This window comes from Nonomuraea insulae (genome assembly GCF_042656245.1).
In genome coordinates this window covers 55,421-112,603 of the sequence record NZ_JBHSPA010000057.1, presented here as the reverse complement: position 1 = coordinate 112,603, position 57,183 = coordinate 55,421, and the positions used below count along the sequence as shown (strand labels likewise).

General features: G+C 71.3%; 52 protein-coding genes, 1 pseudogene and 1 riboswitch (1 of these 54 running past the window's edge). Of the genes and pseudogenes, 7 read left to right on the top strand and 46 right to left on the bottom strand.

The window, feature by feature from the left end:
• The 13 genes and pseudogenes from ftsZ to mraZ form a co-directional block, all read right to left on the bottom strand.
• Positions 1-1,134: the 5' portion of a cell division protein FtsZ gene (gene ftsZ / locus ACFPZ3_RS43770; RefSeq protein ID WP_379520295.1), read on the bottom strand. It extends 273 nt beyond the left edge of the window; 1,134 of the gene's 1,407 nt are visible here — the first part of the coding sequence; the start codon lies at positions 1,132-1,134; its stop codon lies beyond the left edge, outside the window.
• A gap of 335 nt (positions 1,135-1,469) precedes the next feature.
• Positions 1,470-2,138 carry a cell division protein FtsQ/DivIB gene (locus ACFPZ3_RS43765; protein WP_379520294.1) on the bottom strand — a complete coding sequence of 223 codons (669 nt, stop codon included), beginning with the start codon at positions 2,136-2,138 and terminating at the stop codon, positions 1,470-1,472.
• 179 nt (positions 2,139-2,317) lie between these two features.
• Positions 2,318-3,715, bottom strand: coding sequence for a UDP-N-acetylmuramate--L-alanine ligase (murC, locus tag ACFPZ3_RS43760; protein ID WP_379520293.1), 1,398 nt, complete (start codon positions 3,713-3,715; stop codon positions 2,318-2,320).
• Positions 3,712-4,788: an undecaprenyldiphospho-muramoylpentapeptide beta-N-acetylglucosaminyltransferase gene (gene murG / locus ACFPZ3_RS43755; protein WP_379520292.1), complete on the bottom strand. Its 1,077-nt coding sequence runs from the start codon at positions 4,786-4,788 to the stop codon at positions 3,712-3,714. The genes murC and murG overlap by 4 nt, the downstream gene beginning before the upstream one ends.
• A gap of 12 nt (positions 4,789-4,800) precedes the next feature.
• A complete protein-coding gene (ftsW, locus tag ACFPZ3_RS43750; RefSeq protein ID WP_379520291.1) occupies positions 4,801-6,087 on the bottom strand; it encodes a putative lipid II flippase FtsW in 1,287 nt (428 codons plus the stop codon).
• Positions 6,071-7,462: a UDP-N-acetylmuramoyl-L-alanine--D-glutamate ligase gene (gene murD / locus ACFPZ3_RS43745; RefSeq protein WP_379520290.1), complete on the bottom strand. Its 1,392-nt coding sequence runs from the start codon at positions 7,460-7,462 to the stop codon at positions 6,071-6,073. Before murD ends, ftsW begins: the two co-directional genes overlap by 17 nt.
• The gene (gene mraY, locus ACFPZ3_RS43740; protein WP_379520289.1) at positions 7,447-8,499 is read right to left on the bottom strand and encodes a phospho-N-acetylmuramoyl-pentapeptide-transferase; all 1,053 of its coding nucleotides are present in this window, start codon (positions 8,497-8,499) and stop codon (positions 7,447-7,449) included. Before mraY ends, murD begins: the two co-directional genes overlap by 16 nt.
• A gap of 512 nt (positions 8,500-9,011) precedes the next feature.
• A pseudogene (locus ACFPZ3_RS43735) lies at positions 9,012-10,229 on the bottom strand (UDP-N-acetylmuramoyl-tripeptide--D-alanyl-D-alanine ligase); the annotation flags it as partial.
• Positions 10,229-11,758 carry a UDP-N-acetylmuramoyl-L-alanyl-D-glutamate--2,6-diaminopimelate ligase gene (locus tag ACFPZ3_RS43730; RefSeq protein WP_379520287.1) on the bottom strand — a complete coding sequence of 510 codons (1,530 nt, stop codon included), beginning with the start codon at positions 11,756-11,758 and terminating at the stop codon, positions 10,229-10,231. The gene ACFPZ3_RS43730 and the pseudogene ACFPZ3_RS43735, both read right to left, overlap by 1 nt.
• Before the next feature lie 40 nt (positions 11,759-11,798).
• On the bottom strand, positions 11,799-13,529 hold the full coding sequence (locus ACFPZ3_RS43725) for a peptidoglycan D,D-transpeptidase FtsI family protein (RefSeq protein WP_465263586.1): 1,731 nt from the start codon (positions 13,527-13,529) through the stop codon (positions 11,799-11,801).
• 845 nt (positions 13,530-14,374) lie between these two features.
• A complete protein-coding gene (locus ACFPZ3_RS43720) occupies positions 14,375-15,232 on the bottom strand; it encodes a hypothetical protein (protein WP_379520285.1) in 858 nt (285 codons plus the stop codon).
• Positions 15,222-16,211: a 16S rRNA (cytosine(1402)-N(4))-methyltransferase RsmH gene (gene rsmH, locus ACFPZ3_RS43715; RefSeq protein ID WP_379520284.1), complete on the bottom strand. Its 990-nt coding sequence runs from the start codon at positions 16,209-16,211 to the stop codon at positions 15,222-15,224. The genes ACFPZ3_RS43720 and rsmH overlap by 11 nt, the downstream gene beginning before the upstream one ends.
• Positions 16,212-16,406: 195 nt before the next feature.
• Positions 16,407-16,838, bottom strand: coding sequence for a division/cell wall cluster transcriptional repressor MraZ (mraZ, locus tag ACFPZ3_RS43710; RefSeq protein WP_379520283.1), 432 nt, complete (start codon positions 16,836-16,838; stop codon positions 16,407-16,409).
• 409 nt (positions 16,839-17,247) lie between these two features.
• On the opposite strand from mraZ, the gene ACFPZ3_RS43705 reads away from it, so the two are divergent.
• Genes ACFPZ3_RS43705 through ACFPZ3_RS43695 form a run of 3 tightly spaced genes read left to right on the top strand, consistent with a single transcriptional unit; the run spans position 17,248 to position 22,023 of the window.
• Positions 17,248-18,279 carry an AAA family ATPase gene (locus ACFPZ3_RS43705; RefSeq protein WP_379520282.1) on the top strand — a complete coding sequence of 344 codons (1,032 nt, stop codon included), beginning with the start codon at positions 17,248-17,250 and terminating at the stop codon, positions 18,277-18,279.
• 58 nt (positions 18,280-18,337) lie between these two features.
• Positions 18,338-19,600 carry a DUF58 domain-containing protein gene (locus ACFPZ3_RS43700; protein ID WP_379520281.1) on the top strand — a complete coding sequence of 421 codons (1,263 nt, stop codon included), beginning with the start codon at positions 18,338-18,340 and terminating at the stop codon, positions 19,598-19,600.
• Entirely contained in the window at positions 19,597-22,023 is a 2,427-nt protein-coding gene (locus ACFPZ3_RS43695) for a transglutaminase TgpA family protein (RefSeq protein ID WP_379520280.1), read from the top strand. The genes ACFPZ3_RS43700 and ACFPZ3_RS43695 overlap by 4 nt, the downstream gene beginning before the upstream one ends.
• A gap of 62 nt (positions 22,024-22,085) precedes the next feature.
• On the opposite strand, the gene ACFPZ3_RS43690 is transcribed toward ACFPZ3_RS43695, so the two are convergent.
• The 8 genes from ACFPZ3_RS43690 to ACFPZ3_RS43655 all read right to left on the bottom strand — a co-directional run bounded on the left by ACFPZ3_RS43690 (position 22,086) and on the right by ACFPZ3_RS43655 (position 29,120).
• Entirely contained in the window at positions 22,086-22,484 is a 399-nt protein-coding gene (locus ACFPZ3_RS43690; protein ID WP_379520279.1) for a DUF3040 domain-containing protein, read from the bottom strand.
• 230 nt (positions 22,485-22,714) lie between these two features.
• On the bottom strand, positions 22,715-23,956 hold the full coding sequence (dinB, locus tag ACFPZ3_RS43685) for a DNA polymerase IV (RefSeq protein WP_379520278.1): 1,242 nt from the start codon (positions 23,954-23,956) through the stop codon (positions 22,715-22,717).
• 53 nt (positions 23,957-24,009) lie between these two features.
• The gene (locus tag ACFPZ3_RS43680) at positions 24,010-24,693 is read right to left on the bottom strand and encodes a methyltransferase domain-containing protein (RefSeq protein WP_379520393.1); all 684 of its coding nucleotides are present in this window, start codon (positions 24,691-24,693) and stop codon (positions 24,010-24,012) included.
• 202 nt (positions 24,694-24,895) lie between these two features.
• Positions 24,896-25,234, bottom strand: a complete 339-nt coding sequence (locus ACFPZ3_RS43675) for an MmcQ/YjbR family DNA-binding protein (protein ID WP_379520277.1) — start codon at positions 25,232-25,234, stop codon at positions 24,896-24,898.
• A 146-nt stretch (positions 25,235-25,380) separates the two neighbouring features.
• On the bottom strand, positions 25,381-25,791 hold the full coding sequence (gene nusB / locus ACFPZ3_RS43670; protein WP_379520276.1) for a transcription antitermination factor NusB: 411 nt from the start codon (positions 25,789-25,791) through the stop codon (positions 25,381-25,383).
• Between the two features lies 1 nt (position 25,792).
• Positions 25,793-26,353 carry an elongation factor P gene (efp, locus tag ACFPZ3_RS43665; RefSeq protein WP_379520275.1) on the bottom strand — a complete coding sequence of 187 codons (561 nt, stop codon included), beginning with the start codon at positions 26,351-26,353 and terminating at the stop codon, positions 25,793-25,795.
• 26 nt (positions 26,354-26,379) lie between these two features.
• Positions 26,380-27,417 carry a M24 family metallopeptidase gene (locus tag ACFPZ3_RS43660; protein ID WP_379520274.1) on the bottom strand — a complete coding sequence of 346 codons (1,038 nt, stop codon included), beginning with the start codon at positions 27,415-27,417 and terminating at the stop codon, positions 26,380-26,382.
• A gap of 53 nt (positions 27,418-27,470) precedes the next feature.
• Positions 27,471-29,120 (bottom strand): serine/threonine-protein kinase, encoded by a 1,650-nt coding sequence (locus tag ACFPZ3_RS43655; RefSeq protein WP_379520273.1) that lies wholly within the window; start codon positions 29,118-29,120, stop codon positions 27,471-27,473.
• Positions 29,121-29,256: 136 nt separating this feature from the next.
• On the opposite strand from ACFPZ3_RS43655, the gene ACFPZ3_RS43650 reads away from it, so the two are divergent.
• Positions 29,257-29,559 (top strand): hypothetical protein, encoded by a 303-nt coding sequence (locus tag ACFPZ3_RS43650; protein ID WP_379520272.1) that lies wholly within the window; start codon positions 29,257-29,259, stop codon positions 29,557-29,559.
• Complete coding sequence (locus ACFPZ3_RS43645; protein WP_379520271.1) at positions 29,559-29,768, top strand: helix-turn-helix domain-containing protein; 210 nt, start codon at positions 29,559-29,561, stop codon at positions 29,766-29,768. The genes ACFPZ3_RS43650 and ACFPZ3_RS43645 overlap by 1 nt, the downstream gene beginning before the upstream one ends.
• A gap of 29 nt (positions 29,769-29,797) precedes the next feature.
• Here the strand turns inward: ACFPZ3_RS43645 and ACFPZ3_RS43640 are convergent, their stop codons facing one another.
• Complete coding sequence (locus ACFPZ3_RS43640) at positions 29,798-31,078, bottom strand: dicarboxylate/amino acid:cation symporter (protein ID WP_379520270.1); 1,281 nt, start codon at positions 31,076-31,078, stop codon at positions 29,798-29,800.
• Positions 31,079-31,293: 215 nt separating this feature from the next.
• The gene (locus tag ACFPZ3_RS43635) at positions 31,294-32,334 is read right to left on the bottom strand and encodes an LLM class F420-dependent oxidoreductase (protein ID WP_379520269.1); all 1,041 of its coding nucleotides are present in this window, start codon (positions 32,332-32,334) and stop codon (positions 31,294-31,296) included.
• A gap of 91 nt (positions 32,335-32,425) precedes the next feature.
• Here ACFPZ3_RS43635 and ACFPZ3_RS43630 point away from each other — a divergent pair, with 91 nt between their 5' ends.
• Positions 32,426-33,313 carry an endonuclease/exonuclease/phosphatase family protein gene (locus ACFPZ3_RS43630; protein ID WP_379520268.1) on the top strand — a complete coding sequence of 296 codons (888 nt, stop codon included), beginning with the start codon at positions 32,426-32,428 and terminating at the stop codon, positions 33,311-33,313.
• Here the strand turns inward: ACFPZ3_RS43630 and ACFPZ3_RS43625 are convergent.
• From ACFPZ3_RS43625 to ACFPZ3_RS43610, 4 genes are read right to left on the bottom strand one after another with little or no spacing between them, the layout of a single operon-like run.
• Entirely contained in the window at positions 33,299-33,880 is a 582-nt protein-coding gene (locus ACFPZ3_RS43625; protein WP_379520267.1) for a nucleotidyltransferase family protein, read from the bottom strand. The two genes, ACFPZ3_RS43630 and ACFPZ3_RS43625, sit on opposite strands and share 15 nt — an antisense overlap.
• Positions 33,877-34,968 carry an XdhC family protein gene (locus ACFPZ3_RS43620; protein WP_379520266.1) on the bottom strand — a complete coding sequence of 364 codons (1,092 nt, stop codon included), beginning with the start codon at positions 34,966-34,968 and terminating at the stop codon, positions 33,877-33,879. Before ACFPZ3_RS43620 ends, ACFPZ3_RS43625 begins: the two co-directional genes overlap by 4 nt.
• Positions 34,961-36,034, bottom strand: coding sequence for a vWA domain-containing protein (locus tag ACFPZ3_RS43615; protein ID WP_379520265.1), 1,074 nt, complete (start codon positions 36,032-36,034; stop codon positions 34,961-34,963). Before ACFPZ3_RS43615 ends, ACFPZ3_RS43620 begins: the two co-directional genes overlap by 8 nt.
• Entirely contained in the window at positions 36,027-36,893 is an 867-nt protein-coding gene (locus ACFPZ3_RS43610) for an AAA family ATPase (RefSeq protein ID WP_379520264.1), read from the bottom strand. The genes ACFPZ3_RS43615 and ACFPZ3_RS43610 overlap by 8 nt, the downstream gene beginning before the upstream one ends.
• 150 nt (positions 36,894-37,043) lie before the next feature.
• On the opposite strand from ACFPZ3_RS43610, the gene ACFPZ3_RS43605 reads away from it, so the two are divergent.
• On the top strand, positions 37,044-37,343 hold the full coding sequence (locus ACFPZ3_RS43605) for a hypothetical protein (protein ID WP_379520263.1): 300 nt from the start codon (positions 37,044-37,046) through the stop codon (positions 37,341-37,343).
• On the opposite strand, the gene ACFPZ3_RS43600 is transcribed toward ACFPZ3_RS43605, so the two are convergent.
• The 19 genes from ACFPZ3_RS43600 to rpoZ all read right to left on the bottom strand — a co-directional run bounded on the left by ACFPZ3_RS43600 (position 37,340) and on the right by rpoZ (position 57,181).
• Positions 37,340-37,792 (bottom strand): PH domain-containing protein, encoded by a 453-nt coding sequence (locus ACFPZ3_RS43600; protein WP_379520262.1) that lies wholly within the window; start codon positions 37,790-37,792, stop codon positions 37,340-37,342. The two genes, ACFPZ3_RS43605 and ACFPZ3_RS43600, sit on opposite strands and share 4 nt — an antisense overlap.
• 19 nt (positions 37,793-37,811) lie before the next feature.
• On the bottom strand, positions 37,812-38,279 hold the full coding sequence (gene ribH / locus ACFPZ3_RS43595; RefSeq protein WP_379520261.1) for a 6,7-dimethyl-8-ribityllumazine synthase: 468 nt from the start codon (positions 38,277-38,279) through the stop codon (positions 37,812-37,814).
• Positions 38,280-38,313: 34 nt separating this feature from the next.
• Entirely contained in the window at positions 38,314-39,531 is a 1,218-nt protein-coding gene (locus tag ACFPZ3_RS43590; protein ID WP_379520260.1) for a bifunctional 3,4-dihydroxy-2-butanone-4-phosphate synthase/GTP cyclohydrolase II, read from the bottom strand.
• Positions 39,528-40,187, bottom strand: coding sequence for a nicotinamide mononucleotide transporter family protein (locus ACFPZ3_RS43585; RefSeq protein ID WP_379520259.1), 660 nt, complete (start codon positions 40,185-40,187; stop codon positions 39,528-39,530). Before ACFPZ3_RS43585 ends, ACFPZ3_RS43590 begins: the two co-directional genes overlap by 4 nt.
• Positions 40,184-40,774: a riboflavin synthase gene (locus ACFPZ3_RS43580; RefSeq protein WP_379520258.1), complete on the bottom strand. Its 591-nt coding sequence runs from the start codon at positions 40,772-40,774 to the stop codon at positions 40,184-40,186. The genes ACFPZ3_RS43585 and ACFPZ3_RS43580 overlap by 4 nt, the downstream gene beginning before the upstream one ends.
• Complete coding sequence (ribD, locus tag ACFPZ3_RS43575) at positions 40,774-41,904, bottom strand: bifunctional diaminohydroxyphosphoribosylaminopyrimidine deaminase/5-amino-6-(5-phosphoribosylamino)uracil reductase RibD (protein WP_379520257.1); 1,131 nt, start codon at positions 41,902-41,904, stop codon at positions 40,774-40,776. Before ribD ends, ACFPZ3_RS43580 begins: the two co-directional genes overlap by 1 nt.
• Positions 41,905-42,013: 109 nt before the next feature.
• A riboswitch (FMN riboswitch) is annotated at positions 42,014-42,144 on the bottom strand.
• Positions 42,145-42,328: 184 nt separating this feature from the next.
• Positions 42,329-43,138, bottom strand: a complete 810-nt coding sequence (locus tag ACFPZ3_RS43570) for an oxygenase MpaB family protein (RefSeq protein ID WP_379520256.1) — start codon at positions 43,136-43,138, stop codon at positions 42,329-42,331.
• 35 nt (positions 43,139-43,173) lie between these two features.
• Entirely contained in the window at positions 43,174-43,836 is a 663-nt protein-coding gene (gene rpe / locus ACFPZ3_RS43565) for a ribulose-phosphate 3-epimerase (protein WP_379520255.1), read from the bottom strand.
• Positions 43,837-44,011: 175 nt separating this feature from the next.
• Complete coding sequence (locus ACFPZ3_RS43560; protein ID WP_379520254.1) at positions 44,012-44,992, bottom strand: phosphatase PAP2 family protein; 981 nt, start codon at positions 44,990-44,992, stop codon at positions 44,012-44,014.
• A 93-nt stretch (positions 44,993-45,085) separates the two neighbouring features.
• Positions 45,086-46,567: an RsmB/NOP family class I SAM-dependent RNA methyltransferase gene (locus ACFPZ3_RS43555; RefSeq protein WP_379520253.1), complete on the bottom strand. Its 1,482-nt coding sequence runs from the start codon at positions 46,565-46,567 to the stop codon at positions 45,086-45,088.
• 30 nt (positions 46,568-46,597) lie between these two features.
• Positions 46,598-47,524: a methionyl-tRNA formyltransferase gene (gene fmt, locus ACFPZ3_RS43550; RefSeq protein WP_379520252.1), complete on the bottom strand. Its 927-nt coding sequence runs from the start codon at positions 47,522-47,524 to the stop codon at positions 46,598-46,600.
• A 4-nt stretch (positions 47,525-47,528) separates the two neighbouring features.
• The gene (gene def / locus ACFPZ3_RS43545) at positions 47,529-48,077 is read right to left on the bottom strand and encodes a peptide deformylase (protein ID WP_379520251.1); all 549 of its coding nucleotides are present in this window, start codon (positions 48,075-48,077) and stop codon (positions 47,529-47,531) included.
• 74 nt (positions 48,078-48,151) lie between these two features.
• Positions 48,152-49,492, bottom strand: coding sequence for a hypothetical protein (locus ACFPZ3_RS43540; protein WP_379520250.1), 1,341 nt, complete (start codon positions 49,490-49,492; stop codon positions 48,152-48,154).
• Positions 49,493-49,529: 37 nt separating this feature from the next.
• Complete coding sequence (locus ACFPZ3_RS43535) at positions 49,530-50,999, bottom strand: hypothetical protein (RefSeq protein ID WP_379520249.1); 1,470 nt, start codon at positions 50,997-50,999, stop codon at positions 49,530-49,532.
• Between the two features lie 49 nt (positions 51,000-51,048).
• Positions 51,049-53,163 (bottom strand): primosomal protein N', encoded by a 2,115-nt coding sequence (locus ACFPZ3_RS43530; protein ID WP_379520248.1) that lies wholly within the window; start codon positions 53,161-53,163, stop codon positions 51,049-51,051.
• 341 nt (positions 53,164-53,504) lie between these two features.
• Positions 53,505-54,692: a methionine adenosyltransferase gene (gene metK / locus ACFPZ3_RS43525; RefSeq protein ID WP_379520247.1), complete on the bottom strand. Its 1,188-nt coding sequence runs from the start codon at positions 54,690-54,692 to the stop codon at positions 53,505-53,507.
• Positions 54,693-54,820: 128 nt separating this feature from the next.
• Complete coding sequence (locus tag ACFPZ3_RS43520) at positions 54,821-55,144, bottom strand: hypothetical protein (RefSeq protein ID WP_379520246.1); 324 nt, start codon at positions 55,142-55,144, stop codon at positions 54,821-54,823.
• A 280-nt stretch (positions 55,145-55,424) separates the two neighbouring features.
• Positions 55,425-56,903, bottom strand: coding sequence for a bifunctional phosphopantothenoylcysteine decarboxylase/phosphopantothenate--cysteine ligase CoaBC (coaBC, locus tag ACFPZ3_RS43515; protein WP_379520245.1), 1,479 nt, complete (start codon positions 56,901-56,903; stop codon positions 55,425-55,427).
• A gap of 8 nt (positions 56,904-56,911) precedes the next feature.
• Positions 56,912-57,181: a DNA-directed RNA polymerase subunit omega gene (rpoZ, locus tag ACFPZ3_RS43510; protein WP_345563770.1), complete on the bottom strand. Its 270-nt coding sequence runs from the start codon at positions 57,179-57,181 to the stop codon at positions 56,912-56,914.
• Positions 57,182-57,183 lie beyond the last annotated feature (2 nt).

Below are 57,183 nucleotides of genomic sequence, written 5' to 3'. Positions count from 1 at the left end.
CGGCCTGAACTCCGTACGGGGCTCAGGACGCACCTCAGCGCGCGGCTCAGGGCGCAGCGGGGCCGGGTCGGACTTCACACTCGCCGACGGCACGCTCGGCCGCGGAGGCGCCGCCGGAGGCGGGCTCGCGGGCTGTGCGGCGGCGGGACGGCCCGCCGGGCGCGGCGCCTCCTTCTCCGTCGGACCGGGCACGTCGTCGAAGCCCGCGGCGATCACCGTCACGCGCACCTCGTCGCCGAGCGCGTCGTCGATGACCGTGCCGAAGATGATGTTGGCGTCGGGCGCGGCGGCCATGGACACGAGCTGGGCCGCCTCGTTGATCTCGAACAGGCCCAGGTCCGAGCCGCCCGCGATCGACAGCAGCACGCCGTGGGCGCCGTCGATGCTGGCCTCCAGCAGCGGGCTGGAGACCGCCATCTCCGCCGCCGCCACCGAGCGGTCGTCGCCGCGCGCGTGGCCGATGCCCATGAGGGCGGAGCCGGCGCCCGACATGACCGACTTGACGTCGGCGAAGTCGAGGTTGATCAGACCGGGGGTGGTGATCAGGTCGGTGATGCCCTGGACACCGGACAGCAGCACCTGGTCGGCCGCCTTGAACGCGTCGAGCACGCTCACCTGCCGGTCGGAGATCGACAGCAGCCGGTCGTTGGGGATCACGATCAGCGTGTCGACCTCGTCGCGCAGCGTCTCGATGCCCGCTTCGGCCTGCGAGGCCCTGCGCCGTCCCTCAAAGCTGAACGGCCTGGTCACGACACCGATGGTGAGGGCGCCGAGCGATCTGGCGATGCTGGCCACGACTGGCGCGCCACCGGTGCCCGTGCCGCCACCCTCACCCGCCGTGACGAAGACCATGTCGGCCCCCTTGAGGACCTCCTCGATCTCCTCACGGTGGTCCTCTGCCGCCTTCCGGCCGACATCGGGGTTGGCGCCAGCGCCCAGTCCGCGCGTGAGCTCGCGGCCCACGTCGAGTTTCACATCGGCGTCACTCATCAGCAGCGCCTGGGCGTCGGTGTTTATCGCGATGAACTCGACGCCCTTGAGTCCCTCCTCGATCATCCGGTTGACGGCGTTGACTCCGCCGCCGCCGATGCCGACGACCTTGATGACCGCGAGGTAGTTCTGCGGTGCTGCCACGACGAGGGGCCTTTCCGCTCGTTGACTTGCCATTTCGGTGCGGAATGTCTCCGCTTTTGTTAGTTCGGGTAACTCTCAACCTCAGGTTGAGATTTAGATTTATGTCAACCTGAGGATTGATACGGACAGTAGGAGTTACGCTCCAGGCGGGTCAACTAACCGCGCCGCAAGCACGTCCGGCGTGTCGCGGGCTGTCCGTTTCGCTCCGCAGTCGCGCCTGGTCGCGGCCCTCCTATGCCGAAAGTCCGGCTTACAGGCTCTCACGCCGCGACCCCCGCCTCGGACAGGCTCGGCCATGCTCTTGCCCCGGAGTTGCCAGACCCTGACGATCACGATCACTTGAGCGTCACCACGTCGGGAGAGCTCACGTCGTACAGGGTGGCCGTTCGCTCACGTTTGAGCAGCGAGGAGAGGATGCGGCCCTTCTCCTCCGGCCGGTCGGGGCCGCCCCAGATGACGGTACGGCCGTCCGACAGCTCCAGCGTCACGCCTTCCGCCGTGCCCGCGTGCACCTGCTTGACCCGGCCCGCCACCTCGCTGGGCACCGCCTGGATGACCTTGAGCGCCGCCATCATGACGGGGTCGCCCGCGGTGGGGCGGTCCACCTTGAGCAACGGCAGCATGGGCGGCGCGGCGGACTTGAGCTCGATCACCACGCCCTGCCCGTCGACGATCGCCACTTTCTCACCCGCCTGCACGGCCGCCACCGGCTCGCGCTCAACCACCTCGATCTTGAGCGTGCCGGGCCAGACGCGGTCCACCCTGGCGGTGGCGAGCTGCCTGATGCCCATGACGCGGCTCTCGACGTCGGCCAGGTTCACGGTGGCGAGAGGGTGCAGGTCCGCCACGCCGGCCTGCTGCTTGATACGCTCGCTCGGCACTGTGAGATTTCCCACGATCTCGATCGAGCGTACGCCCAGCACGGGCGAGAAGAACACCAGCCACGCGGCGGTGCCCACCACTCCCGCGGTCAGCAGCACCAGGAACGCCGTGCGCGCCTTCATCGCCCTCCACTCGCATGCGGCTCATGTCGGCACCGAACCTACGCCGACGCACGGCCCAACACCCGCGCGCCACGCCCAAACGGCCCCGCCCGCCACCGCCCTCAGGAATTCACGGCCGAGGGCCCTCCCGCGGGAAGACTCTGCCCTTCACCTGAGGACCCGGAACGGCCTGGGAGGTCTCAGGACAGGCGGGCGACGATCTGCGGGCCGAGCTCGGTGACGTCGCCCGCGCCCATCGTCAGCACGATGTCGCCGGGCCGCGCCCGCTCGGCCACCAGCCCGGGAACCGCAGACCGGTCAGGCGCGTACGCCACCCGCTCCGGCGGCAACGGCACCCGCCCCGCCACCATCGCCCCGGACACCCCCGGCTCGGGATCCTCGCGGGCCCCGTAGACGTCGAGCACGATGGCCTCGTCGGCCAGCCCGAGCGCCGCCCCGAACTCGTCGGCGAAGAACCGGGTGCGCGAGTAGAGGTGCGGCTGGAAGATCGCGATGACCCGCCCGGTGCCGGAGTAGGAGGCGACCACGTCGCGGGCGGCCCGCAGGTCGGCGGTCAGCTCGGTCGGGTGGTGGGCGTAGCTGTCGAACACCGCGATGCCCCCGGCCTCGCCCTTGGCCTCGAAGCGCCGCTTGGCCCCTGTGAAGGCGCCCAGGCCCTCTCTGATCTCCTCGAACGGCAGCCCCAGCTCGTCGGCCACGGCGATCACCGCGGTGGCGTTGAGGGCGTTGTGGGCCCCGGGGACGGCCAGGCGCACCTCTCCCCTGCCCTCGATCGCGAACACGGTGCCGAACCCGTCGGGCCTGACGTCGCTCACGCGGTAGTCCTCGCCCTCCAGGCCGTAGGTCCTGACCCGCAGCCCCCGCTCGCTGGCCCGCAGCGCCACCTGCGCCGAGCCCGGGTCGTCCGCGCACACGATGAGCAGCGAGCCCACCCGGTCGGCGAACCTGGCGAAGCTGTCGTGCACCGCGCCCGAGTCGCCGTAGTTGTCGAGGTGGTCGGCCTCGACGTTGGTCACCACGGCGATGTCGGGGGCGAGCATGAGGAAGGAGCCGTCGCTCTCGTCGGCCTCGGCCACGAACACCTGTCCGTGCCCGTCGTCGGCGCCCAGCCCGGTGGTGACGAGCTGACCGCCCACGCAGTAGGACGGGTCGGCGCCGCACTTCTGCAGCGCCACGGTGAGCATCGAGGTGGTGGTGGTCTTGCCGTGCGTACCGGCGATGGCGACCGCGGTGCGCCCGGCCATGACCGAGGCGAGCGCGGCGGCCCGCGGGATGATCCGCAGCCCCTGCTTGAGCGCCTCGCCCAGCTCGGGGTTGGAGTCGCGGATGGCGGTGGAGACCACCACGGTGTCGACGTCTCTGATGTGGGAGGCGGCGTGGCCGATGTGCACGGTGGCGCCCAGCTCGCGCAGCTCGGTGATCTGCTCGGAACTGCGCGCGTCGCTGCCCGTCACCCGCACGCCGCGCTTGAGCAGGATGCGGGCGATGCCCGACATGCCGGAGCCGCCGATGCCGATGAAGTGCACCCGCCCCAGTTCGTCGACGGTGACGGGATCGACCAGCTTCACGAGACTCATCGGGCTATCTCCAACACTTTCCTGGCAAGCATGATATCTGCGTCCTTCCTCCCCAGTCTGGAGGCGGCCTCCGACATGATGGCGACCCGCTCCGGGTCGTGGAGGATGGGCAGCACGTTGTGGATGATCCATTCGGGTGACAAGTCGGCGTCGTCGACCACCAGGCCGCCGCCGCCGCGGGCGATGCGCTCGGCGTTGATCCGCTGCTCGCCGTTGCCGTGCGGGAGCGGCGCGTAGGCGGCGGGCAGCCCCACCGCGGTCAGCTCCGCGCAGGTCAGCGCGCCGCTGCGGCACAGGGCCACGTCGGCCGCGGCGTAGGCGAGGTCCATGCGGTCGACGTAGGGCAGCAGCACGTATTGCGGGTCGCCGGGCGGCGGCTCGTGCTCCACGGTGTTCATCGGGCCCATCACGTGCAGCACCTGCACCCCGGCCCGGCGCAGCACGGGCGCGGCGGCGAGCGCGGCCTGGTTGATCGACCTGGCGCCCCGCGAGCCGCCGAACACCAGCAGCGTCGGCCGGTCGTTCTCCAGCCCGAACCAGGAGCGCGCCTTGTCGCCCATGGACAGCCGGTCGAGCGAGACGATCTCGCGGCGCAGCGGGGTGCCGATGTATTCCGCCTTGGGCAGCGTCGTCTCGGGGAAGCCGGTGTAGACGTGGTCGGTCAGCCTGGCGCCCAGCCGGTTGGCCAGGCCAGGACGGGGATTGGCCTCGTGCACGACGATCGGCAGGCCGCGCCGCTTGGCCGCCAGGTAGGCGGGGGTCGCCACGTAGCCGCCGAACCCGACCAGGATGTCGGCCTGGACGCGATCGAGGATGGCCACGGTGGCGTTGATCGCCCCGGCCAGTCTGCCCGGCACGGTCAGCAGGCTCGGAGTGATCGCCCTGGGCAGCGGCACGGCCGGCACCAGCTCGAGCTCGTAGCCCCTGGCAGGCACGAGCCGCGTCTCCAGGCCGCGCTCCGTGCCCACACAGGTGATGCCGACGCTCCGGTCCAGATGGCGCAGCGCGTCCGCAAGCGCGAGCGCGGGCTCGATGTGCCCGGCCGTCCCCCCACCGGCGAGGACCACCCTCATCTCGGTCACTCCCTAACGTGTCACTCGGCCTCTGGTTTTACGCCCCAGGCCAAGCCAGCTTAGGGCCCGGGCGGCGGGTCCGGGGCCACGAGCCGCCAAGGCCTCCCGCGCGCCGGGCTCGCGCTTGGCGAACGCCAGCAGCATGCCGAGCGCGGCGAGCGTGGGCAGCAGCGAGGAGCCACCGTAGGAGACCAGCGGCAAGGGGATGCCGGTGATCGGCAGCACGCCCAGCACGGCCCCCATGTTGACGGTGGCCTGGCCCACCACCCAGGCCACCATGGCGGCCGCGGCGAGCCTGGTGAAGGCGTCGTTGACGCGTACGGCGACGCGCAGCCCCGCATACCCGAGCAACCCGAACAGCGCCACGACCATCAGCGTGCCCATCAGCCCGAGTTCCTCACCGAGGATGGCGAAGATGAAGTCGCTCTCGCCGTGCGGCAGCCAGCTCCACTTCTGCCGGCTGCTGCCCAGCCCCAGCCCGAACCAGCCGCCGGAGCCCATCGCGATCTGCCCCTGCACGGCCTGGTAGCCCGCGCCCTGCGCGTCGGCCCACGGGTCGAGGAAGGCGCCGATACGCGCCATCCGGTACGGTTCCACCTTGATCATGATGACGGCGGCCAGCACCGCCAGCGCCAGGATGCCGCCGAACAGCTTGACCGGCGCCCCCACCACCCACAACAACGCCAGAAAGATCATGAAGAGCACCAGCGTGGTGCCCAGGTCGCTGCCGAGCATGACCATGACGGCCAGGATCGCGGTGCCGGGCATGAGCGGGATCAGCATCTGCCGCCACTCGATCCGGCCCTGCCGCACGCGCCTGGACAGCAGGTCGGCCCCCCACAGCACGAGCCCGAGCTTGGCCGGCTCGGACGGCTGGATGGTGAAGGGGCCGATGTAGATCCACCGCTGCGCGCCCAGCTCGGAGGAGCCGATGAACAGCACCATGACCAGCGCGATGATCGACAACGCCATCAGCGGGTAGCCGGCCCAGCGGAAGAACTTGATCGGCAGGCGCGAGCAGGCGTACATGACGGGCACGCCCACCGCGGCCGACAACGACTGCTTGATGAACCACGAGAACGGGCTGCCGGTCTTCTGCAGCGCCTCGATGCTGGAGGCCGACAGCACCATCATCAGCCCGAGCGCGAGCAGCAGCGCGCTGCACATGATGATCAGGTAGTAGGTGGCCAGCGGCTTGTCGAGCAGTTCCTTCAGCGCGCCGAGCTGCTCGCGCGCCCAGCTTCCCGGGCTCTCCTGCGCGGAGGCCGGGCGTACCCGCTCCTCAGCGCTCGTGCTCACGCCGCGCCCTCAGCCCGCGTACGGCACGCGCGAAGGCCTCCCCTCGCGCCGGGTAGTTGGCGAACATGTCGAGGGAGGCCCCCGCCGGGGACAGCAGCACGGTGTCTCCTGGTGAGGCCAGGCGCGCGGCTTCGGTGACGACTCTTTCCATCACACCAGTGTCCCGATCGGCGATGTCCACGAGTGGGACATTCGGTGCGTGTCGCGCGATGGCTTCGGCGATCCGGGCACGATCGGCGCCGAGCAGCACGGCGCCGCGCAATCTGGGGGCGGCCTGGCGTACCAGGTCGTCGACGTCCGCGCCCTTGAGCAGCCCGCCCGCCACCCAGACCACCGACGGGTACGACGCCAGCGCGGCGGCGGCGGCGTGCGGGTTGGTGGCCTTGGAGTCGTCGATGTAGTCGACCTCGCCGATCCGGTCCACGTGGGCCAGCCGGTGCGGGTCGGGCACGAAGTCGCGCAGCCCCTGGCTCACAGCCTCGGACGGCACGCCGAGCGAGCGGGCCAGCGCGGCGGCGGCCAGCGCGTTGGCCACGTTGTGCGGGGCGAAGGGCCGCACGTCCTCCAGCGTCGCCAGCTCCTCGGCCGCCTCGACCGGATCGGCCACGAACGCCCGGTCCACCAGCAGGTCCTCCACCACGCCGATCTCGCCCCGCTTGGGCACCCGCAGCGTGAACCCGACCGCGCCCGGATAGGGAGCGGCCAGCCGGGTGGTCTCGGGGTCGTCGGCGTTGAAGATCACGGTTCCCGCGCGCTCGTAGACGCGGCCCTTGGCGGCGGCGTACTCCTCCATGGACCCATGCCAGTCGAGGTGGTCGGGGGCCACGTTGAGGATGGCCGCGGCGTGCGGGGCCAGCGTGCTCGACCAGTGCAGCTGGAAGCTCGACAGCTCGACGGCCAGCACGTCGTACGGCTCCGCGACGGCCTGCACGACGGGCACGCCCACGTTCCCCACGGCCAGGGCCTTGCGCCCGGCGGCCAGCAGGATCGAGGTGAGCATGCGCACGGCGGTGGTCTTGCCGTTGGTCCCGGTCAGCGCCAGCCAGGGGGCCGCCTGCTCCGGCCGCAGCCGCCAGGCCAGCTCCACCTCGCCGACGACCTCGACCCCGGCCGCGAGCGCGGCGGCGACCAGCGGGTGATGCGGCGCCCATCCGGTGGTGACCAGGCGCGTCGCCCCTTCGGGCAGGACCATCTCCCCGAACCGGGTCTCGACGCCCGCTCCGGCCAGCTCCGTGGCGGCGGCGAGTTGCCGCTCGCCCTCCGTGGCCTCGACGACCACGACCCGCTCGCCGCGCGCGGCCAGCACCCTGGCCACGGCGACGCCGGACACGCCGAGCCCCGCCACACAGGTGACGCCGATCACCTGGGCATCCACTCGACGTAGAACAGCCCGAGCCCGAGGGCGGCGCACAACATCGCGATCAGCCAGAAGCGGACCACGATCGTGGTCTCCGCCCAGCCCTTGAGCTCGAAGTGGTGTTGCAGCGGCGCCATTCTGAACACCCGTTTACCGGTCATCTTGAAGGATCCGACCTGGATGATCACCGACAGCGTGATGACCACGCACAGGCCGGCGAGGATGATCAGCAGAAGCTGGGTACGGGTGGCGATGGCCAGCCCGGCCAGCACGCCGCCCAGGGCCAGGGAGCCGGTGTCGCCCATGAAGATCTTGGCGGGCGGGGCGTTCCACCACAGGAACCCGATCAGCGCCCCGAGCACGGCGGCTGCCACCACGGCCAGGTCGAGCGGATCTCGTACCCAGTAGCAGTTGGGGCCGAGCTGGTCGATGCAGTTGTTGCGGAGCTGCCAGTTGCCGATCAGCACGTACGCGGCCAGCACCGTGCCGGTCGCGCCACTGGCCAGGCCGTCGAGGCCGTCGGTGAGGTTCACCGCGTTGGAGAACCCGACGATCATGATGAGCACCCAGATGGTGAACCCGACGATGCCGATCGACGGGCCGATGTCGCGCAGGAACGACAGGCGGGTCTCGGCGGGGGTGATGCCGTACACGTTGGGCTGGCGGGTCACCAGGACGGCGAAGACCGCGCCCACGACGAGCTGGCCGAGCGCCTTGGCGCCGCTGCGCAGGCCCAGGCTGCGCTGCTTGTAGATCTTGATGAAGTCGTCCAGGAACCCGACCGCGCCGAGCCCCGTCATCAGGAACAGCACCAGCGTGCCCGACACCGTGGGGGGCTCGAGCATGACCAGGTGCGAGGCGCCGTAGGCGAGCAGCGCGGCCAGCACGAAGACCGTGCCGCCCATGGTGGGGGTGCCGCGCTTGCTCTGGTGCTCGGGGCCCACCTCGCGGACCTCCTGGCCGATGCCACGCCGCGAGAACAGCTTGATCGCCAGCGGGGTGCCCAGCATCGAGAGGATCAGGCCCACCGCGCCGGCGATGATGATGTTGGTCACTGAGCGGCACCTCCGAGCACGAGCTCTGCCGTCCGCTCCAGCCCCATCGCCCTCGGTCCCTTGATCAGCACCGCGTCACCGGGGCGCAGCCACGCGGCCAGCTCGGCCGCCGCCGCCTCGGCGTCGGGCACGTGCACGATCCGCGTCGGCTGCCCGTAGCCGCCCACGGGCGGCCCACCGGGCGGCCCGCCCGGCACGATCCCGCCCACCGGCACCCCGCCGGGAGGCCCGCCAGGCACGGCCCCGCCCATCGGCACAGGAGGCCCGCCAGGCACGGCCCCGCCCATCGGCGGGCCCTGCCACCCGGGCGCGGGCGCACCGGGCGGCTGCCATCCCTGAGGCGGGCCCGCCTGCGGACCGGGCATCGGCGCGCCAGGCGGCATCTGCGGGGGCCCAGCGGGCCCCTGCGGGCCGGGAACCGGGGCGCCGGGCACCGGAGGCGCGGGCGGAGCACCGGCCGCCGCCACACCGCCCTGCGCCGCGCGAGCCGCGCTCTCCTGAACGGCCGCGTGGGCGCCTTCCAGCACCGGCCCGGCCTCCGGCCCCGCCACGATGAGCGCCGCCAGCCCCGCCCCGCCGGCCATCCGGCCGAGCTCGGCGTTGAGCGCGGAAGAGTCCTCGCCCAGCTCCCGCAGCGCCGCGATGACCGCGAAGCGCCGCCGCCCCTTCCCGAGCGCCTCGAACGCCTCGAAGGCCGCGCGCATGGAGTCGGGATTGGCGTTGTACGCGTCGTTGATCACGATCACGCCGTCGGCCCTGTCGGTGACCTCCATCCGCCACCGGCTGCGCGGCGTGGCCTCCGACAGCTCCTCGGCGATCGTCGCCACCGGCAGGCCCAGCTCGTAACCGGCCGCCGCGGCGGCCAGCGCGTTCTCGACGGCGTGCGCGCCGTACAGCTTGAGTGACACGTGCGCGGCCCCTGAGGGCGTGCGCAGCGTGAAGGAGGCGCGCCCGCGGGCGTCCACCACGACGCCCTCGGCCCGGATCGCCGCGGACTCGCCGCGCCCGAAGAACGTGACCCGCGCGTCGGTGCGCGAGGCCATCGCGCGCACCAGCGGGTCGTCGGCGTTGAGCACGGCCACGCCCGAGCGCGGCAGCGACTCCACCAGCTCGCCCTTGGCCTTGGCGATGGCCTCCTTGCCGCCGAACACGCCCAGGTGCGCGGTGCCGACGTTGAGCACCACGCCGATCTGCGGCGGCGCGACGCGGGTCAGGTCCTTGATGTGGCCGATGTTGCGCGCGGCCAGCTCCAGCACCATGAACCGGGTGTCGAGGTCGGCCCGCAGCACGGTCAGCGGGTGGCCGAGCTCGTTGTTGTAGCTGCCGACGGGCGCGATGGTCGGCCCGATCCGCCCGGTGAGGCGGGCGAGCAGGTCTTTGGTGGTGGTCTTGCCGGCCGAGCCGGTCACGCCGATCACGGTGACCTTGGGCAGCGTGCGGACCTGCGCGGCGGCGAGTTCGGCGAGCGCGGCGGCGGTGTCGGGCACGATCACCGCGGGCCCCTCGACCGGCCTGCCGGCCAGCACGGCGACGGCTCCTGCCCTGATGGCCTGCGCGGCGTAGTCGTGACCATCGACCCGCGCGCCCTTGATGGCGACGAACAGGGATCCCGGTTCAACGGCCCGTGAGTCGATCACGACGGGCCCGCGCACCACGGCGCGGGGATCGGCCATGCCCGACAGGGCGCCCGAGGTCAACTCGGCGATCCTGGCCAGAGGCAACGGGATCATTAGTGCTTCCTGCTTTCCTTGCGTGCGTCGATCGCTTCGGCGACCACTTCGCGGTCGTCGAAGGGGATCACCTCGCCTGAAACGTACTGGCCCTGCTCGTGACCCTTCCCGGCCACGACGACCACGTCACCGCGCCCGGCCCGGGCGATCGCCAGGCCGATGGCGGCCGCGCGGTCGGGCTCAATGATCACATGAGCGCGGTCGTGCTGCGGAACGCGGAGCGCTCCCTCCATCATCGTCGTGAGGATGGCGAGCGGATCCTCCGAGCGGGGGTTGTCGCTCGTGAAGATGGCCACATCCGCCAGTTGAGCAGAGATTTCGCCCATAATAGGCCGTTTGCCCTTATCGCGGTCGCCGCCGCAGCCGAGCACGATCGTCAGCGTCCCGGCCGTGACCGAGCGCAGCGAGCGCAGCACCGACTCCACGGCGCCCGGCTTGTGCGAGTAGTCCACGACCGCCTGGAACTCGTCACCGGCCTCCGTGACGCGCTGCATGCGGCCGGGCACCCCGGTCAGCGTGCCCACGCCGTGCACCGCCGTCTGCACCGGCACCCCGGCCTCGACCAGCGTCACAACGGCCCCGAGCGCGTTGGCCACGTTGAACGGGCCGGGCAGCGCGATCTGCGCGTCGGCCTCGATCCCGCCGGGCCCGACCACCCGGAACGCGCTGCCGTCGGCCCCGAGCCTGGCGTCGACCGCGCGCCAGTCGGCATCGGGGTCGCCCAGCGCCGAGAACGTGGTCATCGGCACCTTCGCCAGCCCGAGCAGCTCGCGCCCGTATCGATCGTCGATGTTGGTCACGCCGGCCCGGCTCAGCTCCGGCTGGAACAGCTTCACCTTGGTCGCGAAGTAGTCCTCGAAGTCCTTGTGGAAGTCGAGGTGGTCCTGCGACAGGTTCGTGAACAGGGCGACGTCGTAGTAGATGCCGTCGATCCTGCCGAGCGCGAGCGCGTGACTGGAGACCTCCATGGCGGCCGCGCTGACGCCCTCCTCGCGCATGAGCGAGAACAGGCCGTGCAGCTCCGAGGCCTCCGGCGTGGTGAGCTTGGGCTGGAAGCGCAGCTCGCCGACGTGGATCTCGACGCCGCCCACCAGGCCGGCCCGGTGCCCGGCGGCTCGCAGGCCGGCCTCGATCATGAACGTGGTCGTGGACTTGCCACTGGTGCCCGTCACGCCGAGGACCTGGATGTCGTGGGCCGGTTGGCCGTACACCCAGGAGGAGATCGCCCCGAGCAGGGCGCGTGGATCGGACACGATGAGCACGGGCAGCCCGGTGGCGACGGCCGCGTCGCGGCCGGCGCGGTCGGTGAGCACCGCGACGGCGCCGCCGGCCATCGCGTCGGCGGCGAACGTGGCGCCGTGAACGCGATTGCCGGGCAACGCGACGTAGAGATCACCGCGCCTGACGCTGCGGGAGTCGATGGTGACGCCGGTCAGGGCGGCATGAGGCGACCTCGACGTGCCGGAATCGGCGTCGAGCATGGTCGCGAGCCCGGTCAGCGGACGAGGCGGGCTGGTCGTGGGACGCATAGACGACGGGGGACGCACGGCGAGAGCGTACCTTTCCTGCTCACTGTCCCGCGCGCATCCGCACCGGCGGCGCGGCGGAGCCTGTGGGAGGAATCTTCTTGCTCTTGATAGCGAACGTCATCACATCCTTGAACACAGGGGCCGCGAGCTCCCCGCCGAAGTGGCCGTTCTTCGGGTTCTGCACCACCGAGAGCACCACCAGCCGGGGCTGGTCGGCGGGCGCGAACCCGACGAACGAGGCGGTGTAACCGTCGTAGCGGCCGAGTTCGGCATCGTAGCGGTCGGCCGTGCCCGTTTTCCCGGCAACCCGGTAGCCGCCGATGGCGGCGAGCTGACCGGTGCCCTCCGCACCGACCGCGCTCTCCAGCATCATCGCGATCTCCTTGGCCGTCGTCTCACTCACCACCCTGGTCTGCTTACCAGCGGGAGCGGGTACGAACCTGCCCGTCGTGTCCGTCGTCCCCGCCACGATCTGCGGCTCGATCTTGACACCGCCGTTGGCGATCGTCTGATAGACGCTGGCCATCTGCAGCGCGGTCACGGAAACGCCCTGTCCGTAGGCGACCGTGCAGTTCTGGCTGCCCGACCACTTCTTGTAGTCCGGCAGCAGGCCCGCCTCCGCGCTGGGCACGCCGCCGCCCGGCGTGCTGCCGAATCCGAACGCCTTCAACATCTCGTAAAGCCGCTGGCTGCCCACCTTGCGCGCCGCCATGATCGTGGCCACGTTGCTGGACTGCGCCATGGCCTGACGGAACGTCATCGCCTCCATCTTGTGCGCGTGGGAGTCACGCAGCACCTGGTCGGCGCACCTGATCCGGTCGGGCACCTGGTAGACCGTGTCGGGCGTCACCGCCTTCGCCTCGATCGCGGCGGCGGCGGTGATCACCTTGTTCGTGCTGCCCGGCTCGAACACGTCGGCGGCGGCCTTGTTGACGTAGCTCGACGCGGGGGCCTTGCGCCAGTTGCCCAGGTCGAGCTCGGGCGCGTTGGCCATGGCCACGACCTGCGCCGTGCGCACGTCCATGACGATCACGGTGCCGCTGTCGGCCCCGGACTTGCGCACCTGCTCGCCGATCGACTTCTGGGCGGCCCACTGGATGTCGCGGTCGATGGTCAGCCGCACGTCCTGGCCGTCCACCGGGGCGGTGCGCTGGCTGCTGGTCATCGGGATGCGCTGGCCGTCGCGGCCGGTCTCGACGCGCTGCTCGCCGTCGCGGCCGGCCAGGAGCGAGTTCTTGCTCTGCTCCATGCCGCCCAGGCCGTTGCCCTCGTCGCCGACGAACCCGATCAGGCTGCCCGCCAGGTCGCCCGCGGGGTAGAGCCTTCTGTAGGTCTTCTTCGCCGACAGCGCGGGAATGCGGGCCTGCAGCAGCCTGGTGGCCACGACGGGATCGACGTCCCTGGCCAGGAGCTGGTAGTGGGTGCCCGTCCTGGCCAGCTTCTCGGCGATCTCCTGCTGGCTCTTGCCGAGCTGCTGGCCCAGGATCGCGGCCGCCTTCGCGCGGATGGAGACCGGGACCTTGGTCGGGTCGATCGACACCTCGCGGGCCTCGATGGTGACGGCCAGCTCGTGGCCGTTGACGTCGTTGATCGAGCCGCGCTTGGCCTGGATCGTCTCGGTGTGCTGACGCTGGTCGGCCGCCGCGGCCTCGTAGACCTTGGAGTCGAGGCCCTGCATCTGGACGAGCCGCCCGGCGAAGATCGACAGGACGAACGTCATGCCGATCAGGCCGATGTTGATCCGCCTGCGCGGGCTGCCCAGCCGCAACACCAGCGGCGGCCTGGGCGGCGCCGGCGGTGGCCTTCGCGGCCCCCTGGGCGGCGGACCGTCCCCGCCGCGCCCTGTCCGCGACCCGCCGGCGGAGGACCTGCCGGCGGGCGTGCGCCGCGACGGCACGTCCTCCTGCGGCCCCCTGCGCCGGGGGTCCTCGCCCCCGGGCCGCCCGCCATCGCGCCGCGTCCCGGCCCGATCGTCGGTCCTGCCACGGGAGCGTTCCTCATGTCCTTGTACGCGTCCTCTGAGCCGGTCACCGTCGTCGTCACGGGAGCCTCGCCCTCTGAGCCGGTCACCGTCGTCGTCACGGGAGCCTCGCCCTCTGGACGCGTCACCGTCCTCGCGCGCCGAGGAGCCGCGTCCGCGGGATCCGGCGCCGCGCGGGCGATCGCTCTCGTCGCGCGCCTGGGAGCCGCGCCCCCTCGGCTGCTCGCCCTCGTCACGGGAGCGCCGGCGAGCGTCGCCGCCGCGTGAACGGTCCTCACGCGGACGGCCCCGGTCGCCGTCGCCCTGCCGCGACCGCCCGCGGCCCTCGTCGCCTGGGTCCTGTGGTGGCCGGCCCCGGTTGTTGTCACGGTGGTCGTCACGGTCGTTGTCGCGGTCGTCGTCGCGGAAGGCGTCGCGCCCGAACGGCAGGTCGAGCGGGTCGGAACCCTCCCGTGGCCCGCGCGGCGGGTTCTCCGGCGACGCCGGGCGGCCCGTCCCCTCCGATCGGGAGGAGCCGCCTTGGCGCCCTGCCCGCCCCGGGCCGCCCGACGTACGACGAGCGGCGCCGGGCCCTCCCTGAGAGCCGGCGCCGCCGGCGCCGCGGCCGGGACCCTGCCCCCTGCCGCCCGATTCCCTCACCGTTCCGTGTCCGCCTGACCGGCCTGGTCGGTGGCACCGTTGTAAAGGTTGATGTTGTCCCAGTCGGTGCCGTAGCCCTGCTTCTCCGCCTGCTCGGCGAGCGGCCCGGGCTGCGTCTTACGCTGGTATTCCTGGTCGATCTTCTCGTTCTCGCGCTTGGCCACGGCGATCTCGTCGCGCAGCGTCGCGTCGGTGATGGCGTCCTGGGCGAGCATGGTGTTGAGCAGCAGCAGGCTCACCAGACCGCCGCAGAGCAGCCCGACGACGAGCAGCACGAACGGCGCCCGCTGGCGGCGCGTGGGATGCCGCCGCGCCGCGGGACGACTGGCCGCGGCCCGGGAGCTGCCCCGGACCGGCCGCTTGGCCGCGACTCCAGGACGCTCGACGGCCGGCGCCTTGCCCTCGGGCCGCACGCGCTCACGGACGGACCCCTCGGGCCGCGCCCGCTCACCCGCGGCGGCCTTGCCCTCGGGACGCACCCGTTCGCCGACGGACGTCTTGCCCTCAGGACGCACCCGTTCGCCGACAGATGTCTTGCCCTCAGAACGCACTCGCTCGCCGACGGACGCCTTGCCCTCGGGACGCACCCGTTCGCCGACTGACGCCTTGCCCTCGCGACGTGCCTTCGCCCCGCGCGGAGCCTTGTCGCCTTCCCGCGAGTCGACCGGCCTCTTCCCCGCGAGGCCGGCGGCACGCTCCCGCTCGGCGGCCGATGGCTTGCCCTCGGCCTCGGCGCGCGTGTCAGGACGGGGACGCGGCTTGGGCTGCTGCGACAGCGCCGACCGGCGCGTGCCCGTCTTGGGCACGGCACGGCGGACGGGCTTACCCCGGCCGGTCTCCTGCTCAGTCGTCAACACGGATCCTCTCTGCCGCCCGCAGCCGGGCCGAGGCCGCCCGCGGGTTGCGGGCGAGCTCTTCGTCGCTTGGGAGCTCCGCTCCCCTCGTCAGCAGGCGGAACCTCGGCTGGTGAGCCGGTAGCGGGATGGGCAGCCCCGGAGGGCCGGTGTCCCTGGTTCGCGCCGTGAGGGCCTGCTTGGTGAGCCGGTCCTCCAGTGAGTGGTAGGAGAGCACGACGACTCGCCCACCGAGCGCCAGCGCGTCGAGTGCCGCGGGAAGCGCCGCCTCCAGGGCGGACAGCTCCGCGTTCACCTCTATGCGCAGCGCCTGGAAAGTCCTCTTGGCGGGGTTTCCCCCAGTACGCCGGGTCGCGGCGGGGATCGCCTCGCGAACGATGTCCGCTAGCCGCTTAGTCGAGGTTATTGCCTCTTTAGCCCGTTCTTTGATGATCAGGCCCGCGACACGCGGGGCGAATCTTTCCTCGCCGAAGTCGCGCAGGATGCGCTTCAGGTCCGCGGCGGAGTAGGTGTTGACCACCTGCTCGGCCGTCAGCTCCTGCGAGGTGTCCATCCGCATGTCCAGCGGCGCGTCATAGGAATAGGCGAACCCGCGCTCGGCCTCGTCGAGCTGCGGGGAGGAGACCCCGAGGTCGAACAGCGCACCGTCGATCGTGGTGCGCCCCGCCGCGGCGAGCACCTCCTCCAGGTCACCGGAGGAGGCGTGGACCAGGGTGGTCCGCTCCGCGTACGGGCTGAGCCTGCGGGTGGCGAAGTCGATCGCGAAAGGGTCGCGGTCGATGCCGATCAGGTGCAGCTCGGGATGGGCGGCGAGCAGGGCCTCCGAGTGGCCGCCGAGGCCGAGGTTGGCGTCGACGACGACCGGGGCGGGCCCCAGCAGCGCGGGGCCGAGCAGCTCCAGAACGCGCTCAAGCAGCACCGGAACGTGACCGCCTGTGCCAACGTTGTCGTACATCTCCAACCCCCCTCTCGCGTCCATGCTCGCGGATGACGCGTCATCGGTCGATCGCCGGTCATTCCTGGTCCCCACCCGGTGCCGTCCGGCCAGGTCCCCATCCGCACCCTCTTCGTGGACGCCCGCCATCTGACACCGGGGAAGGTGCATCAGCTGGCGGACAGTGGTTGCGGGTGGAGACCTCGCCGAACGACAACACCGACGGATCGACCGTGGTCACTACAAGGTCCCTGGCAGCACCTCCTCCGACAGCTCGGCGAACGCCTGCTCCTGCGCGCTGAGATAGGTGTCCCAGGCCTGCGCGTCCCAGATCTCCAGCCGGGTGTTGGCCCCGATGACGACGCAGTCACGCTCCAGCCCCGCGTATTGGCGAAGGCTCTGCGGGATCGTGATGCGCCCTTGCTTGTCTGGTGTCTCGTCGGACGCACTGGCGAAGAAGACGCGGCTGTAGTCACGCACCGCCTTGGCGGTGACCGGGGCGGTGCTGAGAGCCTCGGTAATGCGCTGGAACTCCTCCACGGGAAAAACGTAGAGGCATCGCTCCTGGCCTTTGGTGATCACAAGACCCTCCGCCAGCTCCTCACGGTACTTAGCCGGCAGGAACAGCCGTCCCTTGTCGTCCAGACGCGGTTGATGGGTGCCGAGGAACACCGGCCCCACCTCCCGTGCCTCAGTGAAGCGCTCAGCGCTGGTGCACCGGCCCTCCACTGCGCACCACCATACTCCACTTCTCCCCACCGTCAACTGATTCGAACCGTCTTCATCATCAGTTTCCGTTGCGTTACCGCAGGTCAGAGCGATGGAGCGGAGTGGGGTGGGGTGACCGGGCGGTCAACCCTCATGGGCGTGTCGAGGGTTTGAAGCGCCGTGGAAATAGGGGCAGCCGGGCTTCGGCGGGCTTGGCGTGGAGGAAAGTGGCGCGCGTCGCGGCCCCACCGTGTCACGGGATTCGCACGGCTATGGGACAAGAACAGGAACATCACCTGCGTTCCCTGGAATATCCGCAAATGTCGCCCGAGAACCCACAGCGTCGTAGGGTCGTACAGACAATGGAAAAGGAATGGCATGGCTCCCGCAAAGGCACCTACGGGACAGCCGTCGCACTTCTCATGGAGGCCTGGTGGCAGTAACCCATGACGTCCCTCCCCAGCTCGATGAGCTGGTCTCCACAGCCCACCGGATTCGGCAGGCCATCGAATCGGTGATCGAGGGCAAGGGCGACGCCGTCCGCCTCACGCTGACCGTCCTGCTCGCGGAGGGGCACCTCCTGATCGAGGACGTGCCCGGGGTCGGCAAGACGATGCTGGCGAAGGCACTCGCCCGCTCCATCGACTGTCCCGTACGGAGGGTGCAGTTCACTCCCGACCTGCTGCCCAGCGACATCACCGGGGTGAGCGCGTACAACCAGCAGACACGGGAGTTCGAGTTCAAGCCTGGGCCGGTGTTCGCCAACATCGTGGTGGGCGACGAGATCAACCGGGCCTCCCCCAAGACGCAGTCCGCGCTGCTGGAGTGCATGGAGGAGCACCAGGTGACCGTGGACGGGCGGACGTATCAGCTCGACGCCCCGTTCATGGTGATCGCCACCCAGAACCCCATCGAGATGGAGGGCACCTATCCTCTCCCCGAGGCGCAGCGCGACCGCTTCACCGCGCGGGTGGCGATGGGCTACCCGGAGCCGACCGCCGAACTGGAGATGCTCGACGTGCACGGCGGCACCTCGCCGCTGGACAAGCTGCAGCCGGTCGCGACGACGGCCGAGGTGCGCGCCCTGATCGAGGCCGTACGCGGCGTCTACGTCTCCCAGGCGGTCAAGAAGTACGCCATCGACATCGTGGTGGCCACCCGCCACTCCCCCGACCTGCGGCTCGGCGCCTCCCCGAGGTGCACGCTGCAGCTCGTACGCGCGGCCAGGGCCCACGCGGCACTGGGGGGACGCGACTACGTCATCCCCGACGACCTCCAGGACCTGGCCATCCCCGTGCTGGCCCACCGGCTGCTGCCCAGCGTCGAGGCCCAGGGGCAGCGCCGCCTGCCCGAGCAGGTGGTGACCGATCTGATCAGGCGCGTGCCGGTGCCGGAGACCCGGTGATGGATCCGCGGCGTGGCGCCGAAGCCCATCAGACGGACGCCCATCGGACGGAGGCGCGGTGAGAGCCGGACTGCGGGCGCTGACGTCCAGAGGCCGCTCGTTCCTGGCGTCCGGGATCGCGGCACTGGTCATGGCCTTCTTCCTGGGCGAGAACGACCTGTTCAGGATCGGCGTCCTGGTGACAACGCTGCCGCTGCTGGCCGCGATGGTGGTGGCGCGGACCCGCTACCGGCTGAGCTGCGCCAGGCGGCTGGACCCGCCCAGGGCCGAGGTGAGCGGCGAGGCCACCGTGACCCTGCGGCTGGAGAACGTCACCAGACTGCCGACCGGGCTGCTGCTCATCGAGGACACGGTCCCGTACGCGCTGGGCGTGCGGCCCAGGTTCGTGCTGGACCGGGTCGAGGCGCGCGGCGTGCGGGAGATCGACTACCGGGTCCGCTCGGACCTGCGCGGCCGCTACATGATCGGGCCCCTGTCGATCCGCATCGCGGACCCGTTCGGGCTGGTCGAGCTGACCCGTTCGTTCACGATCAGCGACACGCTGGTGGTGACGCCGCACGTGGTGGCGCTGCCGCACGTACGCCTGTCGGGTGAGTGGACGGGGGGCGGCGACAGCCGTACCAGGAGTGTGGCGGCGGCGGGCGACGACGACGTGGCGCCGCGTGAGTACCGGCAGGGCGACGACCTGCGGCGGGTGCACTGGCGCTCGACGGCCCGCCACGGCGAGTTGATGGTGCGCCGCGAGGAGCAGCAGTGGCAGAGCCGCGGCGCGCTCCTGCTCGACACCCGCAGGCACGCCCACCGGGGGGAGGGGCCTCGCTCGTCGTTCGAGGTGGCGGTCTCGGCGGCGGCCTCGATCGGCGTGCACCTCGCCCATGAGGGCCTGGGCCTGCGGCTGGTGACCGACCAGGGCGCCGAGCACCTGACCGACGCCGGGCTGAGCTACTCGCTGCTCGACACCCTCGCCGTGATCAGGCACAGCCCGGCCCGCTCCCTGGAGATGGGCGTGTCCGCCCTGCGTCAGGGCGGCGGCGACGGGCTGATCGTGGCGGTGCTCGGCGCGCTCGACGCGGAGGAGGCGAGGGAGCTGGCCCGGCTGCGACACAGCGGCATCACCGGCGTGGCCGTGCTGCTCGACGTGAGCACGTGGGAGGGCGGCGACCGGGGCGCGGAGGAGAATTACCAGGCCGTGCAGACCGTCCTGGCCGGGTACGGCTGGCGCATCGTGCGCCTGCCGGCCGGCACCTCGATCGCCTCCGTCTGGCCGGACGCCGCCAGCCGCGGCAGATACGCGATCAACCCCGCGGGAGGGGTGGCATGAGACTGACGATCGCCTCTGGAGTGGCCGCGTTCACCGCGGCCATCCTGCTCTATCCGCTCTTCCAGGGCGGGGCCTGGTTCTGGACGTCGCTCGGCGCCGTGCTGGCCGTCGTCGCCGCGGGGCTGGTGAGCAGCCGCCTGTCGCTGCCCGCGTGGGCGGCGCCGCTGCTGGGCGTGGCCGCGACGTGGATCTACCTGACCGTGGCCTTCACCGCCGAGCAGGCGTGGGCGCTGCTGGTGCCGACGAAGGAGTCGGTGGTGGAGCTGGCCAGGCTGGTGACCGTCGGCTGGGCCGACATCCAGCGGTTCGCGGCCCCCGTACCGGACACCGAGGGCATCACCTTGCTGACGGCGGGCGGCGTCGCGCTCATCGCGATCGCCGTGGACCTGCTCGCCGCGCGGGCGCGGCGGGCGGCGCTGGCCGGGCTGCCGCTGCTGGCGCTGGCCACGGTCCCGGCGACGATCCTGGCCGACCCGATCAGCTGGCCGGCGTTCATCGTGGCCGCGCTCGGGTTCGTCAGCCTGCTGATCGCCGACGGGCGCGAGCGGGTGGGTCACTGGGGCCGGGCGGTGCTGGTACGCCGCACCCGTGCGGCCACCTCGCCCGCCCCGCGCGGTTCCGCTGACACCAGCGGCCTGCGGCTGTCGGGCAAGCGCATCGGGTTCGCCGCGATCGCGCTGGCGGTGTCGCTGCCCGCGTTGCTGCCGGCGATGGAGCCGGTGTCGTTCTTCACGTTCGGCGTGGGCGGCCGGGGCTCGGGGCCGGGCAACTCGATCAGCATCCCGAACCCGATCGCCGGCCTGAGGGGCCAGCTCGACCTGCCCGAGCAGCGGACGGTGCTGACCTACACCAACAACGACGACACTCCCCGGTACCTGCGGATCTACGCGCTGGACACCTTCGACGGGCAGCAGTTCGGCATGACGCAGCCGAAGGGGGCGCCGCAGAACAGGACGGAGAACGGCCTGCTGCCCGCGCCACCCGGCCTCAGCCAGAAGCCGAAGGTCAACAGCGTGATCACGAACATCCAGATCAGCGACGAGATCGCGGGGCTGCAGTTCCTGCCGCTGCCGTACCCGCCGCGGGAGATCCGGGTGGACGGGGACTGGCGGGCCGACGTGGACACGCTGATGGTCTTCTCCACCCGTGAGGAGGCCGGCGGCATCGAGTACGAGGTGCAGACGACCGAGCCGGAGCCGACCCCGGACCTGCTCGACGAGCTCGAACTCGCGCCGCGGCCGGCGACGGACGACCGCTTCCTCGACCTGCCGGACAACCTGTCTCCCGAGATCCGGGTCCTGGCCAACGAAATCGTCGGGGGCGCCTCGACGAACTACGAGGCGGCGGTGAAGATCCAGGAGTTCTTCACCAAGACCGGCGGTTTCAGCTACACCCTGCGGACGCAGGGACACAGCAACTCGGCGCTGCGCGACTTCCTGATCCGTGACAGGGCGGGCTACTGCGAGCAGTTCGCCGCGTCGATGGCGGTGCTGGCCAGGCTGGTCGGCATTCCGTCGCGGGTGGCGATCGGCTACACCGGCGGCACCAAGATCGGCGACCGCTGGCAGGTGAGCACGAGCGACTCCCACTCCTGGCCGGAGCTGTACTTCGAGGGCGTGGGCTGGTTGCCGTTCGAGCCGACTCCGTCGGGGGCGGCCGGGCAGGGCAGCGCGCGGGCGCCCGAGTACTCGCTGCCGCGGCCGACGGCGACGGCGAGCACCACGGCCCCGACGCCCGGCGCGACGAGCTCGTCCGCCGACGAGCCGCAGGACCCGGCGGCCCGGCGCAACCCGCGCGAACTGGACCGCGAGGGCACGGTCGCGGCCGGCGGGCTGCCGCCGGACGACTCCATGCCGCTGATCGGCAAGATCGGCATCGGGGCGGCGGCGCTGCTGCTCGTCCTGCTGATCCCCGCGGGCATGCGGCTGGTCAGCAGGAACCGGCGCGTGCGCAGCCTGGGCTTCAAGGTGGCGCAGCCCGCCGACGATCTGACGGCCAGGATCGTGTCGGGCAGGGGCGCGGGGTCGGTGGTGGCGGCCGTGTGGGCGGAGCTGGACGACGTGCTCTGCGACTACGGCATGGCCCGCCAGAGCAGCGAGACCGCACGGGCGCTGGCACGGCGGCTGACCCAGCAGTACGAGTTCGACGCCGATTCCGCGGCGGCCATGGCGGCCATCGCCTCGGCGGTCGAGCGGGTGTTGTTCGCCAAGGATCCCGGCCCGATCGAGCCCATGAAAAAGGACCTGCGCGCGGTGCGGCAGGCCCTGGCGGCCACGGTGTCGCGCGGAAGGCGGGTGCGCGCGGTGCTGCTGCCCCCGTCGACGCTGCGGCGGCTGCGGTTCCTGGGCGAGCGCCTGCTCGACGGGTTCGACCTGCTGGAGAACATCAGGTTGCGTCGGACGGCGGCCCAGAAGGGCGGCTGAGAGGGTGACCCGGTCGTGCGGCCGTCCCCAGAGGGGGCGGCCGCACGACGTCGGTCAGAGAATCAGCGCTCGTCGTGACGACGGCGCCAGCGCTCTTCCATGCGCTCCATGAAACTGCCCCGGTTGCCCCGGCGGGCCTGCTTGCCCGGTGGAGGAGCCGTGCCCGAGGCGGGGGTGGAGTCACCGAACCCATTCATTTTTTTCCAGCTGGACAAGCCCCACAGACACGCGGCGAGCATGACCACGAAACCGCCGACGCCGAGGGGGATCAGACTCATCACTACGCCGACCATCATGATGACGACGCCGAGAGCAAAGCCGATGGAGGCTTTGATCAGGCGACGCTTGTAATGGCTGCGCGGGTCACTGATCCTTACGGTGTTGGCCCACTTCGGGTCCTCGGCGTAGAGGGCCTGCTCGATCTGGTCGAGCAAGCGCTGCTCGTGCTCAGAGAGCGGCACGGCGCCTCCCAAGGACGGCCCCAGGACGGGGAAGACGGCAACGGACGACACGGGGTGTCCGAACCTCGCGGTCGGTTATCCCCAGAATACGAGGCTGTAGACGTAGGCGAAAGCAAACGTCCAACGCAGACCAAACCGGAGGTGACGTCATGGCTCTATTGTGGCCCATCTCGCCCCCCTTCCCCCAAAATCCTGACACGGACGCCCCCACCAAGTACGGACATCGAACGTCATGTCTCTATTTCATCAAGCTTGCCACGTACAAGCGACGCTGGGAGCACCGCATCGGGTCCGAATCTCTGAATCGCCTTATCCATAGCCTGCTCGGCCTCGCGCCACCCGGTCTCCCTCTCGCCGAGACCGAGCTGACGGGTGGCCTCTCCGGCCGGCCGGAGGTTCTCCATCCTGACCCCCACCAGGCGCAATCGCACGCGTTCGAGGCCGGCCGCCTCGAACAGCTCGCAGGCGGTGGTGTAGATCGCCTGGGCGACGTCGGTAGGCTCACGCAGCGTGCGCGAGCGGTTGATCGTGGTGAAATCGGCTCGGCGTAGCTTCACACTTACAGTTCTTCCCACGTGACCGGCCTTACGCATCCGGGCCGCCACGCGCTCCGACAGCCGCAGCAGCTCACGCTTGATCATCTCGGGGTCGTCCACGTCCACCGCGAACGTCTCCTCGTTGCCGATGCTCTTGTCCGGCACGTGAGAGCTCACCGGCCGCTCGTCGCGCCCCCAGGCCAGCGCCGCCAGGTGACCGCCCACGGCCTGGCCCAGCTCGCGCTGGAGCGTGCTGGACGGCACTCTGGCCAGGTCTCCGACCGTCCTGATGCCCAGGCGCACAAGAGACTGCTCGGTACGCTCACCGACGCCCCACAGGGCCGACACGGGCAGCGGATGGAGGAAGTCCACGACCTGCCCGGCGGGCACCACCAGCAACCCGTCGGGCTTGCACTGCTTGGAGGCGAGCTTTGCCACGAATTTGCTGCTGGCCACGCCCACGGAGCACGTGATGCCGAAGCGGTCGAGGACCTGCTCCCTGATCATGGCGGCCACGGCCGCGGGCGGCCCGAGCCGCCGCCTGGCGCCGCCGACGTCGAGGAACGCCTCGTCGGACGCGATGGGCTCCACCAGCGGGGTGATCGTGTGGAAGATCTCCATGACGCCCTTGGAGACCTCGGAGTATTTGCCGTGGCTGGGCGGGATGATCGTGGCCTGCGGGCAGAGCCTGCGCGCCCTGCTCATCGGCATCGCCGAGTGCACGCCGTAGGCCCTGGCCTCGTAGGTGGCGCTGAGCACGACTCCGCGCCCGGCGGGCGAGCCCACGATCACCGGGCGGCCCCGCAGCTCGGGCCGGTCGAGCAGCTCGACGCTGGCGAAGAACGCGTCCATGTCCACGTGGAGAATCGGGCAGCCGTTGTCATCGGCCCCGGTTCGCGGAGCGGGGCCGATGCCGGTGATCTGCTTGCGAGACACGTGTCCGATTCTATCCGAACAGACGTTCTATGCCGAGGGGGGTGGCCATCGACTCAGATCCGGTGCCCGAGCACGTGGAGTTGCGTGGCGATGTCGCGCAGCACGGGATGGGTCGCGGCGGCCTTCTCGAGCGCCACCAGCGAATCCGCCGCCCCAGGCTCCCCGTCCACGAGCCTGCTCGGCACCAGGTCGGCGAAGACGCGCACGCCGTGGATGGCGCCGACCGTGAACCCGGTCGCGGTCAGCAGCTCGACGAGCGTGTCGGCGGCGAAGCGCCTGGGGGTGGGATCGCGCTCGCCCCAGGTCCCCCCGGGGTCGGCCAGCACGGCTTCGGCCTCGTCGAACTGCCCGGCGAGCGCCCGGTGGATGGCGCTGGCGACCGGGTTGGCGGCCAGCACACTGACGGCGCCGCCCCTGCGCAGCAGGCCCGCGACCGCGGTCAGCGCGCTGATCGGGTCTTCGACGTATTCCAGCACGCTGTGGCACAGGACCAGGTCGGCGCAGTCGCGGTCGAGCAGCTCGCCCAGGTCGGCGGCGTCGCCCTGCAGACCGCGCACGCTCACGCCCCGCTCCTTGGCGCGGCGCTCCAGCGCGGCCAGCGAGTCGGGGCTCGGGTCCACGACGGTGACGGCGTGGCCGAGCACGGCCAGCGGCACCGCGAACCCGCCCGTTCCGCCACCGGCGTCGACGATGTCGAGCGACTCGCGGCCGGTGGCCGCCGTGCGCTCGGCCAGCATGGACCGCAACGCGTCCCAGACGACGGCGGTCCGCACCGCCGGGGTCCTCGTGACGCCTTCAGCGCGCAACGTCGGCTCCCTCTCCCTCGCGACGGGCTTGATGGAACGCGCACGTCGCGGATGGCTTCCTTGGTGGACGAGCCCCAGCCTACGCCGTACGCGGGAGCTCCCGCTCCCCACCGGCGAGACCCGTGAGGAACGCTCAGCCGTCGAAGGCGGCCACCAGCCGCCTGGGCGCGCGCAACCGCCAGGCGTCGGCCAGCAGCTCGCCCATCTCCCCCGACTCCACCGCCCCGAGCCGGACCAGCACACTGGCGTGCCCGTCGTAGTGAGGCATGGTGCAGAACGTGGCGGGCTCGGCCGCGATGAGCCCGCTCTTCTCCTCTTCCGAGGACACCGGGAGCACCAGCAGGTCGCCCTCCTCCCTGATCCGGGCGAACCACCTGCCGCGCACGTAGAAGGCGGGCGTGCCGTACATGCTCTTCTCGGAGGTCTCGGGCAGCGCCAGCGCGAGCCGGCGCACGTCGTCTTCCGTCACCATGGGCTCACCCTAGTCACGGAAAAGGGCGCGTCGCGGCTGGTGACGCGCCCACTTTCTCCGTACGGTCGGACTGCGCCCCGGCGCCGCCCTCCGCGTGGTTGGAACGTACCCCGAATGCGCGCGCCCGGTCCGCCGAAAAGGGGTGTCTAAAGGGTGAGGCTTGGCTTGAGTTGCTTGAAGCGGGCCAGCAGGCCGTTGACGAACTGCGGCGACTCGTCAGTCGAGAGCTCCCCCGCCAGGTGCACCCACTCGCTGATGACCACGCCCTCGGGCACGCCGGGCATCCACAGCAGCTCGTAGGTGCCGCCACGCAGCAGGTTGCGGTCGACGGCGGGCATCCGGTCGAGGGTCCAGCCCTCGGCGTAGGTGGTGATCAGCTCGTCGATGCGCACGTGGTGCCTGGCGACGCCCTCGACGATGGTCGAGGTGTATTCGTTCACCGGCGGCTCCTGCCGCTCCACGCGCTCGCCGAGGATCCGCAGCGGGTCCTCGCCGCGCAGTTCGGCCTCGAAGAGGATGTCGAGAGCTCTCCTGCGTGCTTTGCCGCGTGCGGACACCTCAGGCCCGGCCGAGGTATTCGCCGCTGCGGGTGTCGACCTTGATCTTCTCGCCGGTGGTGATGAACAGCGGCACCTTGACCTCGGCGCCGGTCTCCAGCGTGGCGGGCTTGGTGCCGCCGGTGGAGCGGTCGCCCTGCAGACCGGGCTCGGTCTCGGAGATGGTCAACTCGACCGCGGCGGGCAGGTCGACGTAGAGCGCGGCGCCCTCGTTGAACGCGATCGTGGCCAGAGTGTTCTCCAGCATGTAGTTGGCGGCCGTGCCGACGGTGCCGGTGGGCACGTTGACCATGTCGTAGGTCTCGGTGTCCATGAACACGAAGTCGTCGCCGTCCTTGTAGGAGAACTGCATCTCACGCTTGTCGACGTTGGCCACCTCGACCTTGACGCCGGCGTTGAAGGTCTTGTCGACGACCTTGCCGGAGAGCACGTTCTTGAGTTTGGTGCGCACGAACGCGCCGCCCTTGCCCGGCTTGACGTGCTGGAATTCCACGACGGCCCACAGCTCACCGCCGTCGAGCTTCAGCACCAGGCCGTTCTTGAGGTCGTTGGTCGTCGCCACTCGTTCTTCTCCCGCGTGCGGCCGCTCTAAAGAACGAGCAGCTCCTTGGTCGTCTTGGTGAAAAGTTCCGGCCCGCCCTCACGAGTCACGAGGGTGTCCTCGATCCGGACCCCTCCCCGGCCCGGGACGTATACCCCAGGCTCGACGGTGATCGGAACTCGATCCTCTAGTCTAGCGGTCCTGGAGGGGCCCAGGAACGGCTCCTCGTGGATCTCCAGGCCGACTCCGTGGCCGAGACCGTGACGGAAGTGACCGCCGTGGCCCGCGTTCTCGATGACGGAGCGGGCGGCCGTGTCCACGTCCCCGGCCTCCGCGCCGGGAGCCAGGGCGTGCCTGCCGGCCCGCTGCGCCTCGGCGACGAGGTCGTAGAGCTCGCGCTGCCAGTCCGCCGGCGGGCCGAGGCTGACCGTCCTGGTCATGTCGGAGTGGTAGCCGTCGTACCTGGCGCCGAAGTCCATGGTGACCAGGTTTCCCGCGCGCAGTTCCCGCGAGGTGGGGGTGTGGTGCGGGACCGCGCCGTTCTCCCCCGCGGCCACGATCGTGTCGAACGCGGGCTTGTCCGCGCCCAGTTCGCTCATGCGGTGCTCAAGGAGGCGGGCGAGCTCGCGTTCGCTCATCCCGGGGGCGATCCGCGAGGAGACGTCGGCGAAGGCCTGGTCGGTGATGGCGCAGGCGGTGCGGATGAGCTCCAGCTCGCCGTCGTCCTTGACCGCCCGCAGCAGCTCGACCACCGGTCCCAGCGGCACGAGCCCGTCCTCCAGCCGGCGGTAGGTGGCCACGCTCATGCTCGCCGCCTCGATCCCGACACCGGGCGCCGCCAGCCGGCCCGCCACGTCGGCCACCTCGACCGACGGCACGTCCAGTGTGCGCGCGGCCTCGATGTAACGGTTGTCCGTGGCCAGCAGCGCCGTCCCGTCGGCCCTGACCAGGACGGCGGCGTTCGAGCTGACCAGGCCGGTGAGGTAGCGGACGTTGACGGGGGAGGTGACGAGCAGCGCGTGGACCTCTCGGGCGGGCAGCGCCTCGGCCAGCCGCGCCCGGCGCGCCGGGTAGTCGAAGGTCATGAGCTCAATGTACGTGTCATGCCCCTTGTGTCACTATTGCCCCAATCGGGCGGTCACCTGTCCAGGATCGGCCATTCCCTGATGAACTGCGCGGCCGGGCCCGTCCCGTTCATGTCGCCCCTCTCCTGGGCCTTCACCAGGTCACGGTAGACACCGGCGATGTGGTCGAGGGTGGAGTCGGCGTGGCCCTCGCCGGCCTTCCTCGCCGCCTTCCTGAGCTTGTCGCGCGCCTTGCCGGCGACCTGGGGGTTGATGCCGCCCGTGCCCTGCTGGGCCATCAGCGCGTCGTCGAACGCCTTCAGCCAGCGGCCGTACCCGCCGGGCGGGATCGTCCGGCCCAGGGTGGCCTTGGGCGCCGCCGTCTCGATCAGGGAGGTCGGCTCGTCGTCGATGTCGATGTCGGGGGTGAAGAGGTCCTCCGGGGTCTCCTCCTCGGTGGAGGTGGGGGTGGGGAACGGGGTGCCGAGCAGCGAGGCCAGGCCGGTCGGCTCGGTGGTCGGGGTGACCACCGCGACCGGCTCCTCCTTCCGGGCTCCCGCCCACATCACCATGCCCACGGTGACGGCCGCGATGACGAGGACGGCGATGCCGAGCTGGAGGATCAGCTTGCGGTTGGGCCCGGCGGGCTGGTCCTGCCCCAGGTCGCCGGCCTGGTAGATCGCGGTGTCACCGGCCCGCGCGGCCCTGCCTGGGCCGCCCGCCGCACCGACCTGGAAGACCTCGGTGGCCTCAGGGCCCCTGGGCCTCGCGGGGCCGGGCCCGGGGCCACCGGCCCCAGGGCCCCCGACTCCGGGGCCTCCGACTCCGGGACCCCCAGCTCCGGGACCCCCAGCTCCAACGCTCGCCGCCCCCGTGACCGGCGCGCCCATGCCCGGTGACCCCATACCCGGCGCGCCCATCTGCAGGCCGCTGTCGCGGAGGCCGACGCCGGTCACGGGCGGGCCGGGCTTCGGCCTGGCGATGGCGGCCAGCGTCCGCCTGATGGCCTCCCCGCTGGTCGGCCGCTTCGCCGGATCCTGGTCGATCATGGCCAGCACCAGCCGATCCAGCTCCGGGGGCACCTCGCTCCTGGTCGCGCTGGGCGGTACGAGCTGCTCCCCGGAGGGCGGCCGGCCGCACAGCAGCGCGTAACAAACGCTCCCGAGCGCGTACACGTCCCCGGAGGGCTGCGCCGCCTCCTCCGTGGTCCGCTCGGGAGCGGCATATCGGCCGTCGCCCCGTACCGGCTCGCGCCCGTCCATCCCGAAACCGACGACCTTGAGCACCCCGCTGGAGGCCAGGCGGAAGCTGTCAGGATCGACCTGCCCGTGCACGACCCCGGCGCGGTGCGCGGCGTCGAGCCCGGCCGCCGCCTGGCCGACCAGGTCGCACACCTCGACGATCTTCATGGGTCCGCGCGCGGCCAGCTCCTCGCCGAGGCTGAGCCCGGTGAGGTACTCCATCACGAGGAACGGGGCGCCCTCGTGCTCGCCGACGTCGAGCACCATGGCCACGTTGGGGTGGATCACCCTGGCCACGGCCTGGGCATGCTGCCTGAGCACCTCACGGGTGGCGGCCCCCGCCGCCCTGGCGCCCAGCACCTTCACGGCCACGACCCAGTCGGCACGCGTGTCGTAGCCCCGCCACACCTCGCCCATCGGCCCGCTGCCGATGCGCTCGTCAAGCCGGTACCGGTCAGCGACCAAGGACGTCGCTTCGGACATATCCCCGCCAATTACTCGAACATCTTGATTTCCGACCAACCATAGGCCCCCGTCGCCTCCGCCGCCCCACCATCCGCGCTCACGCGCCGAGGCCGCCCTCTCGACATAACGATTTTCGTTATTTACGATTATCGTTATGCCAACTCGATGGATCACCAGACTCGAGATTCTGCTGAGCTTCGCCCTCGTCCTCGGCTGCCTGGGCGCCCTGGCCGCGCTCGGGGCGAACGTCCTGATCGCCGGCTCGCTCGTGTCGGCCGTGCTGGGGTCGGCGTCGGAGGCCATACTCTCCTCCATGATGCTGGCCGAGAGCTACGCGTTCCACGCTCCGCCGAGCGCGGTGCTCGGGGGCGTCGTGGCGGGGTTCGCGGCGCTGGGCGTGTCGGAGATCGTGCGCCGGGGCCTGGTCCTGCTCCAAGAGGTCGAGGCCACCATCTGATGGCGGAACCGGCCATCAGGGTGCGACTGGACGAGGTGCTCAAGGAGCGCGGCATGACGCTCACCGAGCTGTCGCACCGCGTGGAGATCAGCGTCGTCAACCTGTCGATCCTGAAGAACGGGCACGCCAAGGCGGTCCGCTTCTCCACGCTGGTACGGCTGTGCGAGGCGCTCGGCTGCCAGCCGGGAGATCTGCTGAGGTACGAATGAGGGGGACGGTGAGCCCGTCCCCCTCGTGATCATGCTGTGGCGGGTGCGGCCACGCGCCGCGCGGGCGCGTCGTCGAGCGGCTGCGGCGGCGCGTTGAAGACCTCCGTGTCCAGGGCGCCTTCCGAGCGCGCCACCAGCACCGGCACGACCATCTGGCCGGCCACGTTGGTCGCGGTGCGGATCATGTCGAGGATCGGGTCGATCGCCAGCAGCAGGCCGACCCCTTCGAGCGGCAGCCCCAGGGTGCTGAGCGTGAGCGTCAGCATGACCGTGGCGCCGGTCAGGCCCGCCGTGGCGGCCGAGCCGATCACCGACACGAACGCGATCAGCAGGTAGTCGCCCACCCCGAGCTGCACCCCGAACACCTGGGCCACGAAGATCGCGGCCAGCGCCGGGTAGACCGAGGCGCACCCGTCCATCTTGGTCGTGGCCCCGAACGGCACGGCGAAGGAGGCGTAGTCGCGGTTCACGCCGTTGCGCTCGATCGTGACGCGCTGCGTCAGCGGCAGCGTGCCGACCGAGGAGCGCGAGACGAAGGCCAGCTCGATCGCGGGCCAGGCGTTGCGGAAAAACGTGACGGGGCTGACCTTGCCCCACACCGCCAGGACGGTCGGGTACACGACCAGCAGGACCACGAAGCAGCCGATGTACACGCCGGCGCTGAACTTGGCCAGCGGCGCCAGCAGGTCCCACCCGTAGGTGGACACGGCCTTGCCGATCAGCCCGGCCGTGCCGATGGGGGCCAGCCGGATGACCCACCACAGCGCCTTCTGCACCAGCTCCAGCACGGAACGGGCGAGGTTCAGGAACGGCTCGGCCTTCTCGCCCACGGCCAGGGCCGCCGCGCCGAGCACGATGCCCAGGAAGACGATCTGGAGGACGTTCACCTCGGTGAAGGCGGTGACGATGTTCGTCGGCAGGATGCCGGTGACGAAGTCGAGCCAGGTGCCGGCGTTCTCGGGCGCCTTGGCGGCGCTGGTGTCGAGGGTGACGCCCTGGCCGGGGTTGATGAGCAGGCCGAGCCCGATCGCGAGGGCCACCGAGACGAACGCGGTGATGAGGAACCACAACAACGTCTTGGAGGCGAGCCGCGCGGCGCCGTTGACGTTGCGCAGGTTGGCCACGCTGACCAGCACGGCGGTGAAGACGAGCGGCGGCACGGCGAGCTTGAGGAGCTGGACGAAGATCTGGCCGACCCGGGTCAGCGTCTCGGTCAGCCAGGCCACGTCCCAGGTCTTGGCCACGAAGCCGAGCGCGACACCGATGACGAGCCCCAGCAGCAACTGCAGGGAAAAGGAGAATCTCTTCACGGAGGAAGCCTTCGCACGGAGGGCATGCCGAAGAACACGACACGCCGGGTGAGGGTATGGAGGATCGCGGGATGGGGGGTCAGTGACAGATGGATCCGTGCAACCGGCACAGATCGATGTGCAGCCGTTCGACGAGCCACACGAACACCAGAGAAAACCTCACAAGCCCTGCAAACACACCTGTAATGCGGAGAATTCCCCGGGGAGAGTGTGATCTAGGCCACAATCTCCTTGATCTTCTCGATCAGTCCCACCCGCTCCTCGTGCGTCCTGCCGAGCGGCGCCACGTTCAGCGTGGTCACGCCTGACTCCTTCAGCGCCTGCACACGATCGCGCACGAACCCCTCGCTGCCGATCAGCGACATCCGCTCCAGCAACGCCGCCGGAACCATCGCGGCGGCCTCCTCCTTCTTGCCGTCGAGGTAGAGGTCCTGGATCAGCTCGGCCTCCTTCTCATAGCCGTAGCGCCTGGCCAGGTCGTTGTAGAAGTTCCTGCCCTTGGCGCCCATGCCGCCGATGTAGAGCGCCGCCATCGGCCGGCCGAACTCCAGCAGCCCGGCCACGTCGTCGCCGATCGCCAGGGACGCCTGGGCGATCACGTCCAGCTCGCCCAGCTCGGGGTCGCGCCTGGCCTTCCCCGCGGCCAGCGAGGCGCCCCAGACGTCGGCGGCCTTCTCCGGGACGTAGAAGATCGGCTCCCAGCCCTCGGCCAGCTCGGCGGTCAGCTCCACGTTCTTGGGGCCGATGGCGGCGACCACGATGGGGATGCGGGGGCGTACGGGATGGTTGATGATCTTCAGGGCCTTGCCCAGGCCGGTCCCCTGGCCGGGCGGGAGCGGCACCGTGTAGTGCTTGCCGTCGTACTGGAGGCGCTCGCGCCGCCAGACCTGGCGGCAGATCTCGATGACCTCCCTGGTACGCCCGAGCGGCGCGGTGTACGGCACCCCGTGGAACCCCTCGATCACCTGCGGCCCCGAGGCGCCCAGCCCCAGCGTGAAGCGCCCGTCGGAGACGAAGTCGAGGCCCGCCGCCGTCATCGCCATCAGCGTCGGCGTGCGCGAGTAGATCGGCAGGATGCCCGAGGCGATCTCCAGGCGTTCTGTCCGCGCCGCTATGTACCCCATCTGGCTGACGGCGTCGAACGTGTAGGCCTCGGCCACGAACACGATGTCCAGGCCGGCTCTCTCGTAGTCGGCCAGCTCGGCCACCGTCTCCTTGAAGCCGCTCGAGTAGCTGAGTGACATACCGATGCGCATGCGGGCTCCCACCGAACCGAATGATGTTCTGTCGCGACGGGAACATGTTATCGCGCCGGGCTCGCGGGGCCGAGCCGCTAGCCTGGTTCAAGTGCTGAGCCGGTTCGTCGTCGTCGTGTCCGCCATCGTGGCCGTGGCCCTGGCGGGGCACCAGCTGATCCCCGCGCTCGGCGGGTTCACCCCGGTCCTGGAGAGCCTGCTGCCCTGGATGGGGCTGGCCGTGCCGCTGCTGCTCACCGGCGCCGCCCTGGCACGCTCCACCGCGGCCGCCGTCGCCGCGCTGGTGCCGGGGGTGGTGTGGGCGGCGATGTTCGGCTCCACGCTCTTCCGCTCGCCGCCGGGCGGCGCCAGCGACCTGGCGGTCGGCACGGTCAACGTGGGCGTGCGCAACAGCGCCTCCGGCGAGGCCGTGCGGGTGATCGCCAAGGACCTCGACGTCCTGGCCGCCCAGGAGCTGACCAGGGGCGGGCCGGCGGCCAAGCAGCTCAACAAGATGTTCAAGTACCACTATCCGGTCAGCACGGTCGGCCTGTGGAGCCGCTACCCGATCAGCGAGACCAAGCCGCTCGACATCGGCCTGGGCTGGCCGCGCGCCCTGCGCGCGGTGATCACCACCCCCAAGGGCAAGCTGACCGTCTACGTCATGCACCTGGCCTCGGCCAGGCCCGGCGAGACCACCTCGCGCGACAGCTCGCTGGCGCACGCGCGCAAGCTCATCGACGCCGACCCGAGCAAGCGCATCCTGCTGCTCGGCGACCTCAACACCGCCACCACCGACCGCGGCATGCGCGGGCTGACACCGCCGCTGACCGACGCCCAGAACGCGGCCGGCGACGGGTTCGGGTTCACCTGGCCGTCCGAGTTCCCGATCACCAGGCCGGACCACATCCTGTACAAAGGCATGACGGCGACCAAGGCGGGCGTGGCCCCGGCGGCCGGCAGCGACCACAGGGCCGCGATCGCCTCACTCCGCCTGTAGCGGCGCCTGCAGGAGGAGACCCAGGTCGGCGGGCGTGTCGATGTCCGCGGGATCGCCGTGGTCGTCGCACGGCACCGCGGTGACCAGCTCGGGATGCGCCTTCATGAACGGCCGAGCCCCGACGTCCCCCACGGCCAGCTCCGCCACCTCGGCGAAGTGCTCGCGGGCGATCAGCACGGGGTTCCTGCGCCGCCCCCCGTATGTGGCGACCGCCAGCCCGGCGCCGGAAGCGATCAGCGCGCGGACCGCGCCGGACCTGATCAGCGGCTGGTCGACCAGCGCGACCACCACCGACTCCGCCTCCCGCGGCAACGCCGCCAGCCCGACCCGCAGGGACGAGCCCATGCCGGAGACCCAGTCCGGATTGCGTACGGTCACCGCTCCCCGCACCTGCACCGTGGCCGCGCCGAGCACGACCACGACCGGATGGCAGCCGCCCTCCTCCAGCAGCCGCACGCCGCGGTCCACCAGCCGCTCGCCCTCGAACTCGACCAGCGCCTTCGGCTGCCCCAGCCGGGAGCCCCGCCCCGCCGCCAGCAGCAGCCCGGCCACACCGGAGCGCTTCATGGGACCTCGTGGTGGATGCGGCCCTCGGTCACGGACAGCGGGCTTCCCGAGCCGCCCCAGCGGAGCTGGATGAGCTCGGCGGCGATCGACACGGCCGTCTCCTCGGGGGTGCGCGCGCCGAGATCGAGCCCGATGGGCGACCTCAGCCGGGCCAGCTCCTCCTCGGTGAGCCCGGACTCGCGCAGCCGCGCGAGCCGGTCGTCGTGGGTGCGGCGCGAGCCCATGGCCCCCACATAGCCGGCGCTGGTACGCAGCGCCACCTCCAGCAGCGGCACGTCGAACTTGGGGTCGTGCGTGAGGACGCAGATGACCGTGCGCTCGTCCACCTGCACGGAGGCCAGATAGTCGTGCGGCCACTTGACCACGACCTCGTCGGCGTCGGGGAAACGCTTGGCGGTGGCGAAGACCGGCCGCGCGTCGCACACGGTCACGTGATAGCCGAGGAACTTGCCCACCCTGGCCACCGCCGCGGCGAAGTCGATCGCCCCGAACACCAGCATCCGCGGCGGCGGCGCGAACGAGTTCACGAACACCGCCAGGTCGTCCAGCCGCCGCTCCCCCTGCTCCCCGTAGTGCCGCAGGCCGGTCAGGCCCTGGGCGAGCATGCCGCGGGCGTCGTCGTCCACCGCGTCGTCGAGGCGGGCCGGGCCGAGCGTGCCGGTGGAACGGTCCGGCCGGATGATCCGGCGGGCGCCGATCCGGCCGGGGCCCGAGGCGACGGTGGCCACGGCGACCGGCTCGTGCGCGTCCACGGAGGCGGCGACCTCGCCGAGTTCGGGGAAGGTCTCGATCGAGACGGGCTCGACGAGGATGTCGATGATGCCGCCGCAGGTGAGCCCCACGGCGAAGGCGTCGTCGTCGCTGACGCCGTACCGCTGCAGGACGGGCGCGTCGATCTCGGCGGCCAGCTCGAACACCGCGCCCTCCACGCAGCCGCCGGACACGCTGCCGACCACCTCGTCGCCGCGCACCGCCATGGCCGCACCCGGCTGTCTGGGCGCGCTGCTCCACGTGCCCACCACGGTGGCCAGCCCGAACCTCAGCCCGGACCGCCACCACTTCATGATCTCCGGCAGCACGTCACGCATGGGCGAGCCTTTCACTGAGTCGCTCGTAGGCGGCCAGGCTGTGCCCGGCCACCAGGTCGTCGAGGTAGGGGAGAACGGCCCGCATGCCGCCGGTGAGCGGCTGGAAGTCCGCGTATCCCTTGTGCGGGTTGACCCAGATCACTCGATACGCCTGCCTGGCCAGCCTGGCCATCTGCGTGCCCAGCAGCTCCGGATCACCGCGTTCCCACCCATCAGAGGCGATCAAGGCTACCGCGCCTCTGGCGCTGTAACGGGCGAGGAATTCCTTGAGTTCCTCGCCCAGCCTGGTCCCGCCGCTCCAGTCGGGGATGGCCTTGGAGACCTCGTTCAGCGCGGTGCCGGGGTCGCGGTGGCGCAGCTCGGCGGTGATCGGGGTGAGCCTGGTGCCGACCGAGTAGACCTTGGTCGCCCTCGGCTCGCTCCTGACCAGAGCGTGGGCGAAGCGCAGCAGGGTCTCGGCGTACGGGGCCATCGACCCGCTGACGTCCACGAACATCACGACGGCACGCGGCCTGGTGGTGTGCCTGCGGTGGCGCAGCCCGGCCACCTCGCCCTTCCTGAGCGCGTCGCGGATGGTACGGCGCTGGTCGAGGCGGCCCCGGTGGGCGTGCTCGTAGCGCCGGGACCGCCTGCGGGCCCGCCCGCCCTTCAGCATGGCCAGCATCCGGTGCACCTCGGCGCGCTCGGCCTCGCTCAGCCGCGCCACGTCCCGGTTCCGCAGCACCTCGGCCCGGCTCGCGGTCGCCGGGGCCGTCGTCCCGTCGTCGCCCCCTTGCTCGCCATCGCCCCGCGTGGCCAGGTGGCGGGTGACGCTCGTGGTCGCGGTACGCGTCATGGCCGCCTTCTGGCCGCCGAAGTAGGCGGCGAAGCAGCGGTCGTAGCGGGGCAGGTCGTCGGGCGTGGCGCACAACGTGAACCGCCCCGCCCAGTACACCTCGCCCGGATCGCTCACATCAAGGTGGTCGAGTGCCTTCAGCAGGTTCCGCGTACGCTCGTGATCGGCCGCGACGCCCGCCGCCCGCAACGTCCTGGCGAACCCCGTCATGGTGGCGGCCAGCTCATCCATGGGCCAGCAGCCCGTTGCCGATCACGGCCGCCACGTCCTCGCGGTACTTCAGCGCGGCCCCCAGCGTGGCGGCGGCCAGGCCCGGGTCCAGCTCCTTGGCTCCCAGCGTCAGCAGCGCCTCGGTCCAGTCGAGCGTCTCGGCCACCCCCGGGGGCTTGATCAGCTCGGCCCGCCGCAGCCGCTCGGCCGCCCGCGCCACCTGCGTGGCCAGCGTCTCGGTGCACTCGGGCAGCCGCCGCAGCAGGATGGCGACCTCGCGGTCGAAGCTCGGGTGCTCCAGCCAGTGGTAGAGGCAGCGCCGCTTGAGCGCGTCGTGCACCTCGCGCGTGCGGTTGGAGGTCACCACGACCACCGGCGGCGTCCTGGCCTTGATCGTGCCCAGCTCGGGGATGGAGATCGTGAAGTCGGAGAGCACTTCGAGCAGGAACGCCTCGAACTCGTCGTCGGCCCGGTCGATCTCGTCCACCAGCAGGACGCTCGGCTGCGTCTCGACCGCCTTCAGCAGCGGCCTGGCGATCAGGAACCGCCGGTCGTAGATCTCCCCCTCCAGCCTGCTCACGTCGGTGACCCCGGCGGCCTCGGCGGCCTTGAGGTGGAGGAGCTGACGGGCGAAGTCCCAGTCGTACAGCGCCTGGGCCGCGTCCAGCCCCTCGTAACACTGCAGCCTGATCAGCGGCGCCTTCAGCAACGCGGCCAGCGTCTTGGCCAGCTCGGTCTTCCCGACCCCCGCCTCGCCTTCGAGGAAAAGCGGCCGTCCCATCCGCAACGCCAGGAACGCGGCCGTCGCCAGCCCTTCGTCAGCCAGATAAGCATGCCGGTCGAGGAGCTCGATGAGCTTGGCCGGCGACTCGATGTCCATTGCCCTGATTGTCCGCCGCAGCACCCCCACAGGCTACGTCGACACCTCGCCTTCGCGATATTCACCCACAACAGCCATCACAAGCTGTAAGCTCTCGCTCACCGAACGAAGGGACGGCAAGGCATGCCCCCGGCCTTGCACACGCGGCCCATGCTCGATTCCCGCGCTGACATCCGCATCACGACGGAGGAAGGCAGACCGATGCCCGCCCACCCTGGCGCCCCGGAGTCCTGGGACGACTGCTCGGTGTCCCCGGAGCTCCGGGAGAAGGGCAAGATCGTCGCCGCCCGCAGGGCGATCGACGTCGCCCTGCAGTCGCGCTTCCTCTGGATCAGCCGCGAGAAGCGAGAGGCCATCTCCACCTGCGAAGACCTCGACGTCCTGCAGAAGTGGCTGATCCGCATCCTGACGGTCGACACGGTCGACGAGCTCTTCGTCCCGACCGACTAGACGTCAGAGGCCTCCCCGCGCTCCCGGATCAGGGCCCGCAGCTCCGCCGTCGCCCGATCGGCGCGCGCCTTCTCCGACCCCTGGATGCCCATGATCCCGACGGTGCTTCCGTCGGAGAAGTCGATCCGCGGCCACGGATCGCCCACCACCATCGTGACCTCCAGCGCCTCCGGCCACGAGTACCGATGGGTGCGCAGCGCGTTGACGATCGTGAGGCCCCGCTCGTCGGCCTCCACCCGCACCCGGCCGAGCAGATGGAGCACGTACGCCACCGCGCACCCGAACGCCACGATCGCCAGGCGGTCCGGCAGCTTGAACGGCTGCGCGATGAGGGCGGCCATCACCACCGCCCCCACGACGATCAGCGTGGCGAAGCCGTAGGCGACGACTCGTCCGCGGCGTGGACGCCAGGTGACGGGCAGGGGCGGAGGGGATACGGGCTCTGACACGAGGGAAACCTACCGCAGGTCAGTGGAGGCCCCGCAGGAGGAGGGCGGTCTCGAGCGCGGCGATGGTCGACTCATACCCCTTGTCCTCCTTGCTGCCCGGCAGGCCCGAGCGGTCGAGCGCCTGGTCCATCGACTCGCAGGTGAGCACGCCGTTGCCGACCGGCGTCTCCTCATCCAGCGAGATCCGGGTCAGGCCCGCGGTCACCGAGTCGCAGACATACTCGAAATGGGCCGTCTCGCCGCGGATGACCGCGCCCAGCGCCACCACCGCGTCGCAGCGGCGGGCCAGGGCCTGGGCGACCACCGGGATCTCCAGGGAGCCCGGCACGCGTACCACCGTAGCCGTGGCGCCGCTGTCGTCGCACGCCTGCACGGCCCGCGACACGAGCTGGTCGGTGATCTTGGCGTGCCAGCTCGCCGCCACCACCCCCACCGTCAGCCCCGCCGCGTCGGGCGCCGCCGCCCCCGGCCGTCCTTCTCCACTCATGGGCCCTCCCCCGTCGGTCGGATCGATCTCTCGCTCACGAAGCCTCCGAGATGTCGTGGCCGAGGCGGTCGCGCTTGGCCTTGAGATAACGCTCGTTGTAGGAGTTCATCGCCACGGGCATGGGCTCACGGCCGAGCACCTTGATGCCGTAGCCGTCCATGCCCTTGAGCTTGGCCGGGTTGTTGGTGAGCAGCCGTACGGACTTGACGCCGAGGTCGGCGAGGATCTGGCCCGCGTTGGAGAACTCCCGCGCGTCCACCGGCAGCCCCAGCTCCACGTTGGCGTCCACGGTGTCGCTGCCGTTGTCCTGCAGGCTGTAGGCCCGCAACTTCGCCAGCAGCCCGATCCCCCGCCCCTCGTGGCCGCGCAGGTAGACGACCACGCCGCGGCCCTCCTGCGCGATGGCCCCCATGGCGTGCTCGAGCTGCACCCCGCAGTCGCAGCGCAGCGAGCCGAACACGTCGCCGGTCAGGCATTCGGAGTGGGCCCTGACCAGGATGTTCTCACCATCGGACAGGTCTCCGAAGACGAGCGCGACGTGCTCGCCGCCGTCGAGCGCGCTGGCGTACCCGTAGGCCCGCCACATCCCGTACGCGTTCGGCAGCCGCGTCTCGGCGACCCTGGTGACCATGCTCTCGGCCCGCCGCCTGTGGTCCACGAGCTGCTCGATGGAGACCAGCGCCAGATCGTGCTCGTCGGCGAAGCGGCGCAGCTCGGGCAGCCTGGCCATGGTGCCGTCGTCGTTGACCACCTCGGCCAGCGCCCCGGCCGCCGACAGCCCCGCCAGCCTGGCCAGGTCCACGGCCGCCTCGGTGTGGCCGCGCCGGGCCAGCACGCCGCCCTCGTGGTAGCGCAGCGGGAAGACATGCCCGGGGCGGACCAGCTCGTTCGGCTCGGTGGCCGAGTCGGCGAGCGTGCGGATCGTCTTCGCCCGGTCGGCGGCGGAGATGCCCGTGGTGACGCCGTCGCGGGCGTCCACGGTGACCGTGTACGCCGTGCGCATGCGCTCCTTGTTGTTGAAGACCATGAGGGGCAGGCCGAGCCGGTCGAGCTCCTTGCCCTCCATGGCCACGCAGATCATGCCGCTGGTGTTCCTGATCGTGAACGTGCACAGATCCGGCGTGGCCTTGGCGGCGGCGAAGATGAGGTCGCCCTCGTTCTCCCTGTTCTCGTCGTCCACGACGACGACGGGCTTTCCGTTGCGTATGTCCTCGATCGCACGCTCGATCGGGTCGAGTTTGATGTCAGTCATTGGGCCACCGCCATTCCCAGAGGAGAGGTGCGGTATTCGCGCAGCCACTTCACGAAACCGATCAGCACCAGGACGAAGAACACGCCGTACACCGCGCCGGAGACCACCAGCCCTGAGCTGAACGCCAGCGGCACTCCGACCAGGTCAACAGCCACCCACACGATCCAGAAGTCCACCAGCGCCCGGCCCTGCGCCCATGTGGCGATGGCGCTGCCGACGAAGATGTAGGCGTCGGCGGCCACCAGGAACCCGCCCTTCGGCAGCGGCACCTGCGCGCCCCACGACAGGCCGGTGACGTAGAACAGCAGCCCGACCACGACGGTGCCCACCAGCATGATGCCGATCAGCAGCGACCGCTCCCACCACTGGGCGGGCCTGACCGCCAGTTGCTTGCCGTTCTGGGTGCCGCGCCGCCACGCCCACCAGCCGTAGATCGCCAGCGCGGCGAACAGCGCCTGCTTGAGCGCGTTGCCGGTGATGTGCGCGTTGATGGAGGCGATGAACAGCAGCACCGATCCGGCGAACTGCACCGGCCACGTCCACATCGACTTACGCATGGCGAGCAGGACCGTGGAGAGGGCGGCGATGTTGCCGACCAGGTCCGTCCAGAGCACGTGTGTGCCGAATATCTCGAATCCGGCGTTGGCCCAGTTCATTGCCTGACAACCAGCCTTTCCACATACTTCGCGATCACGTCGACCTCGATGTTCACCTCGTCGCCCACCTGGCGCTCGCCCATGGTGGTGAGCTTCAGCGTGGTCGGGATGAGGCTCACCCCGAAGCTTTCGTCGTCAACCGTCGTGACCGTCAGGCTGATTCCGTCGATCGCGATCGAGCCCTTCTCCGCGACGTACGGGCTGAGCGCCTCCGGCAGCGAGAACCGCAGGTCGTCCCAGCTCTCGCCGGGGTCGCGCGACAGCAGCACGGCGGTGCCGTCCACGTGGCCCTGGACGATGTGGCCGCCGAGGCGCTGGTCGGCGCGTACGGCCCGCTCCAGGTTCACCGCCGATCCCTCGGTGAGCCCGCCCAAGGAGCTGCGATCGAGCGACTCCCTGATCACGTCCACGGTGAAGACGTCGTCCTTGGCCTCCACCACCGTGAGGCATACGCCGTTGACCGCTATCGAGTCGCCGTGTTTGGCGTCGGAGGTGACGATCGGGCCGCGTACCGACAGAAGGGCTCCGCCGCCCGCTTGCTCGATGGCCACCACGTCGCCTTTTTCCTCAATGATTCCGGTGAACATCAGGTCTCCCTGCCTGGTTGGATCGCGGGCCGGGCGATTAGCCGTACATCCGGCCCGATGGGGGAAATTTCGTCAAATGTCAGGCGGTGGATCTCGCCGATCGTCCGCACGCCGGCCGCGCCGAGCGCGGCCGGCCCGGACCCCAGCACCGCCGGAGCCAGATACGCCACCACCCGATCGACCAGTCCCTGCCCGATGAACGCTCCGGCCAGCGTCGGCCCGCCCTCCAGGAACACGCTGACGATCTCGCGCGCGGCCAGCTCACGGAGCAGGGCGTGCAGGTCGAGGCCGCCGGCGTGGCGGGGTAGGCGCAGCAGGTCGGCCTTCAGCTCCGTCTCGACGTCTTCTGCGACGGCGACCAGCGTGGGGGCGTGGTCATCGAGAACGCGCGCGGACTGGGGCGTCCTGCCCTCGGGATCCACCACCACCCGCACCGTCTCGCCACGGCTGACGGAGTCGATGCTCGGAACGCCGGAGTGGCCCTGAGCGGCGTTGGGCCGGGCCGTGAGGTGGGGGTCGTCGGCCAGCACCGTGCCGATGCCGGCCACGATCGCGTCGGAGGCGGCCCTGAGCCGGTGCACGTCGGCCCTCGCCTCCGGTGAGGTGATCCACTGGCTGGTGCCGTCCTCGGCCGCCGACCTGCCGTCCAGGGTCGCGGCGAACTTCCAGGTCACGTGCGAACGCCGCAGCCGCGCGTACGTCAGCCACTCCTCGTTCACCCGCTCCGCCGCCCCCGCCAGCACCCCGGACGTGACCGCGACCCCGTGGTCCCGCAACCGCGCCGCGCCGCCCGCCGCCTTCGGGTTGGGGTCGGACACGGCGATCACCACCCGGGCCACGCCCGCGTCGAGCAGGGCACGGCTGCACGGGCCCGTCCTGCCGGTGTGGTCGCAGGGTTCGAGAGTCACGTACGCGGTGCCGCCCCTGGCCCGCTCCCCTGCCTGCGCCAGCGCGACGACCTCGGCGTGCGGCCCGCCCGCGTACGCGTGGAAGCCCTCGCCGACGACCTGCCCGGCGGCGTCGAGCACGACGCAGCCCACGACGGGGTTGGGGGTGGTGGTGCCGTGACCATGCCCGGCCAGCTCGACGGCGCGCGCCATGTGGGCGGCGTCCTGCTCGGGTATCTCCACCCGGGGATCTCCTACTCGCCAGTAGCTGCAAGCCACGGCGGGCCCCGGGGGATTTCACCGCGATGCTGGTATGCACCACGGCAGGCGCCCGGCTGGGACGCCGGACACCTCGCGCGCTTCCTCCCATCCGGACTTTAACCGTCGGTCTCGGAATTTCACCGAGTCAACCGGCCGATGGCATCGGCCGGGTCGCGGACTATAACCGCCGGTTCGGAATTTCACCGACCCCGGAGCACGCTAGCTCTCTTCCAGTACCAGTTTGCCATGCCTCACCCGAAACATGCGACCGCCCCTCCCAAAGTGAGCAAGCGCTAGGTTGAACGAGGGACCCTCAGGCGGACGCGATCCCAGACAGCACAGCCTCAGGCGGCCATGAACCCAGACGGACAGGGCTCATACGGGCAGGGCTCGGGCGGCCATGGGCTCAGGCGGCCATGAGCCGACGCGCTCTGCGTGCCGCCGGACTGTAGAGGACCTCGCCCGGCACCAGCCCGATCCCGGTGTGCAGGGTACGCAGCGTCGCCGTGGCCCACAGGTCGCCGACCGGCGTGGCGGGCAGCCCGTACAACCTTCTCGCCCAGCGCGGCAGCGTGGCGAACGCGAGCAGCGTCAGCATGGGCATCGCGGGCTTGAGCGGGGTCAGCATGCGCGGGAGCGGGGCGTTGAGCGAGAGCCGCAGCGGATGAGCCGCCTCGGGAACGAAACGCAGCCCGGGGCGTTCGGCGTCGATGTAGTCGCGCAGCTCGGCCACCGAGCCTGGCACGTCCTCCGGCGCCAGCCCGACCACCTCGGCCGCCCGCCGCCACTCCGCGACGAACATGTCGGCCTCGTCGTCGGACAGCCGCACCCCGGCGCGACGGGCGACCGACAGATAGGAGTCCACCTCCCCCACGTGCACCCAGCGCAGCGCGTCGGGCTCGTCGAGGCGGAAGGTCACGCCGGTATCGGGATCGTGGGCGGTCAGCTTGGAGTGGATCTTGCGTACGCGGCGGCCGGCCCGTTCGACCTCGGCGTGGGTGCCGTACGTGCGCACCCGTACGAACTCGGTCGTCCGTACGAACCGCGACCACGCCTCCTGCGGATCCATGAGTGCGGAGTTCTGCAGCACGCCCCGCATCGCCTTCGGATGCAGCCCCTGCATCAGCAGCGCGCGGATGCCGCCCACGAGCAGGATCGGCTCGCCCATCACCCGCCACGTCACCGAACGGGGCCCGAAGATCCCATTGTCGCCCATAAGTGGATAGTTACCCAGGTGATGAGCGGTTTATGTCACGAAATAGCGCGATTGGCCGCTGCCCGAAGCGCGTCGATGGCGGCCACCGGGTCGGAGGCCCCGTACACGGCGCTGCCCGCCACGAACACATCCGCGCCCGCCTCGGCGCACCGCTCGATGGTGCCCGCGTCGACGCCGCCATCAACCTGCAGCCAGACCGTGCCGCCGTGCCGCCCGATGAGCTCACGCGCCCGCCGGACCTTCGGCAGCACGACGTCGAGGAACTTCTGCCCGCCGAACCCCGGCTCCACGGTCATCAGCAGCAGCATGTCGATCTCGCCGAGCAGGTCTTCGTAAGGCTCGACGGCGGTGGCCGGGCTGAGCGCCAGACCGGCCCTGGCCCCGAGCGAACGGATCTCCCGCAGCGTACGGATCGGGGCCTTGGCCGCCTCCGCGTGGATGGTCACGCTGCCCGCCCCGGCCTCCGCGTACTGCGGCGCCCAGCGGTCGGGGTCGTCGATCATGAGGTGGCAGTCGAGCGGCGTGGCGGTCGCCTTGCGCAGCGCCTCGACCACGGGCAGCCCGAGGGTCAGGTTGGGCACGAAGTGGTAGTCCATGACGTCGACGTGCAGCCAGTCGGCATTCGGCACGGCGGCGGCCTCGTCGGCGAGCCTGGCGAAGTCGGCGGCGAGGATGCTGGGCGAGATCTGTACGGCCATGATTCCCCAAGTCTAGTGACCCCCCGGCACCCTCCCGGCACCCTCCCGGCACCCTCCCGGCACCTCCGGCGGCCCCGGCACCCCTCCCGGCACCCTTCTCGGCCGCCGGCACCCCTCCCGGCACCTTTGGCGAACACCGGCGCCCGTCCCACCCCTCTGAGAACACCCGGCACCTCTAGTGAACGACCTGTGCCCGCCTCGCCGCCCTCGACATGAGCCCGAGCCTGATGAACAACACAGGCGCACCCACCTGCACCCAGAACGCCAGCAACGCGTACCCGATGTAGGTCACCACGGCGCTCTCCGGCATCACTTCGCGCTCGGCGTACCAGATGAGCACCGCCACCACCGTCCCGAGCGCCCACCGCGCGGCGCGCAGACCGAACGGCCCGCCCGCGTCGAACCAGCCGAGCCGGTACATGATCGACGCCCCCGCCAGCGTCCCCAGCAACACGCCCGCCATGGTGACGATCGTGTCCAGGCTCTCCGGATCGATCGCCCCCGCCGCCCCCCAACTCCGCGGCGGCACCCACCCCGCGTACGGAGCATTGGCCAGGACGGCACCGCCGAGAAGGACCGCGGACAACACCGCGGAGGCGGCGAGCTGCACCCACAACGCCTGCCGCCGCCACCAGAGCGTGGCCGGCCGCTCGAACCGGCCCACCACCAGCAGCACGGCCACCCCCAGCAACACCCCGGCCACCACGTCCGAGATGAAATGCACCCCGAGGTAGACCCGGCTCAGGCACACCAGCGCGACCACCACCGCCGCCACCCACCACGCCCAGGGCCTGGCCACCGCCATCGCCATCCTGCCCAGACCGGCGGTGCCGATCTGGGCGTGCCCCGACGGCAGCCCGAAGGCCCCCTCCACGGAGAACGGGTGGATCCTGGCGTCGATCCAGTACGGCCTGGGCTGGTGAGCGGCCAGCTTGCCGATCGCGTTCGTGGCGGCGGCCAGCAGCACCGTGAGACCGAGCCGCAGGCCGAGGGCCGGGCTGACACACCAGTACAGGACGGGCAGGCAGAGCAGGAAGAAGGTGTCCGTACCGAACACCGACACCAGCTCCATCACGGGCCGGACGGCGTCGGGCCAGTTCTGAAGCCAGATGATGGGCCCCAGCTCCGCCAGGTGAAGGTCATCCAGGAAGTCCACGCCGTCGATCGGACCACACGGACCACCTCAAGTGCCACACCATCCGCCCCACCGCCGGCATGCGAGCCCGGCGAGAGGCGTCCAGCCCCTGCGTCAGGAACGCTTGCGCAGCAGGGCCAGGAACATGGCGTCGGTTCCGTGCCGGTGCGGCCAGAACTGCGCGTGCGGCCCGTCGCCGAGATCGTCCACCTCGGGCACGTAGGCGCGGGCGTCGAGCTGCTCCACATCTTCTCTGCGCCGGAGAGCGTCACCGACCACCACCTGAGTCTCGGCCAGGTGCGGCGAGCAGGTGACGTAGGCCACGACACCCCCCGGGCGAACGGCGTCCAGCGCCGTCTCCAGGAGCCGCCGCTGCAACCTGCCCAGCTCGGCGATCCCGGACGGATCGCGCCGCCATCGCGCCTCGGGCCTGCGCCGCAGCGCGCCGAGCCCGGTGCAGGGCGCATCGACCATGATCCGATCGAACGTGCCAGGCCGCCACGCGGGCTCGGTGCCGTCGACCGTGACGACCGACGCGTCCTTGGTGGTCTGCCACACCAGCCGCGCCCGGTGGTATTGGACATCGGCGGCCAGCAACCGCGCCCCACCGGGGAACGCCTCAGGAGCCCCCGCCGCAGCGCTGTCAGGGGAGCCGCCGTGCCGCGCCTCATCGCTCAGTCCGGCCAGATCGCCATAGACGGCGATGGCATCCAGGAGCCCCGCCTTGCCACCGGGCCCCGCGCACATGTCGAGCCAGACCTCGTCACCATCCCCGGAGAGCGGCACGCGCGTCAGGGCCAGGGCGACGAGCTGGCTGGCCTCGTCCTGTACGGCGGCGCGCGTCTCGGCGACGGCCTCGATCTGCCCGGGATCGCCTTCGCGCAGGTAGGCGGCGTACGGCGAGTAGCGGCCCGGCATGGCCCCCGAGTCCTCCAGTTCCTCGACCGAGCTGCGTCCCGGCCGCGCGACCAGGGTCACGAGGGGGCGGGCGTTGTCGGCTTCGAGCAGGTCGGCCATTTCGTCGCCCCCGCCCAGGGCGTCGCGGAAGGCGGAGACGATCCATCGCGGGTGGCCGTAGGCGACGGCGAGGTGGCCGACCGGGTCGTGGGCCGGGTCGGGCGCGACGATGGGCACCCATTCCTCGATCGTCCTGGAGCTGATCTTGCGCAGGACCGCGTTGACGAACTTGGCGGCGCCGGGGCCGATGCGCAGGCGTACGAGATCGACGGTGGTGCCGACGGCCGCGTGCGGCGGGACGCGCATGCGCAGGAGCTGGTGGGCGCCGAGCCGGAGGGCGTCGCGCACATCCGGGTCGGGCGCGCGGTCGCTGCACATCTCGATGACGGCGTCGTAGGTGCCGAGCCCGCGCAGCGTCCCGTATGCCAGCTCGGTCGCCAGCGCGGCGTCACGTCCCTTGATGCCGCGCTCGCGCAGGAGGCGCGGCAGGAGCAGATTGGCGTAGGCGTCGCGCTCGTCCACCGCGCGCACGACGTCGTAGGCCGCGTGCCGCGCGGGATCGCGCGCCGGTCTGCGCGGCCTCTGCGCGCGGTCCCCGCCGCCCCTGCCGCCGGACCCCTGCTGCCCCCTGGTCTTCATCCCCTCAACTTCCACTCACGCCGTGCTCGGTCACGTGAGGGCCTCCTTGCCCTCAGGGCGAACGCCCCTGGCCCACTCCCCGGCTTCCATCAACCGCTTGCCCTGCGGCTGGACCTCACCCAGCTCCACCGCGTCAGTGGCCGTCCCGACCAGCACCGTCGTCTTCGTGGCGGCGATCTCACCAGGCGCCAGCCGCTCCCCCGCCACGACCCGCACCGGCCCCACCTTCACCCGCTGCCCCCGGAACTCACTCCACGCCCCGGGGTGGGGCGTGCAGGCCCGGATGAGACGGTCGACGTGCATGGCGGGCTTGGTCCAGTCGACGCGGGCGTCGGCGACGGAGATCTTGGGGGCGATCGTGATCCCGTCGGAGGGCTGCGGCCGGGCCTCCAGGCCGCCGTCCTCGACGCCGTCGAGGGTGGCGGCCAGCAGCCCGGCGCCGGAGACCGACAGGCGCTCCAGCAACGATCCACTCGTGTCGGAGGTGCGGATCTCGTCGGTCACCACGCCGTAGACCGGCCCGGCGTCCAGCTCCTTGACGATCTGGAACGTCGTCGCCCCGGTGATCTCGTCGCCGTGCAGGATCGCGTGTTGCACGGGGGCGGCGCCGCGCCAGGCGGGCAGGATCGAGAAGTGCAGGTTGATCCAGCCGTGCCGGGGCACGTCGAGCGCCGACTGGGGCAGCAGGGCGCCGAACGCCACCACCGGGCAGCAGTCGGGCTCCAGGGCGCGCAGCCGGTCGAGGAAGGCCGGGTCGCCGGCCTTCTGCGGGCGCAGCACCTCGATGCCCGCCTCCTCGGCGAGCTCGGCCACCGGCGAGGGATGGACCTTGCGGCCCCGCCCGGACTGGGCGTCGGGGCGGGTGACGACCGCCACGACGTCGTGCCGGGGCGAGTCGATCAGGGTGCGCAGCGACGGCAGTGCCGTCTCGGGCGTGCCCGCGAAGACCAGGCGCATGCTCTCAGAGTGCCTTTCCGCCGGTGACGTGGGGCGAGACCTTGATCACGGGAGCGGACAGGCCGCTCCACTCCGCCTCGCGCACGGCCTTCATGGCCAGCTTGCGCTGCTTGGGGTCCATGCGGTCGATGAACAGGATGCCGTCGAGGTGGTCGGTCTCGTGCTGGAAGCACCGGGCCATCAGGTCGGTGCCCTCCAGCGTGACGGGCTCGCCGTACATGTCGAACCCCCTGGCCACGGCGCGGATGGCGCGCGGGGTCGGGAACGACAGGCCGGGGAAGGACAGGCAGCCCTCCTCGCCCTCCTCGTCGCACTCCGGCGAGAGGTCGAGGTCGGGGTTGATCAGGTGACCGAGCTGCTCGTCCACGTAGTAGGTGAACACCCGCAGACCGACGCCGATCTGCGGAGCCGCGAGGCCGGCGCCCGGGGCGTCCATCATCGTGTCGGTGAGGTCTTTGACCAGCTTACGGAGCTCCTTGTCGAAGTCGGCGACCGGGGCCGCCGGGGTGCGCAGCACCGGGTCTCCGAACAGCCGGATCGACTGGATCGCCAAGGGGGTCACTCCGTTTCTCAAGCGCGGACCAGTCAAGTTTAGTGCAGGAACGGAGCCCGTCAGCGGCCTTGCGATCAGGCGGGGCCCGGCCGCGCGTGCTCCAGCGAGCGGGCCTTCATCGCGGCCTTGCGTGCCGCCTTGACCACGGCCTGGTCGTCGTGGGCGGTGGCGAGCATGTCGAGCACCGCGATCGTGTCAGGATGGCCGACCGCGGGCATCTCGCCGACCAGCTTGATCAGGTCTTCGCCCGGCTCCGGCGTGTCGAGGCGGCCCACGGCGGGCCTCGACAGGTGCATCAGGGCCGCCAGGGAGTCGACCGCGATCCAGGTGTGGTCCTCCGAGCTGAGCGTCGGGGCCTCGAGGTCGCGGATGTGCAGCCAGGAGGCCGCGTAGCGGCGCATCAGCGGGTCGTCGAGCGCCTGCCTGACGGGTTTCTCGGCCTCGGGGCCCAGCTCCTCCAGGATGGCGCCGACCGCGCCGCGCTGGCCTGCCGTGCCCGACGCGGCGATCTCGATCAGGTCGTGGGCGGCCGACTCGGGCGGGCGGCGCTCCAGCCACCCGGCCACCGCGCTCTGCGTGGCGCTGCCCTTGACCAGCGCCTCCACCAGCTCGGCCGCCGACAGGTCGGCGAACACCTCCACCTCCGCGGTGGTCGGCGCGTCGTGCCCCTCACGCAGCAGGTCGCGGCGGACGGCCCAGACGCCGAGCGGGCTGAGCGCGGTGCGGCCGGCGGCGGTCTGCTCGACCAGGCCGCAGTACGTCAGCAGCGACAGCGCCTCCAGGAGCTCCGCGGGCAGGGCGGCGGCGATCTTGCGCATCTCGACGGGGCCGGGGGCGCAGGCGACCTCGTGGGACTGGAGGATGCCGCGCGCCAGGTTGGCGGTGGCGACCCCCGACCGCACGGAGTAGATCGTGGCCAGCATCTCGGCCAGATGGCCGTCCACCACGGCGGAGCCGGTCAGCCCTTCGTCGGCGCGGTCGAGGACGTCCATCACCACGCCGTCCCAGAACTCCAGCGTGGCCTCCACGGTGAGCTGCATCGACAGCGGCCCTCTTGAGGCCTTTCCGCCGATGATCTGCACCAGCCCGGTGTTGACGGCGACGATCCAGACGAGACGGACCCGGGCGGCAGGCAGGCCGAGCTCCGCGGCCGCCGCGGCGGCGTCGGCCTCGCTCAGGTGTCCGCGCGCGCTCACCTGGCGGTCGCCCGTCCAGGTGGTGAGCCTGATGGCGTCGGCCACGAGCGGGACGACGGGCACCGCCCTGGCCAGCTCGGCGTCGGACGCCAGCAGGACCGGCGGGAACGTCAGGGCCTCCTGCTCCACGGGAGTCTCCTCAGAAGGCCGTGGAGGCACGGCGGCCTGCTCATCGATCAGCTTGCGCAGTTCGGCGAGGTCGAAGACATTGTTTGCCACCCACGAAACTTACTGCACACCGGTCACAGGAGCGTACTCAACGGATGGCTCTGGACCGGGCTTTGAACGCCGCCTTGCGCGCCGCCTTGGCGAGCGTGCCGTCGGGGATCGAGCGTCCGAGCAGCTCGAGAACCTCGACGACGTCGGGGTGATCGACCCGCCACATTTCCTCGATGAGGTGGGCGGGCGGGCCGGAGGCGGCCATGTTCTCGGCGAAGATCTCGGGGTCCTCGTCGGCGGCGGGCATGGCCAGGGCCAGCATGTCGACGCTGACCCAGAGCATCTCCTCCTGGGTGAGCGGCGGCGCGGGCAGGCCCCTGGCGGCCAGCCAGTGGATGACGTGCGGCCGCAGCTCCTGGTCGTCGAGGTAGTCGCGTATTTCGCCCTCGGCCTCGCGGCCGAGCCGGTCGACGATGGTGATGGCGATGCCGCGGGCCACGGCGGGCGCGCCGGAGGCGGCGGACAGCAGCTCCGCGGCGGCCTCGCCGGGCACCCGGCCGTCCAGCCAGCGGGTGATGTCGTCCTCGGCGAGCTCGGTGGGCATGCCTTCGAGCAGGCCCTCGATGAGCCCGCGCGCGTCGCCCTCGGCCAGGTCGGGCGCCTCGGGAGCCTCGACGCCGAGTGACAGGTAGTGCTCGCGCAGCGCCCAGACAGCCGGCGGCGTGAGCTCCGCGTCGTCGCCCGTGAGGCGGAGCAGGCCGGACCACTCCAGCCGGCCGAGCACGGCGGGCAGGTCGATCTCTCCGTCGCCGGCGATCTCGTCGAGGTAGTCGCCGATGACGGTGACGGGCACCCGCACCTGGAGCCGGTAGAGCATGTCGAACAGGTCGTAGAGCCCCTCGTCGAGCTCGGCCGAGCCGGTGATCGCGCCGCCGGTGTCCTGGTCGAGCACGCGGGCGACGCGCGCCGCCCAGGCGCTCAGCGGGTCGTCGCCGCCGGGCAGGGGCTCCACGGCCAGCATCGGCACGGTCGCCAGCGCGGCGATCAGGTCCTCGGGCGCGGCCAGGCGCACGGCGGGCAGCGGCGCGCAGCCGGGGCAGTCGCAGGGCGCCTCGCCCAGGTCGGGCAGCTCGCCTGAGGGGATGGCGATCGACTGCTCGAGCGATTCGGGTCCGATGGAGCTGAACAGGCTCTTGGCCATGCCGAAGTTCGCCGTGTCGGCGAGGGCCTCCGGCATGCGGGGCGCGATGTCGTCGAGCCGCTCGCGCATGCTCTGCACCTTGGCCCAGCTCACCCGACGGTCCTCACTGAGGTAGTCGACGAACGTGCGGGCGGCGGCGATGGTCTCCTGAGCACTCTCCGGCGGGGCGATGACCTTGCGCGGATAGATGGACAGGAGCAGCTCCTCGAAGGTCTCGGGCGTGAAATCCCCCAGCTCGTTGACGTTGAGGTAGTCGCTGGCGTAGTCGCAGAGCAGGCGGACCTCGTCCGCGTCCACTTCGACTTCCCGCGCGCGCCCCCAAGCGCGCAGGTCGTCGATGGCCTGGTTCACCCATTCGATCGACACAGGGGCACGCTAACGGCTGGCCAACGGATGAGCGAATCGGGGAAACGGTCTAAATCAGGTCGAGAGGGTCGACACTCACCCTCACGACATCTGGTGTCTTACGCGCCGCGCGTACCCCGCTGGCCCCCTTGAGCGCGGCGGCCAGCGCGGCGCCGCCGGCCCGGTGGACCCGGATCATGGCGCGTTCCTGGCCGGACTCGTCCACCGGCACGGGGCCGAGGATCTGGGCGTCCGGCGGGAGGCGTACCTCGTCGAGCATCTGCCTGACCGCGCTCGCCACGCCGGTGAGCGTCGCCATCCGCACCGCCGGCGGGAACCCCAGCTCGGCGCGGTCGCCGAGCTCGCGCTCGGCGTGGGTGATCGGATCCCACCTGAGCAGAGCCTGTACGGCGGGCAGCGCGGCGTCACCGAGCACCACCAGTTCGGCGGCGGGGCGCAGGAGGGCGGCGGCGTTCATCCACCGGCGCACCGTCTCCTCGGCCGCCCGCAGGTCGGCCCGCCCGAGCAGCGCCCACCCGTCCAGCAGCACGGCGGCCGCGTAGCCCCCCTCCGCCACGGGCTCGGCTCCGGGGGTGGCCACGACCAGCGCGCGGGCGGCGGGCACGGTCGCCAGGACGCCGTCACGGCCGGAGGTGCGCACCAGTACGGAGGGGAAGGCCCTGCCGAGTTCCTCGGCGGTACGCCTGGCGCCGGTGACCACCGCGCGCAGCCGGGGACTGCCGCAGGACGGGCAGCGCCAGTCCGCGTCCACCCGGCCGCACCAGCGGCAGTAGGGGGCCGCGTGGCCGCCCCTGAGCGCGAGCGGGCCGTGGCACAAGGGGGCCTCCGCGAGCTGGGCGGCGTTCCGGGTGGGCGGCAGGACGCAGCGGGCGGGGGTGCGGCAGTGGTGGCAGGCCAGGGCGGGCAGATAGCCGCGCCTGGGCACCTGTACGAGCACGGGGCCGCTGTCCAGGCCGTGGCGCAGGGCCCGCCAGGCGATGCTGGGCAGACGGGCCTGGCGGGCGGCCTGGTCCCTGGCCAGTTCCGCGTCCTCGCCTGAGGGGTGTACGCGGGGAGCCAGGCTCCTGATCGTCGTGCGGGCGGCCACGATCGGCCTGGCCCAGCGGGTGGCGACGAGCTGGGTGGCCTCCGCCGTGCGCGCGTAGCCGCCGATCAGCATCGCGGCCCCGGTCCTGTGGGCGCGCAGCCCGAGCACCTCCCTGGCATGCGGGTACGGCGCCAGCCGCTCGGCGTGCAGGTCGTCCCCGTCGTCCCAGATGGCCACCAGGCCGAGATCGGCGACGGGGGCGAACATGGTGGCCCGGGTGCCGACGACGGCCCTCACCTGACCTCTCAGCAGCTTCAGCCACCGCCTGTACCGTTCCGCCGGGCCCAGGTCGGCGGTGAGCGCCACGTGCCTGCCGGGGCCGAGCAGCCGCCCGAACTCGGCGTCGGCCAGCGCCACGTCCTTGCCGTCGGGGACCACGACGACCGCTCCCCTGCCGCCGTCCAGCGTGGCGCGCACGGCCTCGGCCACGGGGCCCGCCCATCCCTTCGCGCCGGGCAGCGCCGACCACACGGCCCTCGGTGCGCGGCCGTCGCGCAGGGCGTCGAGGAAGGAGGGGCCGGTCGGGTACGCATCCCAGGCGCTCGCCGGTTCTTCTTCACGGGAAGGCTCTTGGGAAGGCTTTTGGGGAGTCTCCTTGGGGGGTTCTTTGGGGGGCTCTTTGGGGGGCTCTGCCTCGGCCTTGGCGTGGCGGGGCGGGATGGCCAGGCGCAGCACGTCGGTCAGGGTGCCGGCGTACCGGTCGGCGACCGCCCTGGCCAGGCCGGAGATCTCGGGGGTGAGCACGCGCTCGGGGGACACCACGCGTTCGAGGGGGGTGAGCCTGCCCTCGTGCTCGCTCTCGGCCGCCCGCTCCAGCAGGAACCCGTCGACGAGCTTGCCCGCGAAGCGGACCCGCACGCGGACTCCCGGCTCGGCCGTCTCATGCAGGGGCGCGGGCACCAGGTAGTCGAAGAGGCGGTCGAGGTGCGGCAGCGGGCTGTCCACCGCGACCCGGGCCACGGGGTTCTCGGGGGCGGGGACGGGGGCGCCCTTGGTGTCCTTCGAGGTGTCCTTCGTCGGCGCCGGGGGCCGCACGGCTTCGAGCGGCAGGAGGGCGTCGTCGGAGGGCTGGGTCACGCATAACGTCTACCAGACCCCCGCCCTCGGCATCGCGCGCGACCTGACGGCCGGGGGCGCGCCGAACGGCGGCACCGGCGCTCACCGCGCCCACCGGGGCGGCAAGCGTCAGAGACCGCCTGGCGTCCACCGGAGTGGCCGTGCCAGAGACCGCCTGGTGTCCACCAGAGTGGCCGTGCCAGAGACCATCTGGCGTCCATCGGGGCGACAGCGTCGGAGACCGCCTCCTGGCGGCCTCGGGAACAGACATCGGCGGCTGCGCGTGCTCGCCTCGCATGCGGCCGTCCTGACCGGCCGGCGCCGCCTCATCCAGAGCGGCGGCACCGGTCGGCACGCGGGGCTCACAGACCGGCGGCGGTCCTCAGGGACTCGGCGCGGTCGGTGGACTCCCAGGAGAAGCCCTCGCGGCCGAAGTGCCCGTAGGCGGCGGTCTCGGAGTAGATCGGGCGCAGCAGGTCGAGGTCGCGGATGATCGCGGCCGGACGCAGGTCGAACACCTGCAGCACGGCCTGCTGAATCTTCTCCACCGGCAGCTTCTCGGTGCCGAAGCATTCGACGAACAGGCCCACCGGCTGGGCCTTGCCGATCGCGTAGGCCACCTGGACCTCGCAACGGTCGGCGAGCCCGGCCGCGACGACGTTCTTGGCGACCCAGCGCATGGCGTAGGCGGCCGAGCGGTCGACCTTGGACGGGTCCTTGCCGGAGAAGGCGCCGCCACCGTGGCGGGCCATGCCGCCGTAGGTGTCGATGATGATCTTGCGCCCGGTGAGGCCGGCGTCGCCCATCGGGCCGCCGATCTCGAAGCGGCCGGTCGGGTTGACCAGCAGGCGGTAGCCCTCGATGTCGATGTCGAGGCCCGCGAGCACGGGGTCGACCACGTGCTCCTTGATGTCGGGCGTCAGCATCTCCTTGAGGTCGATCTCGGCCGCGTGCTGCGTGGAGACGACCACGGTGTCGAGGCGGACGGGCGTGTCGCCGTCGTACTCGATCGTGACCTGGGTCTTGCCGTCGGGACGCAGGTAGGGGACCGTGCCGGTCTTGCGCACCTCGGACAGGCGCTGGGCCAGCCGGTGGGCCAGCGTGATCGGCAGCGGCATCAGCTCGGGGGTCTCACGGCAGGCGTAGCCGAACATGATGCCCTGGTCGCCGGCGCCCTGGCGGTCGAGCTCGTCGTCGTCGCCGCTCACCCGGTGCTCATAGGCGTCGTCCACGCCCTGGGCGATGTCGGGCGACTGGGCGCCGATGGACACCGACACGCCGCACGAGGCACCGTCGAAGCCCTTGTGGGAGGCGTCGTAGCCGATCTCAAGGATCTTCTCGCGGATGACGCCGGGAATGTCGACGTAGGTCTCGGTCGTGACCTCGCCTGCGACGTGGACCTGGCCGGTAGTGATGAGCGTCTCGACGGCGACCCGGCTCTTGGGGTCGTCCTTGAGCATGGTGTCGAGAATCGCGTCACTGATCTGGTCGGCGATCTTGTCCGGGTGGCCCTCGGTGACCGACTCGGAGGTGAACAGGCGACGTGACAACTCAGTGGCTCCTCATGCAGCGGCTGCTGACGGATGTAAGGCCCGGGACGGATGGGCGTGCCTGGGCCTCGACGAAGTCTAGCCCTACCCGGCGGCAGGTCGCGAAACTGTCCACCATCTGGCTCCCATCACAGCTCGGGCAGGGGGTCGGGGGGCAACGTCTCCGGCGCGAAGATCTCCGCGTCGGCGGCCGACACCACCGCGGCGTACTCCTCATCGAACTCGAACACCATCGAACCCAGCTCCAGTACGTGGCCCGGCAGGATCGGCCCGAGTCTGGTGTCCCGCGGGAACTCCGCGAACACCGACACCGGCCTGTCCGTCCTGAGCGTCCTGGTGGCCAGGATGGATATGGCCGCATCGGTGACCACGATCAGGAAGTTCCCTGTCGCCGCCACCCCCGCGGAGAAAGCGGGGAAGACGTAATGAATCTCCCCTTGGTCGCCGAGCAATGTTCTACAACGATCCCTGACAGCAGAACCCACCGGCATTCCATCCCCCTTTGCACCAAGTATCCGCAGGCGCACGGGGGTGTTGCAACAGGTGATCGAGTAATCGGTTCTGCACGCTTTGTACGCTAGATGGGCTTCATGTCCCTTATGCAGCCATTTCAGATGACTTAAGGGACAGAAGGTGCTGCCGGGGTTTCTTGGAAGATGCGCAATGCCGCCATGAGGGCCCCAGAGGGAACGGTTCGCCCGGCAAGGGACGGCAAGGTCCGGCCCGAAGGCTCTAGGAGAGGCGGGTGGCCACCAGATCCCACACGGCGTCGGCCACGTCCTCCTTGGGCCCGAACGGCACCTCGACCGGATCGCCCCCCGCCACCAGCACGGTGGCCGCGTTGTCGGGCGTCCCGAAGGCCAGCCCCTCGCCCACCTGGTTGACGACCAGCAGATCGCAGCCCTTGCGCGCCAGCTTGGCTTGCCCGTTGGCGAGCACGTCATGCGTCTCGGCCGCGAACCCGACGATCACCTGAGGCCGCGTCCCGGCCGGACTCCCGTCCGCGCGCACCGTGTCCCCGTCCGCGCGCATCGCAGCCCCGGGCGTGGCCCCTGCCGCATGAGCCACGTGAGCCGCACTCCCGGGCGTGTTCCCCTCCGCGGGTGTCACGTGAGCCGTACCCCCGCGCGTGTCCCCTGCCGCGGGCGTCACGTGAGCCGCGCTCCCGGGCATGTCCCCTGCCGCAGGCGCCACGTGAGCCGTACCCCCGCGCGTGTCCCCTGTCGCGGGCGTCACACCCCCGGACGAACGTCCGCCCGCGAGTGCCGCGCGCGCCTGGCGGCGGCGCTCGCCCAGTTCGGCGAGGATGTCGGGGTTCTTGACCAGCAGGATGGCGTCAGGTTCGCCGTCCGTCTTCTTGATCTTGGCGTCGTGCCGCGTCGCGGGCCTGAAGTCGGCCACAGCGGCGGCCATGACGACCACGTCGGCGCCGGCCGAGGCGGCCAGCACGGCCTCGCGCAGTTCGGCCGTGGACTCCACCCGCACCACCGTGGACCCGGCGGGATCGGGAAGCGTGACGTTCGCCGCCACCAGGGTCACCTCGGCGCCCCGTGCGGCGGCCGTGCGGGCCAGGGCGTAGCCCTGCAGCCCCGAGGAGCGGTTGCCGATGTAGCGGACGGGGTCGATGGCCTCGCGGGTGCCGCCGGCGGAGACGACGACTTTACGCCCGGCCAGGTCGCGGGGCCGGCCGCGCAGCACGCGCAGGCAGACCTGGAAGATCTCGGCGGGATCGGGCAGCCGCCCGGGGCCTGTGTCGGCGCCGGTGAGACGGCCCACCGCCGGGTCGATCACGACGGCGCCCCGCTCGCGCAGCGTCGCGACGTTGGCGCGGGTGGCCGCGTGCTGCCACATCTCGGTGTGCATCGCGGGCGCGAAGACGACCGGGCACGTGGCCGTCAGCAGCGTGTTGGTGAGCAGGTCGCCCGCCAGCCCGTGCGCCGCCCTGGCGAGCACGTCGGCGGTCGCGGGCGCCACCACGACGAGGTCGGCCCGCTTGCCGATCCGTACGTGGGGCACCTCGTGAACGTCGTCCCACACCTCGGCCGACACGGGATTGCCCGACAGGGCGGCCCAGGTGGGCGCGCCCACGAACTTCAGTGCCTCGCGGGTCGGGACGACCCGCACCTCGTGGCCGGACTCGGTGAACAGGCGCAGCAACTCGCACACCTTGTACGCGGCGATGCCGCCACTGACACCCAGGACGACCTTCATCGAAGGGGTCAGACCGCGCCTTCGATGGGCTCGGCGTTGAGCAGGCCCTCGGCGACCTCGCGCAGCGCGATGGACAGCGGCTTCTCCTGAGCGTGCGTCTCGACCAGCGGCCCGACGTATTCGAGCAGGCCCTCGCCGAGCTGGGAGTAGTAGGCGTTGATCTGGCGGGCGCGCTTCGCACCCATGATCACCAGTGAGTATTTGCTGTCGACAATGTCGAGCAGCGCGTCGATCGGCGGGTTGGTGATGCCCTCCGCGGCCGGGGTGGTGCCTGCCACGA

Bases quoted from the DNA above. Each gene is read 5' to 3' on its own strand.
- ACFPZ3_RS43675 (WP_379520277.1), bottom strand. From the start codon at position 25,234: ATGGTGACGGAAGACGACGTGCGCCGGCTCGCGCTGGCGCTGCCCGAG.
- ACFPZ3_RS43590 (WP_379520260.1), bottom strand. From the start codon at position 39,531: ATGACTGACATCAAACTCGACCCGATCGAGCGTGCGATCGAGGACATA.
- ACFPZ3_RS43580 (WP_379520258.1), bottom strand. From the start codon at position 40,774: ATGTTCACCGGAATCATTGAGGAAAAAGGCGACGTGGTGGCCATCGAG.
- ACFPZ3_RS43645 (WP_379520271.1), top strand. From the start codon at position 29,559: ATGGCGGAACCGGCCATCAGGGTGCGACTGGACGAGGTGCTCAAGGAG.
- rpe (WP_379520255.1), bottom strand. From the start codon at position 43,836: ATGGCCGTACAGATCTCGCCCAGCATCCTCGCCGCCGACTTCGCCAGG.
- ACFPZ3_RS43610 (WP_379520264.1), bottom strand. From the start codon at position 36,893: ATGGACATCGAGTCGCCGGCCAAGCTCATCGAGCTCCTCGACCGGCAT.
- ACFPZ3_RS43625 (WP_379520267.1), bottom strand. From the start codon at position 33,880: ATGAAGCGCTCCGGTGTGGCCGGGCTGCTGCTGGCGGCGGGGCGGGGC.
- ACFPZ3_RS43695 (WP_379520280.1), top strand. From the start codon at position 19,597: ATGAGACTGACGATCGCCTCTGGAGTGGCCGCGTTCACCGCGGCCATC.
- ACFPZ3_RS43650 (WP_379520272.1), top strand. From the start codon at position 29,257: ATGCCAACTCGATGGATCACCAGACTCGAGATTCTGCTGAGCTTCGCC.
- rsmH (WP_379520284.1), bottom strand. From the start codon at position 16,211: ATGGACGCGAGAGGGGGGTTGGAGATGTACGACAACGTTGGCACAGGC.
- ACFPZ3_RS43585 (WP_379520259.1), bottom strand. From the start codon at position 40,187: ATGAACTGGGCCAACGCCGGATTCGAGATATTCGGCACACACGTGCTC.
- ACFPZ3_RS43570 (WP_379520256.1), bottom strand. From the start codon at position 43,138: ATGGGCGACAATGGGATCTTCGGGCCCCGTTCGGTGACGTGGCGGGTG.
- ACFPZ3_RS43765 (WP_379520294.1), bottom strand. From the start codon at position 2,138: ATGAAGGCGCGCACGGCGTTCCTGGTGCTGCTGACCGCGGGAGTGGTG.
- ACFPZ3_RS43655 (WP_379520273.1), bottom strand. From the start codon at position 29,120: ATGTCCGAAGCGACGTCCTTGGTCGCTGACCGGTACCGGCTTGACGAG.
- ACFPZ3_RS43605 (WP_379520263.1), top strand. From the start codon at position 37,044: ATGCTCGATTCCCGCGCTGACATCCGCATCACGACGGAGGAAGGCAGA.
- ACFPZ3_RS43555 (WP_379520253.1), bottom strand. From the start codon at position 46,567: ATGAAGACCAGGGGGCAGCAGGGGTCCGGCGGCAGGGGCGGCGGGGAC.
- coaBC (WP_379520245.1), bottom strand. From the start codon at position 56,903: ATGAAGGTCGTCCTGGGTGTCAGTGGCGGCATCGCCGCGTACAAGGTG.
- ACFPZ3_RS43620 (WP_379520266.1), bottom strand. From the start codon at position 34,968: ATGCGTGACGTGCTGCCGGAGATCATGAAGTGGTGGCGGTCCGGGCTG.
- ribH (WP_379520261.1), bottom strand. From the start codon at position 38,279: ATGAGTGGAGAAGGACGGCCGGGGGCGGCGGCGCCCGACGCGGCGGGG.
- ACFPZ3_RS43705 (WP_379520282.1), top strand. From the start codon at position 17,248: ATGGCATGGCTCCCGCAAAGGCACCTACGGGACAGCCGTCGCACTTCT.
- murG (WP_379520292.1), bottom strand. From the start codon at position 4,788: ATGAGGGTGGTCCTCGCCGGTGGGGGGACGGCCGGGCACATCGAGCCC.
- ACFPZ3_RS43680 (WP_379520393.1), bottom strand. From the start codon at position 24,693: ATGCTGGCCGAGCGCACGGCGGCCACCGGCCGCGAGTCGCTCGACATC.
- ACFPZ3_RS43730 (WP_379520287.1), bottom strand. From the start codon at position 11,758: ATGCGTCCCACGACCAGCCCGCCTCGTCCGCTGACCGGGCTCGCGACC.
- ACFPZ3_RS43635 (WP_379520269.1), bottom strand. From the start codon at position 32,334: ATGCGCATCGGTATGTCACTCAGCTACTCGAGCGGCTTCAAGGAGACG.
- fmt (WP_379520252.1), bottom strand. From the start codon at position 47,524: ATGCGCCTGGTCTTCGCGGGCACGCCCGAGACGGCACTGCCGTCGCTG.
- ACFPZ3_RS43660 (WP_379520274.1), bottom strand. From the start codon at position 27,417: ATGACCTTCGACTACCCGGCGCGCCGGGCGCGGCTGGCCGAGGCGCTG.
- murC (WP_379520293.1), bottom strand. From the start codon at position 3,715: ATGAGTCTCGTGAAGCTGGTCGATCCCGTCACCGTCGACGAACTGGGG.
- ACFPZ3_RS43615 (WP_379520265.1), bottom strand. From the start codon at position 36,034: ATGGATGAGCTGGCCGCCACCATGACGGGGTTCGCCAGGACGTTGCGG.